General features: G+C 41.1%; 33 protein-coding genes and 10 pseudogenes (1 of these 43 running past the window's edge). 18 read left to right on the forward strand and 25 right to left on the reverse strand.

The window, feature by feature from the left end; genetic code table 11:
* The first annotated feature begins 97 nt into the window (after nucleotides 1-97).
* The 3 genes and pseudogenes from V7K73_RS04540 to V7K73_RS04550 all read left to right on the forward strand — a co-directional run.
* The gene (locus V7K73_RS04540; RefSeq protein WP_334877543.1) at nucleotides 98-310 is read left to right on the forward strand and encodes a hypothetical protein; all 213 of its coding nucleotides are present in this window, start codon (nucleotides 98-100) and stop codon (nucleotides 308-310) included.
* A gap of 575 nt (nucleotides 311-885) precedes the next feature.
* Nucleotides 886-1,509, forward strand: coding sequence for a hypothetical protein (locus V7K73_RS04545; RefSeq protein ID WP_334877545.1), 624 nt, complete (start codon nucleotides 886-888; stop codon nucleotides 1,507-1,509).
* A gap of 324 nt (nucleotides 1,510-1,833) precedes the next feature.
* Nucleotides 1,834-2,082 (forward strand): annotated as a pseudogene (locus V7K73_RS04550) (glutathione S-transferase N-terminal domain-containing protein); the annotation flags it as partial.
* A gap of 15 nt (nucleotides 2,083-2,097) precedes the next feature.
* Here V7K73_RS04550 and V7K73_RS04555 read toward each other — a convergent pair.
* A pseudogene (locus tag V7K73_RS04555) lies at nucleotides 2,098-3,441 on the reverse strand (transposase).
* Nucleotides 3,442-3,845: 404 nt separating this feature from the next.
* Between V7K73_RS04555 and V7K73_RS04560 the strand changes: the two are divergent.
* The gene (locus V7K73_RS04560; RefSeq protein ID WP_334877546.1) at nucleotides 3,846-4,007 is read left to right on the forward strand and encodes a hypothetical protein; all 162 of its coding nucleotides are present in this window, start codon (nucleotides 3,846-3,848) and stop codon (nucleotides 4,005-4,007) included.
* Nucleotides 4,008-4,022: 15 nt separating this feature from the next.
* On the opposite strand, the gene V7K73_RS04565 is transcribed toward V7K73_RS04560, so the two are convergent.
* On the reverse strand, nucleotides 4,023-4,379 hold the full coding sequence (locus V7K73_RS04565) for a hypothetical protein (protein WP_334877548.1): 357 nt from the start codon (nucleotides 4,377-4,379) through the stop codon (nucleotides 4,023-4,025).
* Between the two features lie 86 nt (nucleotides 4,380-4,465).
* On the opposite strand from V7K73_RS04565, the pseudogene V7K73_RS04570 reads away from it, so the two are divergent.
* Nucleotides 4,466-4,960: pseudogene (locus V7K73_RS04570) on the forward strand (Tn3 family transposase); the annotation flags it as partial.
* Nucleotides 4,961-5,632: 672 nt separating this feature from the next.
* Here the strand turns inward: V7K73_RS04570 and V7K73_RS04575 are convergent.
* Nucleotides 5,633-5,911 (reverse strand): transposase, encoded by a 279-nt coding sequence (locus V7K73_RS04575; protein ID WP_334877549.1) that lies wholly within the window; start codon nucleotides 5,909-5,911, stop codon nucleotides 5,633-5,635.
* Nucleotides 5,912-5,976: 65 nt separating this feature from the next.
* Between V7K73_RS04575 and V7K73_RS29785 the strand changes: the two are divergent.
* Nucleotides 5,977-6,389, forward strand: a pseudogene (locus V7K73_RS29785) (IS1634 family transposase); the annotation flags it as partial.
* Between the two features lie 22 nt (nucleotides 6,390-6,411).
* On the opposite strand, the pseudogene V7K73_RS04585 reads toward V7K73_RS29785, so the two are convergent.
* Nucleotides 6,412-7,503: pseudogene (locus V7K73_RS04585) on the reverse strand (ISKra4 family transposase).
* A gap of 94 nt (nucleotides 7,504-7,597) precedes the next feature.
* Between V7K73_RS04585 and V7K73_RS04590 the strand changes: the two are divergent.
* A pseudogene (locus V7K73_RS04590) lies at nucleotides 7,598-7,939 on the forward strand (IS1634 family transposase); the annotation flags it as partial.
* Between the two features lie 501 nt (nucleotides 7,940-8,440).
* Here the strand turns inward: V7K73_RS04590 and V7K73_RS04595 are convergent.
* From V7K73_RS04595 to V7K73_RS04630, 8 genes are all read right to left on the reverse strand, one after another.
* Nucleotides 8,441-11,350: a CHAT domain-containing protein gene (locus V7K73_RS04595; RefSeq protein ID WP_334877552.1), complete on the reverse strand. Its 2,910-nt coding sequence runs from the start codon at nucleotides 11,348-11,350 to the stop codon at nucleotides 8,441-8,443.
* A gap of 49 nt (nucleotides 11,351-11,399) precedes the next feature.
* Nucleotides 11,400-15,062, reverse strand: coding sequence for a two-partner secretion domain-containing protein (locus V7K73_RS04600; protein WP_334877554.1), 3,663 nt, complete (start codon nucleotides 15,060-15,062; stop codon nucleotides 11,400-11,402).
* Nucleotides 15,063-15,136: 74 nt separating this feature from the next.
* Nucleotides 15,137-15,955 (reverse strand): DUF928 domain-containing protein, encoded by an 819-nt coding sequence (locus tag V7K73_RS04605; protein ID WP_334877556.1) that lies wholly within the window; start codon nucleotides 15,953-15,955, stop codon nucleotides 15,137-15,139.
* 35 nt (nucleotides 15,956-15,990) lie between these two features.
* Entirely contained in the window at nucleotides 15,991-18,300 is a 2,310-nt protein-coding gene (locus V7K73_RS04610) for a CHASE2 domain-containing protein (RefSeq protein ID WP_334877558.1), read from the reverse strand.
* Between the two features lie 264 nt (nucleotides 18,301-18,564).
* Complete coding sequence (locus tag V7K73_RS04615) at nucleotides 18,565-19,845, reverse strand: DUF1822 family protein (protein WP_334877560.1); 1,281 nt, start codon at nucleotides 19,843-19,845, stop codon at nucleotides 18,565-18,567.
* Between the two features lie 28 nt (nucleotides 19,846-19,873).
* Nucleotides 19,874-21,517 carry a sigma-70 family RNA polymerase sigma factor gene (locus V7K73_RS04620; RefSeq protein ID WP_334877562.1) on the reverse strand — a complete coding sequence of 548 codons (1,644 nt, stop codon included), beginning with the start codon at nucleotides 21,515-21,517 and terminating at the stop codon, nucleotides 19,874-19,876.
* Nucleotides 21,518-21,914: 397 nt separating this feature from the next.
* Complete coding sequence (locus V7K73_RS04625) at nucleotides 21,915-23,948, reverse strand: ATP-binding protein (RefSeq protein ID WP_334877564.1); 2,034 nt, start codon at nucleotides 23,946-23,948, stop codon at nucleotides 21,915-21,917.
* Nucleotides 23,949-24,229: 281 nt separating this feature from the next.
* Nucleotides 24,230-24,889: a hypothetical protein gene (locus tag V7K73_RS04630; RefSeq protein WP_334877566.1), complete on the reverse strand. Its 660-nt coding sequence runs from the start codon at nucleotides 24,887-24,889 to the stop codon at nucleotides 24,230-24,232.
* A 23-nt stretch (nucleotides 24,890-24,912) separates the two neighbouring features.
* Here V7K73_RS04630 and V7K73_RS04635 point away from each other — a divergent pair, with 23 nt between their 5' ends.
* Nucleotides 24,913-25,053, forward strand: a complete 141-nt coding sequence (locus V7K73_RS04635; protein ID WP_334877568.1) for a hypothetical protein — start codon at nucleotides 24,913-24,915, stop codon at nucleotides 25,051-25,053.
* Nucleotides 25,054-25,109: 56 nt separating this feature from the next.
* On the opposite strand, the gene V7K73_RS04640 is transcribed toward V7K73_RS04635, so the two are convergent.
* Entirely contained in the window at nucleotides 25,110-26,123 is a 1,014-nt protein-coding gene (locus tag V7K73_RS04640; protein WP_334877570.1) for a DUF4255 domain-containing protein, read from the reverse strand.
* A gap of 317 nt (nucleotides 26,124-26,440) precedes the next feature.
* Between V7K73_RS04640 and V7K73_RS04645 the strand changes: the two are divergent.
* Nucleotides 26,441-27,531 (forward strand): annotated as a pseudogene (locus V7K73_RS04645) (ISAs1 family transposase).
* Between the two features lie 99 nt (nucleotides 27,532-27,630).
* Here the strand turns inward: V7K73_RS04645 and V7K73_RS04650 are convergent.
* The 9 genes and pseudogenes from V7K73_RS04650 to V7K73_RS04690 form a co-directional block, all read right to left on the reverse strand.
* Complete coding sequence (locus V7K73_RS04650; RefSeq protein ID WP_334877571.1) at nucleotides 27,631-28,029, reverse strand: CVNH domain-containing protein; 399 nt, start codon at nucleotides 28,027-28,029, stop codon at nucleotides 27,631-27,633.
* 107 nt (nucleotides 28,030-28,136) lie between these two features.
* Nucleotides 28,137-28,613, reverse strand: coding sequence for a phage tail protein (locus tag V7K73_RS04655; protein ID WP_334877573.1), 477 nt, complete (start codon nucleotides 28,611-28,613; stop codon nucleotides 28,137-28,139).
* A 332-nt stretch (nucleotides 28,614-28,945) separates the two neighbouring features.
* A complete protein-coding gene (locus tag V7K73_RS04660; RefSeq protein WP_334877575.1) occupies nucleotides 28,946-29,398 on the reverse strand; it encodes a phage tail protein in 453 nt (150 codons plus the stop codon).
* Between the two features lie 44 nt (nucleotides 29,399-29,442).
* Nucleotides 29,443-31,161 (reverse strand): phage tail sheath family protein, encoded by a 1,719-nt coding sequence (locus V7K73_RS04665; RefSeq protein WP_334877577.1) that lies wholly within the window; start codon nucleotides 31,159-31,161, stop codon nucleotides 29,443-29,445.
* A 45-nt stretch (nucleotides 31,162-31,206) separates the two neighbouring features.
* Nucleotides 31,207-32,052 (reverse strand): beta-sandwich domain-containing protein, encoded by an 846-nt coding sequence (locus tag V7K73_RS04670; protein ID WP_334877579.1) that lies wholly within the window; start codon nucleotides 32,050-32,052, stop codon nucleotides 31,207-31,209.
* A 188-nt stretch (nucleotides 32,053-32,240) separates the two neighbouring features.
* Nucleotides 32,241-33,571, reverse strand: a pseudogene (locus tag V7K73_RS04675) (IS4 family transposase).
* A 1,026-nt stretch (nucleotides 33,572-34,597) separates the two neighbouring features.
* Nucleotides 34,598-36,820, reverse strand: coding sequence for a COG1470 family protein (locus V7K73_RS04680; protein ID WP_334877580.1), 2,223 nt, complete (start codon nucleotides 36,818-36,820; stop codon nucleotides 34,598-34,600).
* Nucleotides 36,821-37,063: 243 nt separating this feature from the next.
* On the reverse strand, nucleotides 37,064-38,851 hold the full coding sequence (locus V7K73_RS04685; protein ID WP_334877582.1) for a ShlB/FhaC/HecB family hemolysin secretion/activation protein: 1,788 nt from the start codon (nucleotides 38,849-38,851) through the stop codon (nucleotides 37,064-37,066).
* A gap of 93 nt (nucleotides 38,852-38,944) precedes the next feature.
* The gene (locus tag V7K73_RS04690) at nucleotides 38,945-41,152 is read right to left on the reverse strand and encodes a hypothetical protein (protein ID WP_334877584.1); all 2,208 of its coding nucleotides are present in this window, start codon (nucleotides 41,150-41,152) and stop codon (nucleotides 38,945-38,947) included.
* A gap of 916 nt (nucleotides 41,153-42,068) precedes the next feature.
* On the opposite strand from V7K73_RS04690, the gene V7K73_RS04695 reads away from it, so the two are divergent.
* The 9 genes and pseudogenes from V7K73_RS04695 (at nucleotide 42,069) to V7K73_RS04740 (ending at nucleotide 53,542) form a co-directional block, all read left to right on the forward strand.
* Nucleotides 42,069-43,253 (forward strand): sensor histidine kinase, encoded by a 1,185-nt coding sequence (locus tag V7K73_RS04695; RefSeq protein ID WP_334877586.1) that lies wholly within the window; start codon nucleotides 42,069-42,071, stop codon nucleotides 43,251-43,253.
* Complete coding sequence (locus V7K73_RS04700) at nucleotides 43,247-43,936, forward strand: response regulator transcription factor (RefSeq protein WP_334877588.1); 690 nt, start codon at nucleotides 43,247-43,249, stop codon at nucleotides 43,934-43,936. The genes V7K73_RS04695 and V7K73_RS04700 overlap by 7 nt, the downstream gene beginning before the upstream one ends.
* 46 nt (nucleotides 43,937-43,982) lie before the next feature.
* Nucleotides 43,983-46,118, forward strand: a complete 2,136-nt coding sequence (locus V7K73_RS04705; protein ID WP_334877590.1) for a substrate-binding domain-containing protein — start codon at nucleotides 43,983-43,985, stop codon at nucleotides 46,116-46,118.
* A 14-nt stretch (nucleotides 46,119-46,132) separates the two neighbouring features.
* Entirely contained in the window at nucleotides 46,133-46,678 is a 546-nt protein-coding gene (locus V7K73_RS04710) for an FHA domain-containing protein (protein ID WP_334877592.1), read from the forward strand.
* Between the two features lie 378 nt (nucleotides 46,679-47,056).
* A pseudogene (locus V7K73_RS04720) lies at nucleotides 47,057-48,159 on the forward strand (ISAs1 family transposase).
* A gap of 374 nt (nucleotides 48,160-48,533) precedes the next feature.
* Nucleotides 48,534-48,950: a GPW/gp25 family protein gene (locus V7K73_RS04725; protein ID WP_334877594.1), complete on the forward strand. Its 417-nt coding sequence runs from the start codon at nucleotides 48,534-48,536 to the stop codon at nucleotides 48,948-48,950.
* A gap of 2 nt (nucleotides 48,951-48,952) precedes the next feature.
* A complete protein-coding gene (locus V7K73_RS04730; RefSeq protein ID WP_334877596.1) occupies nucleotides 48,953-51,163 on the forward strand; it encodes a putative baseplate assembly protein in 2,211 nt (736 codons plus the stop codon).
* Nucleotides 51,164-51,253: 90 nt separating this feature from the next.
* A complete protein-coding gene (locus tag V7K73_RS04735; protein ID WP_334877598.1) occupies nucleotides 51,254-52,300 on the forward strand; it encodes a phage tail protein in 1,047 nt (348 codons plus the stop codon).
* Between the two features lie 42 nt (nucleotides 52,301-52,342).
* Nucleotides 52,343-53,542: a DUF4159 domain-containing protein gene (locus V7K73_RS04740; protein ID WP_334877600.1), complete on the forward strand. Its 1,200-nt coding sequence runs from the start codon at nucleotides 52,343-52,345 to the stop codon at nucleotides 53,540-53,542.
* 255 nt (nucleotides 53,543-53,797) lie between these two features.
* On the opposite strand, the pseudogene V7K73_RS04745 reads toward V7K73_RS04740, so the two are convergent.
* The 3 genes and pseudogenes from V7K73_RS04745 to V7K73_RS04755 all read right to left on the reverse strand — a co-directional run.
* Nucleotides 53,798-55,254: pseudogene (locus tag V7K73_RS04745) on the reverse strand (IS5 family transposase).
* A gap of 333 nt (nucleotides 55,255-55,587) precedes the next feature.
* On the reverse strand, nucleotides 55,588-57,510 hold the full coding sequence (locus tag V7K73_RS04750) for a VgrG-related protein (RefSeq protein ID WP_334877602.1): 1,923 nt from the start codon (nucleotides 57,508-57,510) through the stop codon (nucleotides 55,588-55,590).
* A 106-nt stretch (nucleotides 57,511-57,616) separates the two neighbouring features.
* On the reverse strand, nucleotides 57,617-57,671 hold the final stretch of the coding sequence (locus V7K73_RS04755; protein ID WP_334877604.1) for a CIS tube protein. It continues 446 nt past the right edge of the window; 55 of the gene's 501 nt are visible here — the last part of the coding sequence; its start codon lies beyond the right edge, outside the window; it ends in the stop codon at nucleotides 57,617-57,619.

Below are 57,671 nucleotides of genomic sequence, written 5' to 3' on the forward strand. Positions count from 1 at the left end.
AACTACGGTTCTCAACTTAAATCGCGTTTAAATTCTTATTTTTCTGAAAAAGATTCCTAAAAACTGCCGTAAAAATAGAATGAAATAGCCCTGTTTATTGCCTGAGTCTAAGAATGAGTCTAATACTAATGTTAGCTCTTTAAATAATACTAATTTAGCAAAACGTCTTGGTGTTGATGCATCAAATTTAAAAAAACAAATGATGAAGGGCGAAGATAAGTTTTTAATTTATTCTGCTTCTAAAGACCCAGATAGTTTTGGGTGGAAATATTCTCAGAGCGAAAAGCTTTACTATCCAGTTTTTAATTAATGTACATCCGTGTATTACGCGGATAAAGTATTGATTTAGCGTTTATTGGAACGTGTACTGATATGGGTCGGGACACGTTATGATATCTAAAATCTTGCTTTTAGGTGTTGCTAACATCGCTATTTTTGTTTATCTTTAAAGGTGCTATTCTGGGCTAAGTTATTTTTAATGATTAAAGAAACAATAATTATAAGTTTTCAGATTGTATGTTAATCAATAAATTATTTGTCCACTTTGTTGAGTTGACAACTGGACAAATAATTTATTTTAACCCATTTCTAAATGTATGGATGTCCGACTAATATCTGACGGGGGAACATGTTTGTCAGGTTTTCGTAGCTCAAAAATTGTCTTGATTTATTTCAAAACCAGGATCTAAGAACTGGAAGCGATCTTCCAGTTCGTCTGGTCTACACGATTAGATTTGTTTAAATGAATACTTTGTGTAGTTAAGTAATATCCTCAATTTTATATTCGGTTAACCGTACCTAGTATATAAACTCTAATTTTTGGGTTCTAGCTTTTCTAGCATTTGGTTTTATACTTGTTTAAATGCTTACTCAGGCTTTCTTGTTATGACTGATATTTCTGAGTCTGATGTTATTAAAGCTGTTGCTTGTGATATTCCTCTTGGAGATTCTTATTTAGATGTTTATATGCTGCCAAGTGGGGATAAACGTCTTGGTATTGAAGGAATAGGTATTGCTCTTGGTTATACAGATCGTTGGTTTTACAACCGCACAACAAGGCGCTCAAAATGGCTAAGAAGCTTATATAATACGGGTTTTACAGGCGCACAAATTGAGTTAAGAGTTATTAGACAGTTTGAAGGTAAAACTTATCGTGGATCTTCTGTAGCAAAAACTATTAGTCTTCGGGACTTCATAAAACTTGTTACTTACGAGGCTATTATTCAGCGCAATCTTAAAGCAATTATTTTACTTGCTGCCTTTGCTGAAACTGGTTTGGAGCGTATATTAGACGATGCTTTTGCTGGACGTTCAATAGAGTTTCTTCTTGAAAAAATTGTTGCATTTAGCAAATGGACTTATGAGGAGCTAGAAGAAGTATTGCAATACAACAGGGAAGAAGTACGTGCATTGTACCCCTGGAGTGGTAAAGATTTATCCAATTGTAGGCACTTAGGGTCTTTTCCGCCTTCACTTGAAAATGGTTTTGACCTGTTGTATCTGCAATGACAAAATATACTTCGACATTTAAATCAAATCCCAAATCATCGGATTCTATCTCTGCTATTTGACAGTTAACCACTATTAAGGTATCGGGGTTAACGTTTACTACTTGCTCTTGGCGTTTTAATAATTCTTGTAATACGAAATCAGGTAATAGCTGGGAACTTTCCTCAAGTAATTGTTTTTGAGTTTCTGGTGAGTAACGAGTTTTTAATTCTTGCGTGATTAAAGTTAAATGGGCGAACCTATCGGTAAAATTATGCCTTGGTGTAACTGAAAATATTGTAGAGTATAGAATTGTCTTAAGTATTGCCCTACGCAACTCCCCCTATGACTACCGCACCCAACATCTGGCAAGAACTAGAAACCCTCACGGACTATCAAATAGATACCGTTAATGGTCTTACCAACGCTAGAGCCAGGTTGCGCTTGTTTGGTCAGCCGGAATCTGATGTGCGGGTAACGCTGTACCGCGATAACCATGCCTGGTGTCCTTACTGTCAAAAAGTTTGGTTATGGCTAGAGGAAAAACAGATCCCCTACCGCATCGAAAAAGTGACAATGTTCTGCTATGGGGACAATACCTTAGCCAATTTACGAGGGTTCAATGCCTGTAGAAACGGGATGAATACGCCCTAAAGAAGTAAGCTTGGCAAAAATCTGATTTAATAAAATAGGCTCAGGCATTTCGGGAAGCATTTTTAAAATTTCACGGACATATCGAAAACCACTCTGGGTGAGCCTTAAGGTCAAGAATGCCAGAGTCGGGATTAAGGAGACGAAAATCCGCTAGAAGATGATGGGATAAGTTGACCATAAAGAATGCTAGATTAACAGCATTAGTTACAGCAGTTTGACTTAAGTTCATAAAATCTTCCAATCGCCAAAATTGCTTGGCATCTCGGAAATTGAATTCGATCTGAAAGCGCAGCTTGTAGCAGTCAATTATTTTCTCAGATGACAATTTCAGGTCGCTAGAAAATAGAATCACATGGCTGCAAGCATGAGTTTTAAGATTGGTTTTGACTAGAATAACTACATTCAGAGCTTGGGCAAATTCTTTGTGAAGTAAAGTCACTTGATAAACGTCAGTTTGAACATCCTCATCAATGGTACTTTTACATAAATACTTGTTAGCTATGTTATTGTAGTCAATTTTGCCTCCGTATTTACGACGAGAGCAACTATTAGGGTCAAGGTGTTGATAAGGTATATATAATGCCGAATCATAGCGAAGCTTAGAAACTATATGCAAGTTAACTTGACGAGCCATCTGCAAGGCATTATTGTTCCCAAAGTGTCCATCTAACACTAAGTAAGTAAGGGGAATAAATTTAGCTAATAACTTAAACAGCGACTTAATCATTTTCTGAATTCTGAGTAATTCAGATGTGAGAATTACCTGGGTTTTATTCTTGTTTTTACTCCCCTTCGGTCGTCCACGCCCACGTTTCTCTTGCAATTTTATTTCTTTGGTTGGTGACGGGCTGCTTTTTTCTATATCGCTCTTTATCACCTGTTCTATCTGAATCGGAAACGAGTGCCTTTGCTCAACACTGACTAATGATAATGTAAAAAAAGATAGCCCTGATATGGGTTTGCTAGCCAGGCTAGAAAAAAATCTATCCAGCCCATAAGTTTGTTTCCCTGATTTACTTATTACAACTTCATCTCCTGCTAGCAAATATACCTCATTCGCACGAAATAAATGCCTGCGAAAGAATACCCAAAACAATGTCGCCCAAGGTATTACCGTATGAAAGAATCTCAACATCGTTCGATAACTACCACCACTGCCTGTCCAACGTGATATTCAAGGGCATCGTGACTCGCCCGCTCATTCCTAACATTGCCAGGATTATCTGGTTCAATTGCCGCATCGTCGTAGCGTTTATCTGCGGTAGCAAGCATCTTCCGCAGTGATAAGATATCGGACATGGGCTGATTGTGGTTTTTGAGTTGTCGTTGTGAGAGACAATAACTCTACTACATGGGCCCTCTCTCTCATCCTCTTATTTTGGCTAAGGTATTGATTGACAAGTGAGTGCAAGTGAGTACCACTGCGGCAACTCGTTCTAAATCACGGGTATTGAAGCTTGGTACATTGAAATGGTCATTGATATTTCTCCACAAAAAATTCAAACGACTTTGAGCTAACCCATCTAATATTAGAAGGGATTGGCTATAATTTGATGTCGGATGAAAACTGTCAGCTAAAATAATGAAGGTAGTTATACAGGAACGCCAATGAATATCAGTATTGACATACCTGATGAGGTGCGCGTTTATGTGGAGGCACAAGTAATGGCAGGTCCTTACAGCAGCATTGGCGAATATTTTCATTGGTACAGCTTGACCAAAAACGCAAGGCACAAGTGAAGTTAGAAGGACTTTTGAAAGAAGGTATTGATGGAGAAGGGGAGGAAGTAACACCAGAATATTGGCAAAACCTGCGTTCTACCGTTTTAGGTCAGAACAGCATGGGCAACCCAAACGATACATGAGCTATCGATTAATTGTCAAAGACCGGGCAACGCAAGATTACTTATATTATTACTGACTGACACCAACTCACTAAGAAACACTTCATCCCGATTGAGCCACTGCCCGAAAATCGAATCACGCTCATCATCAGGGGCAACGAATTGGTAAACGCACTCCCGATTTTCACGCTTGCCCAATCGACCAACATAATTCAACTTCAAATCAATCTTGGCAAGTAATTTCTGAGCGATCGCTATCGGGGTCAGTTTTTCCGAGATACTAACATTGAGGTAATTCTTGATAACCTGCCGATGCTTTAAGGCCAATGCTTTAAATTCCTGCATTGCCTCGTCAGAAGAGCGTAACCGTTCCCCAGGCGTAAGCAACTGCAACAGATTCAGTTCTTCTAGTATTACTCGCTCTGCTCTTCATAGTTTTGAGGAGAATTTTTTTCAAAAAACTGTTGCACAGTTGTCTAATGATTAAGTATGCTACTGCACTTCGCTTAGGAATAGCAGAAACAGATGCTATCTTAAAGCGTTTTACTAGGGGGAATTTGTTGCACCCTACTTATCAAGCCCTATGTGAATTAGGGAAAGCAGTCAAGACCATCTTTCTATGTCAATATCTGCATTCAGCCGAACTGCGTCGAGAAATTAATGAGGGGCTAAATGTAGTTGAAAATTTGAATAGTGCTAACAGTTTTATTTTTTATGGCAAGGGTGGAGAAGTAGCCACTAATCGCTTAGAAGATCAGGAGTTGGCTATTTTATCCTTACATCTGCTGCAAATTTCATTGGTGTATATTAATACATTGATGATTCAGCAGGTATTGTCACAACCGCAATGGATGAAGTTAATGACTAAACTTGACTTGCGGGCGCTTTCACCTTTGATTTGGCTGCATATCAATCCTTACGGTACTTTCAACTTGGATATGAACGAACGTTTGCCTATTGAGACTGCTGCATAAACATGCAACTGGAGTTATATCTTCTTTATTAAGCATAACTATTACCTTTTTACTCCGGCGATCGCCTGACTGTATTTCATGTAATCGATAAACACGTTTTAACGGCAATCTTATCCTTCCACCGACAGTTTTTAAACTAAACGGTTTAGTTTGCACTTCATGACAGCTTCGCCAGTTCTACCCCAATTACTACGCCACAAACGTTTCAGTCTTTATGATGACTGGGGATAGCGATCGCTCACCATTGCTAAAAAGTTCCGATTTCAATTGGAGTCGGAACTAGGGAGCGATTTTTATGTGCCTTTCAAGCTTTTTTATTCACTAAAACCAAATCAAACTGGATAAAGTTCCAACTCCGCAATAAGATTCGGTACTTTCTTCATTACTTTGCCCCTGGTGACAGCTTCCGTAACACTACCCCTTTTTACGCGGTCTGCCAGGTTTCAAAGTTTTAAGTTTTACTTTATCAAGCAGAGGTAATACTTGTTCTCTCTCATTACCATTGGCTGCGGTTGTGGAGTTAGCAATCATGCATTCCATTACCTTCAGTAAGGGTGTGAATAAGAACACCTTTCCCTTTGCCCCCATACTTAACTTCCTCACCTCCTCCCTTTCCAGGGGGAAAAAGAGCCGTCAACAGCCCCAAAGTCCCAGTTTATCAGCCCCCTCTCATCAGCGATCGCGCTTTACACGCTCTTGTATATATTCAAATGTTCCATCTGAGCGCCATTGCTTTAACCATCGGTGAGATGAACTTTTTGATGCCCATGTACCCCCATGTGGTAAGTCACACCATCGACACCCTGTAATCAGGATGTACAACAGACTATTTAATACATAACGATATGGAGCATGAGGCATACATGACCCACGTTTGGATGGTTCTTCGGGAAATATATCCTCAAATAGTTTCCATTCTAGGTCAGTCAATCCTTCAAAATGCCCAGCCATACACAGATACACCCAACTCAAGTGAGAAGTAGATTATCATATTTCGGCATTAGTGGGATAGGTTCGTAGAAAGTCAAAAAAGACAAGAAAGTGATTTGAAGAAGTTAGAAAAAAAGATAAAAACGGAAAAAAGCAAAGTTGCAAAGCTGCTCAAGGAAATAAACAAAGAAGATTTTGAAAGTCCAGAACAAGCTCGATATAAACTAAAAAGCTAAACAAAAAATTGAACCTCTTTGAAATTAAAGAAGTTAAGGTTATTCAAAGTAAATCAAAAGGTAATAAGACTATTTACAAAATAGAAGGAGTGGAGCATCAAAAGCCAGAAGAGATAGAAAGAATCAGAAAAGAAGCGGGAAGATTTATTTTAGCGACAAACTTAGTTGACGATGATAAGTTAAAACCAGAAGAAATTCTGACAAATTATAAAAATCAACAGTCTTGTGTTCGCAAAGCGTGCCGAAGGCAAAGAGGGTTCAGATTGGGAGCATCCCACTTTTTATTTAGCGAGCAAAGATTAATCCATTAAGATAAGCGCAACGATGAGCAAGGACTTGAGGAACATTATCAATATTCCATTGTGCGCCAGAGATTTTAGTTCGACGGTCAATCTGTTTAACAGTAGATTCAATTGCACCAGAGCCAATGGAACAAATTTGCTCGGCTTGGTAATACTGGTAATTAATTATGCGGTGTCGATGTTTCTCAAGGTAAGCACAGAAATTATCTGCTTGTTTGAGTGTGCAGTCAGTAAAGCAGGCGATCGCATCATCAACATAACATTCCAGAGAAACTCTTTAACGGTGTTTATCCTTTGCATCGAACCGCCAATTTTATAGAGGTTTTCCATAAGATGAAACCAATCAAGTATTTCGCGTCGGTCTTGTTCGGGTGTCAACTCCCGAATTATGTTCCAAATCCCGTCATGTCCGTCGCCAATACATGTGAGAATAGGAGCCAAGGGTTGATCGTTAACCCAATCAATTACGAGATTATTTTCCTGGAATGAGGCGGCAAGGGAAAAGCAAATTGTGTAAGCGGACGGCTTTATAACCTTTCCAATCACATGGTTGTGCCGCTGGTGTGCGAATGCGGATATTTCCTCCATCAACACTTAATTCCTCAACCGTTGATTCTACTTCTGGTAACTTAAAATTTTGACGATGTACCAATCGCTGTTGAACACTTTTCGAGACTTCTATCCCTGTCGCATATTTCACGTCTTCTGCTGCACGTTGGTACGATACTGTAGCACTTGCTCTCAGGCAACATGCCTCTAGATATGGACTTAACTGACTATTTGGTCTAAGTTCCAGCTTTTGTGCTTGAGAACTCGTAATTGGCAGTTTCCCAATGATACTTTTTACAACTCGAAAGTGTCCTGTGTTTTCTCCTGTGACATTTTCGATAAAAAAACCCCTACTTCTGGCATGACATGTTCCTGCATTTGACTGCGTACTACTTCTTCGATCAACCCTGACGCTTGTTAGTTCCTTAGTGGGAGCGTTTTTGTACAGGATTTTAGCGTAGGCGTAGCCCGCCGCAGGCATCGCACGAGCATGTTCGATTACAAGTTGGCTTTCTTCTTCAGTCATGGCGGTTCCCATCAAAACGCTCGCATGGATTACACCTCTACCATCTCACTTTTAATTTTTATTTATCGGAAGAATAAAAACTGGGATGCTCCCGTTCAGATTTCTAAAAGACCCTTTGTTTTTTGCCGATAGTTTATTTGTAGAAAACCCTGAAAGAATCGAGACGATGTTATTTTTAATGTCTTTGTGCTTGTTAGTTTATAATCTCGGACAAAGGGAACTGAGGAATAGCTTAAAAAGAATCAAAATCGGAATCAAAAATCAACTAGGTAAGTTAACGATTTCTCCGACATTAAGATGGGTGTTTCAATGTTTTCAAGGAATTAATCTTTTGACTTTAAATGGTGTTAACCAAATTGTTAATTTAACATTAGAACGTAGTTTTCTTTTGAATTGCCTGCCATCATCTTGTCTAAAATATTATCTGCTTTCTTAAAGTGAACAACTTTTGGAAAATGAAGAAAAATTTATCAACATCGAAGAAACAGTAATTGCTCTTCAAATTTTTAGCGCTTACATAACTATCAAATACATTGTGTTTGATGATTTATTTTCATGCTGTAGATTCGTTCAGCACTACGAGTCTTAATCATCCTGATTTTTTTGCTTTTCTCTTGACGTAATCTCTTTGTACTTCAAGTTGAAGTGCGGAATGTGGGTTATAATCTTTCTCAATCAGACTCGGCTGATCATACAGCAGTTATTCAAACCCAAGTCAAGATAAATTTTCGTGAAATCAGTATGATATTTGTAATTAAAATTACTTTATACTTAAATATAATTTTTAGCGATCGCTGATTTTTGATCCGACCTCACAAAATCGTGTTGCTCCCCGGCTCTTGATTTGATGAATCCGAAACATCTAAAAAACTGGTTTACAGACTGTTGTTATTGTACTTCATGAACCTGCAATATCCTGTATTTCAGTGACATTCACTTAAAGCCAATTCCCCAGTAAAACATAGGGTGCCCAATAAAATGGATGTTCTTTATCCTTCAAAACAAACTCTTGAGCACGACGTAGGGCTTCTGCTTTACTTAAATTGGCATCTTGTGTTAATTGTCGATAGAATTCACTCATCAGAACGGAGGTAGATTTATCGTCTACTTGCCACAGTGAAGCCAGAGTACTGCGTGCACCGGAACGTACAGCGACACCAGCGAGTCCCAAAGCAGCACGCTTATCTCCAGTCGCTGTTTCACAAGCACTGAGGACAAGTAATTCAATTGGAGGAGGTACGCGATTGGAACGCCCTACCACTTGTTCTCTAGTTTGCAGTATTTCACGCAACAGTTTAATATTAATCTTGCGATTCCAAGCAAGAATATATGTATCTTCAACTTTAGAACTGAATTTGCCGTGAGTTGCTAGGTGAACCACAGGAAAAGAAACTGAACTGACTTGCTGCTCAATGTTGGTGTCAGTAAAAGCTTGGTTAATGAGTTGTTTAGAAGGAATAATAGACTGTATTTGGTGCAATTCGGTGGCGACATTTGGTAGGGAACTAAAGCCGAGGCGAGATTCTGTTAATCCGGCGACTAATGCTTCAAATCGTCTCCGTTTTTGTTTGGGTGCTAGCAGTTGCAAACCGGGCGAGAGGGCGACACTGTATTTTTCTATCAAATATTGTTTGCCGTTGTAAAGCGCAGCCATTGGGATATTCTGCAATGAACCATCCATCACAAAGACTAGATTTTTGACATTGCTTTGCTCCAAGTCTGCAATGGCAGGTTTGATAATCCAGTTATATACTTCTTGGGAAAGCTCTTCGCGATCGCGAAATGTATAACGTTGTTCTAGTTTTTGTCGCAGTTCTTCTAAAGTCTTTTCTAGTTCAACTTTGGGTTTATAAGTCGTGAAATGCCGTAATTCGTCAGAATGCGGTAATTTGACAATTATTTCGAGGCTGTCTGGTAAGATAATTGAGTAAAAAACTGCTGTCACTGGATTAGCATTGTTCACCACTTCGTCAATCGGCGTTGGCTGGATGGTAATACAAGTATCTTGGAAAAAGTTGTCTAATTCAGCCAATTGTAAAGCTTCAATCACATCCCGAGCTTGCTTTAAATTTTTCTGGCTGACTTGTTTGGTTACTGCTTTGTCAGTCAAGGTTTGGTCTGATTGTAAAAGTAATCCTACCAATTGACGATATACTGGTTCTACTTCATCTCGAAAGTCAAATTGAATGTCGGAATTAAGAGCTACCAAATCACTGCGTAAAGTATGAAGAGTTTCCACTGCTGTGGTGTATGCTGCTACTGCTCTTTCTGAATCTCCCTGTACCAAAAGCAGGCGTCCGAGTTGCCATTCCCACTGATAAGCAATATCCGGTGCATTTATCATCTGAGCAAGATTTAAAGCTGACTCAGTATATCGCTGTGCGTTTGACAATTCTTTTTTGATTTCGTAAAATTGAGCCAGATAACCTAGACTATAAGACTCGGCTCGTTGGTCTTTGATGTCTTTGGCTTGTTGGACAGCGGTATTTAATAGCTCGACAATTTCTTCGGTATTTTGGATTTTAGCTCGTTCCCTGGCTCCTGCCTGAAAATCCTGATTTTGGATTGGGGAATTGAAAATTTCTCTTGTTGTCTGCTTGTGCGCCTTCTCAAGACAAACCAAACTCTGGGCAAAATTTATTCTGGCGTATACTGCGGCTTGACTGGGGGTTAAATTGGAGAGTGCAGATTTAATTGCTCCAATATCTTCGCTTGTCGGTTGTTCCCCAAGAACCTGCAATACGCTCAAGCGATTGAGTTGGGCTTGTACAGCAGTAATGGGGGAACTTGACTTATTAGCGGTTTCATGATATAAATCAGATGCTTTTTTGAAGTAAAATTTGGTATCCTCTGTTTGGACGATCGCAGTTTGTCCACACCGCGACGGGAGAAAATTATCCTCGGTAGTGCTTTTTTTGATGAGTTTTCTTTTGCCCCTTGCAAATGCGAGATTGCCTAAACTGAGTAAAGTTGCACTTTCTTCTTGTGGCGATCGCAACTGTTGCGCTACTGCCAAACTTAGCTTTAGTATTCTCTCAGGATCTGTTTTTTCTATATCTTCACTAATATCTCCACTAATATCTTCACTAATATCTCCACTAGCTAGCAGCGAATTTCCAAAATTTCGTAATCCAGCAGCTTTTAAAAGCGAGTTTGGCATGGAAAGAAGATTTTTTTCTACCTGCTTAAATATATTCATCGTGCGGTGGTAAAGCCCCAAAGATTGGAAAGCTGTAGCTTGGTTTATTAAAATACCAGTATTACCAGCCGTATCACCAATTTCAGTATAGCTTTTAGCTGCCTTTTCCCATGATTCCAAAGCATTTTCAGCTTGCCCTAGTGCTAATTGTAAATTGCCTTGAGTGTTGAAAATCAGAGCAAAAATGTGTTTTGCGCTACTATTACTTAATTTTGATTTCTTTAATAAATCGAGACTGGTTGTAATTGCTACACTTGCTTGCTTCCAATCTCCCAGTTTTTGCTCACTCAAGGAAAGAAAATTTAACGCCAAAGCTTGGTTGAGAAGATCATTTTGGGACTGAGAAACCTGTGCAGCCTCCTGAAAACTTTGCACGGCAAAGGCAAATTGTCCTGATTGGTATAAAGTCTTGCCATTTTCTATCAGTTGTTCTATGCTTTCGGGGACTTTGGTATGGGATATAGAAACATTGCTAATTGGCTGACTTGATCGGATGGGGACTTTTTCAATAACTGGGACAATCGAAGCAGCCGATATCAGATGAACCCCAAAGCTGAAAGTCAATCCCAGCAAAGCTAACAAGATAATTTGCCACTTGTAAAATACACCCTTTTTTCTAGCCGTGTTCCAAAAATTAGGTCTTGCCATTCCAAAATCTACTCCAAAATAATCACCATTGCCCTATGCCCCCTGCCCATTACTTGGCAATTGGTGACTGACATCCAGATGATGAACTTCCTACTTTGTGTGGTGTTGCCGTAGGAGCGTAAGCTGTAAGAATCACTTCCCCATTCTGATTAATTATCCACCCTTGCGCTTCCACAATTTGAGTAGGGCTTAAAGATTTATTCTCTTCCCCTTGTTCCCTTATCCCCAGAGGGGACTCCGAGTTCCCTTTATCTTTATCTTTTTCTCCCTCTTTTCCCTTTGGTACAGCAGTGAGTCGCCAATCTTCCCATACCGCATCACTATTAAGTGTGTTGTTGGGAGAGGCAGGTAAACCATTACTTCCGGTATATGTGAAACTACTGTTAGCAGTTTTCGCGCAGATATTATCATCTACTAAACGTGCTATATCCACCACATCTGTTGTTAAAGAAACTAATCCTTTACTAGGGTCTGGAGCAGGGGTATTGATTTGTATATTTCCGCTCAACTCAGGACTTGCTCCTTTTGCAGTAATGCTACTTATTAGCGGAAATGATGTTGTTTGGGATTGAAAACCAAAAATGTCAGCTACATTAATCGTGACATTTCCACCACGAAAGTTTTCCGAATCAGCACGAATATTACTATTTTCATTTTTAACTGCAACAACAAAGGCATTTTTGCCATTGATTGTAATATTACCACCAGTAATATTGTTTCCAGAAGCATTAGTAGTGATTTCACTATTACGACGCATTATTAATAAATCTCTTGGATATAAATTTATATTGCCTTCTCCTGCAATCGTGTCGGCTGAAATTTTGCCTCGGTTGTCAAGACGAATCAAATTAGCATTTACCGTTAAATTGCCTGCTGCTCCATTTCCCTGACTGCTGCTAGATAGTTGGGCGGCATTGGTAATAAAAAGTGAGCTAGTTGTAATATCAACATCACCTCCATTGCCCACAGCATTTTTTGTGACGTTACTCTCAATCGTACTTGGAAATCCATTGCTGCTTGCTCCGTCAATAGATACCATATTTGGGGCAATAATATTTATTTTCCCTCCATTCCCTTTTCCGTCTGTGCCAGCACGCAAGTTCGCACCATTTCGCAAAAAAAGCGAGCCTGTATTAATGTTAATATCATTTGCTGCACCTGTTCCTTGAGGTAACACAAGACTATAAGCACCACTTCTGCTGTTATTACTGCTTACACCATCAAATAAAACGAAATCAGTCGCTTTGATGTTAACACTACCAGCATTTCCATTACCATTTGTACGAGTAGCCAAAAGCGCACCATCACTGACTTTCAGTGACCTAGCAGTGATATTTACATTGCCTCCATTACTATTTGGTTGAATGGTCGCAACTTCGCTGTAAATGCCTCCTGGAAAACCTATTTTGTTGACTCCACTTAAATTAACGGAATTAGCGACATTGATATTGACACTACCAGAATTTCCTTCTCCTAGAGTGCTTGTTGCTATAAAAGAACCATCACTCAAGGTCAAAGAATCCGCTTTAATATCTATATCACCTCCCCTACCATTGGCATTTTCTTGTCCTCTACTATAAGCTCCTCCCTCAGTTAGAAAAGACACATTATCTCGTGCTTCAATACTAATATTACCGCCGTCTCCTAATCCATAAGTATCAGCCTGGAGCGAGGAACCACTGGCAACTGAGAGTGAACCAGTGGTAATGCTGATATCACCTGCTTTACCCTTTATTTGGCTTCCTAACAGGCTTTTTATAGAACTTCCATCTGATAAAGAGACGGTATCGCGGGCATTAATGATGATATTACCTGCATTTCCTTCTTTGCCGTAGCTTTCTGCTGTTAATTTGGCTTGGTTGGTGAGCTGAAGTGAACCTGTAGAAATTTTTATTATACCTCCGTTGCCTGATCCTACGCCATATCCGTCCAAACCTACGCTGCTAGCAGCATAACTTTTATTACCATCAAATTGAACCGAATCATCAGCATTAATTGTTACATTACCTGCGTTGCCCTCACCGAAAGTACCTGCTGTTAAAAATGATCCATTAGTAACCGAAACTGACCTTGCTTGGATTGAAAGGTCATTTCCATTTCCTTTACCGCCTGGTTGAACTGCGGTATCCGCTTTACTATTATTTGCAAAGGATACAGCATCGCTAGCCTGTATTTGCACACTACCCGCATTTCCTTTTGCAAGGGTACTAGCACTAAGAAACGAATTATCGTTCAGTGTCAGTGAACCCGTATTGATTTTTATGATGCCGCCATTACCTTCTCCTTTTTCAACTTGACTGAAGGCAAAGGAATTATTATCAAAATCAACGGTATTACGAACATCAATTGTTAAATTGCCAGCATTTCCCGTACCTAAAGTACTAACCTTTAATTGAGAGTTGTTAGCAACTAACACAGAATCAGCTTGAATCTGCAAATCTCCACTTTTTCCTACATCTGTAGGGTTTGTAGGTTCTAAAGTAGTCGAGCCAAAGCTTCCATCTAGAAAAGAGACTTGTCCACGAGCATTTATATTGATATTGCCGGCATTACCTGGACGCTGCAAGGAATGATCCCCCAAGGAACGAGTGTAAATTCCAGATCCGCCCTTTACGGACAATAAGCCAGTAGTAATATTAATGTCACCAGCATTGCCGGCGCCATTGGTTCGAACCTGATTTCTAATTTCGCTTTGGTCTTCTATCCTAATTGCTTCCGTGGCGTCAAGACTAATATTTCCTGCTTTTGCAGCTGCTGAACCCAAACTTTCCTCGATACCAGCATTGAGTGCACTTCCTTTTAATAAATCTATGTTGCGTGCGTTGACTGCAATACTACCACCACTCTCATAAGAAACATTAGCGATCGCTCCATTATTCAAAAATACATCACTTCGTGATAATTCAGGTACTTGAGTACTAAAAGCGTTGCCATCTGTGACAAGGTTTATACTTCCTGGAGCAGCTAATCCTGTTAATTCGATTCGTCCACCATAAGCATTTAATTGCCCATTATCCATCGTCACATTACCACCGATTAGTAATATGCTTTTACCATCAGGTACTCGCAAACCATATGTTTCAAAACCTGCTAAATGAGGTCCAGCATCTGCAACTGAGTTATTTTGAATTGCTCCTGTAGGGATTTGGTTGTATAAAAAAGCTGAAGGGTTAATCGTCAGTAACGATGAAGGTGCTTCTGGATTTGTAGCGCTGAAGTTGCCTAGACTACCGAATTGTAAAGCGTTGGCTGTAGTCGCAACAAAAGAACCACGAATATCTAAGCTGCCACTTCGTCCAAATACAATTCCATTCGGATTAATTAAAAACAGATTTGCATTTCCAATAGGGTTTGTCTTGATTAAGCCATTAATATCAGAACGACTGCTACCTGTGACTCGACTAATAATATTTTGAACGTCTGAGGCGTTGTTAAAAAAAGCAGTACTTTTATTGGGAACAGAGAACTCAGAGAAACTGTGGAACAGATTACCGCCTCTTCTCGTTCCACCTTCAATAATTCTGGTGTCGCCCTCTAATTTGACATTAGAATTATTCGGGAGAGTGCCATCCGGTGTAATTTGGGCGATCGCGCAATTAGCAGAGAATATTATTGCACCAGCGAACTGACAAGTTAGGGCTTGCGCGATCAGCGAAGCGCAGCGCGGGTACGCGAGCGCAATTCCTAGTCCTCTGAAGCACCCAAAATCCATATATTTTCTCAAAATTGTATCCCTCTAAAGAAGTATAAAAAGTTTTTGCAGATATCCAATGCCATTCGCCCATGTTAAAGAGTACAACAAGGTGCGATCGCCTCAGTAGAAATATTTTCTAACCCCACAGACTCCAACAAATCTTTCCAATCAGTGGACAAAGCTGCATCTTGGCGTTTGCGGGCGTGAAGTTCTCCTAAAATAGTTACAGCATCTTGCCAAATACCTGCTTGAGCATAAAGAGCTACTTGTTGACGTGGGGTTGCTGTATGTAAGCGACGTGTTAATTCATCTTTTGGAACAATGCGTTGCACTAACCCCTCAACGGCTATATCTGCTGAGGGGTTTTGCGGGTTACAACCAATCAAAAAGTACCAATGATAATACTGTCCAATTTCCAGGGGTTTCTCTGTTTTAGGAACACTAACCCTAATCACTCCCGGCGTGTTGGATAAAGTAATAGGAATTGGTTCTTTGGTGAGATAGTTCTTTTTTTCATCCAGTAAGACAAATTTCACCGAGTTGATATTCTTGGGTACATAGGGAACGTAAAACCAAAAAGTTGGATGTTCATCTGTGGTTAAGCCTAAAACATATTCTGTGGTAGCTGTGCCTGTTCTTACTTGCTTCTTATTTGGTGTGAAAGATAGCAAAGGTACTAAAGCTGTGAGAGGTTTGTTCGCAACTGGGCAATCCCCGCGAGTTCCTGCACCTATTCTGTCTTTCGGTGCGCCTCGATTTTCTGGTTGCCTTTCTAAGGTTGGCTGAACAAAATGTATTGTTGTAGTGTTTGATTGCTGAGATTGTGCTGATAATTGCGTAATATTGATTAATAAAAAAGTTGCACTCAATACTAATGCTTTTGGTGGTGAAAGAAAGTTGATTTTAGTCATAATTAAATTTCCAATTATTTACAGTTATTTTTTGATCAATAATTTTTCGTATTTTTTACACTGATTCCAGTGATTACTAATCCCAGTGCGGAGGGAAGGAATGGCATCCAACCTCCATATAGCAAGAGAATAAAGCAGCACCCGTAGAGGATGAGTAATTCAGCACTGATCAGAATAGCAAGTTTCAATTGTGACCGACTGTATACAGCTAATATTCCGGCTACCAAAGATGTACCGCAAATCCCCAAGATTTCACCCCATCCAGGTAAAACCCACAGCAGAGGGCGCTTGTCTAAAACAGCACTTAGAATTTGACTAACCATATGTGCCTGAAGCACTACCCCTGGAATTTCCTGGTATGGGGTAGTTGCCATACTGTAGGGTGTAAGAAAATAGTCTTTAGCGCCTTGTGAGTCAACGCCAATCAAAACAATCTTATCTTTTACCCAGTTGGGGTCGAATTCATTATTCAGGACTTGTGCGACACTGACCTGTTTTACAACCTCCCGTGAAGAGCGATAATTAAGTAGTATTTGGTGTCCTTTTGGGTCAACTTGTTGGTAACCACCTGTAGGAACATCTATAGGTTTAAAGACTGTTTTGCCAAGCTGCAAGTAGCCTTCGTCACTAATATCGAATTTGATGCCTTCTTTAACTAGATATTGTCGTGCAAGTTGGAAGTTGAGGGAGTAGGGCGACTTGCAATTTGATTCCGGTTCTGGTGTTATAGATAGTAGATTACGACGGATTATCAAATCACTATCAAATACAACATCACTAAAACCTATGCGGTTTGGTGGAATTTCCGGCGGTGGTGAAATCCCAACTGCTTGTTGTTTGCTACCGCCAAGTTGACAGATAGCAATAAAATTGTTGTTTGTTCGCAAATGATTTGCTAAATCTGGATATTGAGAATCTACCGGAAAATCTCGATAAATATCCAAACCAATGGCTCTTGGCTTGTAAAGTGACAATTTTTGCAATAGTTTTTGTAGTGTACCATCTGATAGTGATGATTTTTGTCTTTGTTCTTGAGCCTGAATATCTGCTTCTGTGACAGTAATCACCAAAAGACGCTTATCTACACCTTCGTCAGGTCGCATCCGCATCATTGAGTCGAAAGCTGACAGTTCCCATTTTTGCATGAAGCCGAGCGATCGCACTCCCGTAATTAAGCTGGCAATCAAGATACTCACTAAAAATGTGATTTTCAGATTCCGCGCTGTCAATTTAGGGGAAGCAACTATGTTAGTTTGACCGGATAATTCTTGCCAAGTTAGAGTCTCTTCCGCTATATTTTGACAAATCACAGGTAGCCAAGAAGCACCAGGAAATTCCTCTTCCAACCCTTGTAATCTTGAACGTGCATAACGCGCCGCTAAATAGAAAGATTGACCTTCAGAAAAAGCTCCCAAGAAATGTTTCAGAAACTCTTGTGCTATAAAGTCCGGTATTTCTTCCCGCATGACAATAACTTGATTAATTTGCAAATTAGTTAACTGTCGTGCTAATCCTAAACCATCACAAGAATTGAAAATAGCTATCTTTAAACCGCGTAAAATTGCGTAACTCAATGCATTTTTTAACTCTGTTATTGTTAAGACACTAGTTGGATTTATATGTATCTGACCCCTATCATCTTCACTATGACTGTGGCCTGCAAAAAACAATATATCCCAGCCTTGCTCGTCCCAAAGCCACTTATCTAATTCCTGACGTGAAGGCTCTACTAAAAATACTGTTGATGCATCTGGTAATTGTTCTAGAATCTTTCTATCTTGCTGAATATCAATTCCTTGACTACTACCCAAAATTGCTAATATTCTAACTTTATTTGTTTTCTGTTTGGGTAATGGTATTACTCGCTCATATTTTGGAGTACTTACAGCAACTTCGCATAATTGGTAATGCTCAATAAAATTCCACAAATGCCAAGGTAGCCGTTGTAGAAGATAATCGCTTGATTCAATAATAACTTGAAATTCTTCATCTAAAGCCAATTTCTCTCGTAATTTTTGATCAATTGGGCGAAATAAATCCGAGTTTAGCCAAGAATTGATTGTTTCATATAACTGTTGTTGAACTTCACTAAAATCTACTTCACTAACGTTATTTAAACCTGTCGATTCTACTTCGATTCCCGAACGACTCACAAATCGTTTATGAAGTGCTTGATATATTAATTGAAAGCGTTTATAGAGTTCAGCAATTTTTGGTGCAGGAGGTAAACTAGCTGTAAATTTTATCGGACGAGAGTTGTTACTTTCCCACAATTGTGCAGTTACAGGGGAAAAGCCATCGTTTAAGTTTCCTTTTTCTAAGCTGATAACAATTAACTTACTCATCTTTAATTATAAGATAGCTATAATTCACAGTTAGAATGCATACCGTTTTAATGCATATTATAAGTCTTAATCTGTTATCTCATAACTTGAAAATACTAATTAGCTAATATCAAGTTGTCTTAAACACTTATAATATCTCTAGCTTATTAGATTGAGGAACAAAACCCAACGCCAGTTTAGAGGTCATGTTAGATTTGACAAGGAACAACCAAACTTATATCAAGAAATTTTATTACAAGTAAGTTGCCTAAACTTGATATAGTTTCAAATAGAAAAATTTTCTATCATCCTGAAATTATCAAGAGTCAATTGAATAGAAAAGCTGGTTCCGCTTAAACCTTTAAAACGGTTAAGTTGAATGTATGAATCTAGACTTCTGGATTCAATTTCTTGTAGAATATTTCCCGATTCTAAAAGGATAACTTTGAGATTTTGTGGCAAATATTTCTTATTACCAGTAGGATGAACTTGTACGATGATAGCAATTTTCTTGTCTTCTTCCTGCGAGAGAGCAAGCATCAGTGCTAAAGATTGTCCTCCTAATTGTACCCCCAAATCAATTAGCTTAACTCCATTTACACCTGTTTTATTAGTTCCAGAAAAACTTCTGAACTCAAACGCTAAATTTCCTATCTGTGAATTTAAAACTTCGTCAATAGGTTGCCATCCTGCTGCAAACAGTTTCTGAAACCATTGATTAAGATTCACCTGAATAAATAAGGAGTCTACAGAGACGCTATTCATTGATTCTATGCTTGGTAACAAGTATTTCTCAGCAATGGATACAGTATTTTTTTCTTTACCTAAACGTTGATTATACAGTTTTTGTCGCCACTGTTCGTTGGAAATTAATGCCGCCCATTGAACAAATGGTATATCTAAATGTACCCTGGGAGAATAAATAGAAGCATCACTCAATGTCTGCAATAGGTTTTGAGCTTCTGCTGCTGACAAAATTACTTCAGGTGGAACTTCTTCTCGCCAACGCAGCCCCAGTGTAGCAAAAAGTAAGGTGAAGTTTTCAGTTAACTCTTCGATAGGTAAAGAATAAGTGTGATCGCTTGAATTATATTTGCCTTGGTTTTTCAATTGACGATGGGTAGCAAATCCGCATACTCGTATCCAAGAATCATCATTATCGCCATCCAAATTTATCTGCACTGGTATATAATAGTCGGCTGCCCAACTACTAATATCTACCCATTCTTGCGGTACGCACAATTCTTCTATATCTATTGTTTCAGTCGGCACTAATACTATCTTAGTTTCACCGACTTTAATTGCTGTGCCATTTACTATCTCTAAGATACTAGGTAAATTTTCTTCACTAGGAAATAGCTCTGCACGTAACGTGGATTCTTGTAAGGACGCCTGAAACCAAGTGAGTAAGGGACTCAAGCACATGCGATTAAGATAAGCATTATAAATTGCGATCGCATTTGAGTGATGTTGGGAAAGCTGCCATACTTTTTCTTGTTCGGCTGTCTCTACCTGTAACCAAATATGCTTAGTGTCAATATTTACAAAATCTGATAAACTCAACATAATATTATATTTCCCCTCCCTAATAAAGTTAATACAACTGACTTTGAATATATATTTCCAGTAGGGAAATCTGTTCTTCTAGTTTTAATTCTTTCTTTCCTAATTTAGCTTCATTTTTCAACACTACTTTTAGGAGAGATTTGGAATAATTACCCAACCATTTTTCTAAATATTCTTTAATCCAAATATTTATTTCCTGCATCACTTTTTGTTGTAAGACATTTCTTGCTCTAGTAAGCGTTGTAGCTATTTCATCCAAGCTAATACCTAACTGGTCAGCAATTTTTATTTCATCCATTTGTTCTCCATAATAAAGTTGTAAAATCTCACGTTCTTCCTTTACTAATTTCTTGATGGCTGACACCAAAGCTGCTTGAATCAAATCTGAGTGTACTGGTGCATGATACTCGTTTTCTAACCATCGTCTTACATACTGTTTAACCCATCGTTGTGGTTGGGAGATTTTGGCTATAGCTTCTAATAATTTGATTGTAGATTTAGTTAGATAACGAGAAATTGTACTTTGATTCATTCCTAATCTGTCTGCCAGCTGTTTTTGATTGAGTCCAAACCCATAATAGAGAAGTAAAATTTTCCGGTCATCCAGTTTCATGGATTGAACTTGCTCAGATAAAATTGAATTAGCTTGATTCGCCAAAAATCCTTGTTCTCTTGTATCCTCAGTGCTTGATATCTTTTCCCATTCAATTTCTGCAACTTGTAATTCTGATTTAACTTCAAATCCATCTAATTGCAAGGCATCAAGTGAAAATTTCGGTAAAATTGATATCGGATAACTTTCTAAAGCTTTAATGCAAACCTCCATCCAATCTTGAATTTGTTTTGCAGTCACTTTATTAGAGTTAACAAATACCTCATGGGGTGCAGTTGGTAATACTTTTTCTACGTTATAACATTGAGCAGATTGTAAAAAATCTTCTTCCTCAGGGGCTATCCATTTTTTACCTGTAATTCTGGTTGGATTTTTAACCTTGTTAATTAAATAAACTTGCTTAAAGTATTTTCTAGCAAAAACAATTAATGAAATTTCTGGTTCAATGATTCCGAATACTTTTAGTGCTTCTATGAGTTCTTTATCAATCTTTTTGTATAACAATCTCCACCGTGAAAATCTATTAACTTCTGCTGAAAATTTAATATGGTTTGTTAAAATCTTACTTATATATGTATCTATATTCGCACTTTCAAAATTGTAATTAACTAAAATTTCTTTCAATCTTAGTGGATTATAAACTAGTAATCTAGCAATACATAGATATTCTTCCCAAGAATTGGCGTTAGGCTCTTTACATAAGTCTTTGGCAGCCCAATAGCATTTTTCTTCAAAGTAACTTGCTAAATGTTCATAGGCAAGTTGTGTTTTATTACTTGGCTCCCAAGTTGCTATTAATTGTGATTCATCAAATGCTACTTTTCGCCAAAAATTTGCGATGTCTATTCCTTTATCCTGGTGGCAAAATAAATTAGAAAACTCCTGATGCTTTTCTTCATATAACTTCAAATTACGTTGCAGAGAAGGTTGATGTTTCCATTGCAACGCTAATTGATTATTTTGGTTACTAAGCATAATATAGGTAGAAAATTTGTTAAGATTATTCTGCCGCTTTGGTAGTACAGGAATACTATCAGTTTTGGTAAAATTAAGTACCATTATTTTATCCCCTACTGGACAACAAAATGAGGTTTACAATATATGCAAGGGGAGCAACGCGATTTGGTGAAGTGCTAAAACCAAGAACGGAAATAGGCTATTTCGGGATGCGATTACCTCCGTTACGCTACGCGTAGCCCGCCGTCGGCATCGCAACAAAAACCCTGGTTTTATTGATAATTTAACCCCAATCTACCAAATCGCGTTGCTCCCAGCAATATGCAAGTATTAAATACACTGCATGTGTTTTGTGTGATTTTAGCTTTACTGAACTTATTGGGAGCAAAGCAAGCTAATTATGCAGGCTGTAGGCATTATAAAAACTTGAGAGTAAAAATCGGTCAAAATGCTTATAGTTTTACCTTATTATCATAGAATATTTATTTATCAAACTTCATTAGATCCAGCCAGCGACTTCTACACTCGTTAATGACTTGCCTAATTTCTCATACTCGGTTTGAGTAGCCCCTAAAATATGCTTCATTTGGACTGCTTCTCCAGCATCAGCTGCTACAAATGCAGCATTGAGGGCAATAATGCGGATATTTCCACCAGCAGTATTGAGCTGAGCGAGCTTTTTAAAATCTAATCCTTGAGTGGGGGTATTCGATGGGAAAATTCGTTGCCAAATTTTTTCTCGATGCGCGGCATCCGGGAGAGAAAATTGAGTCACAAAGCGCAGCCGCCGCATAAAGGCAGAATCCAAATTGCTCTGCAAGTTTGTGGTCAAGATGGCTAGTCCAGAATAAGATTCCATTCGCTGTAGCAAATAACTGACCTCAAGATTGGCGTAGCGATCTTTAGAATCCTTGACCTCACTCCGTTTACCAAAGATTGAATCTGCTTCGTCAAATAACAAAATAACGCCACCACTCTCTGCTGCATCAAAGATACGCTGGAGACTTTTTTCAGTTTCACCAATATATTTGCCGACAACTGAGGACAGTTCAATTTTATAGAGGTCTAAGTTTAACTCATTGGCAAGCACTCCAGCAGCGAGTGTTTTCCCCGTTCCGCTAGGACCAGAAAATAAAGCTGTGATACCCAGTCCACGTCTATTCTTTGCTGCAAATCCCCAATTTTCATATACCTTAGCCTTTTGGCGAACGTGGGCTGAAATTTGCTCTAAGGTATGTTTTTGTAGGGGCGGCAATACCAAGTCTTCCCAGGTCAATTTAGATTCAAGGCGCTCTGCAAGTTTATCTAAACCAGGTCGCGCTTGAGTGCGACAACTCTCCCATAATGTCTGTTTGAAGGAAATAGCAGATTGCGTTGTCAATTGTCCAATTGCTGCGGTACAGGCACTACGAATTGTAGAAGTACTTAAGTAAAACTGAGACGTGAGCGCTTGCAAATCTTGAGACAACTGTTCTGAGTTTGGGATTAGCGTGCCTTGTCCATTGAGTTGGGTTTTGAGTTCGTCTACAGAGGCTTGCCAGGTGATTAACTGTTCTTGGGGTTCTGGTTTGGGAATATCAAAGCGAATCATTTTAGACTTTAACTCCTGGAGTGGAACGCGCGTTGTAATAACGATAAACCCTGAAAATTCCTCCAGGAGTTGATTGAGCGCAGCACGTTGTTCTGGATCAAAAAGATCCGTATCATCGCAATTGAGTAGGAGCGCCCTATGCTCTAAAATACATTCTCTCTGCAATCGGCGAGTGAAAGAAGTTAAGTCATTAGAGTTTAGAGGAATGCGATCGCAGTTCAGAAGACTGATGCCTCGCTCAAGTTGGTGACAAACGACTTGGGCAATATCTATCTTATCTTCTATCTCTGAACCACACAGTTGGATGATGGGGGGAATATCTTGAGATGAACTTAAATGCCATAATGCGGCTATTTTATCGGCTAAACTCTGGTGAGAGGGCATTAGTTGATTGGGACAATCTGAAGGTAGTTTAGTAAGTCCTGTCAGTAATGGGTCTGTTGTTTGGAGACCTTGAAGGTAATGAAGGATTCTCTCATCTATAAACAATTGTTTATTCAAAAGGCTATTACCCGAACCTAAATCGATGAGCTTCCAGTAGCGAAGCGCTCCATCAGGAGCTAATGCACTCCAATGAGGATTTGGTAAGGTTCTGAGGGCTAACCCAAATGTTGGATAGTAGTAGTTCCGATCGTTATAGACTTTAGTGCATAATTCTGGAAAACGCGAATCGAGTTCAATGGCAGCGCAAAAAACCAGTATATAAAACTCAAATTCTGAAAGTCTAAATTTTTGACAAATTTGCTCAAAAGCTGGAAGAAATGACATTTCAGAAGCTATCTTCCAGAGTTGAGATCGATCGCGATCGGTGTTTGAAGATATTGCGTCGGGATCGTTTTCAGATCGATCGGTCGAGTTTTGTAGAAGATTGTGGACTAGATCGAAAGCGGCAATTGAATAGTGGTGGTTGGCTTGGTACCAGACTTCAAAATCGTGCTGCATTATACTCCTTCCAGTTGCGAACTCTGTATTTGGCTTTCGTCTTCATACTTAGGCTGAGTGTGGCAAGGAAATAGGTGATTGATAAAATTTACCATTCTCTCTATTCGTACAACAACGCCAATTAAAAGTAGTACAAACAATGCTTGAAATGTTGCATTTAGAGGGCGTTGTGTTCAGCATAGATGCCCTACACTGCCAAAAAAACTACTGAGCTAATAGTTAAGGGCGCAAACGACTTTAGCTAGGGGAGGGTCATTTACGCCTACAACAAATCATTACTTCTAACTTGGTATCGGGTTTGTCGGGTCAAACGTCTCCTCGATTATCTCGTTTGGTATCCTAACGACTTTATTGGGGGGGAGTGATTGACTTACCTTGTATCCGGCATCGGAATCATCATCTCTGTTTATTGATTTGGGATCTTCGGCTTCGAAACCTATGAAGGCACTGTTGTCTTGAATACTCCTTTCTCCACCACTCTTTCCTGCAGCACTGAGTTTGGTATGATATTGTCCATAAGTCCTGGCTGTTCTCCTGCTAGGAGTACCATGAACCACGCCTTGAGAATTTTCTATATATTTCGGGTCATTCATATTTGTACTAGCTCCTCCCTCCTGTCCTCCATAAGATGTTTGTAGCCCCGTTTGTTCTATGTTGTCTGCATTGCTCTTTGAAGTTCCATGAAGCATAAATCTTGGTGCATATGTGTCACTCTTCTCACGATTCTGTGCATCCGCTGTCAGTGAGTCCTTACTCCCGTTTTGCGCTTCCAATCCGCTGAGGAAGCGATCAAGCGTTAGTTTTGATACTGAGCCAGATTGTGATGGAGATCGTGCTGGTGTCGTCGCTTGCATAGACGATTCTCCCTCCTGACGATCTTGTTCTTTACGACGCTGACGTTCCTTCCGTGGATGGAGTATCTTGTTAGCAATTTTTTTCATCGTTGGTGCTCCCTGCTTTAAATATGGTTCAAACGGTCAAAATCTGGTTCAAAATCACCCTAAATTACAAATTTATTGTTGTGGCGATCGCAAAAGGCGCGTCTGTTTTAAGGCTAAAAAGCGCGATCGCGGGCGTTGAAACTTTGATTAGATCCAACCAGTGACTTCTACACTCGTCAATGACTTGCCTAATTTCTCATCCTTGGTGCGATCGCACATATTAGCCTTGAAGAGCTAGAACAGGGTTATCATCTATGGTTGGATGCAAAACGAAAGTCTGCTCATTCGACACTACCTCTAAATCTTTATAGTTTTGGTACTTATATAGTTGTCGATGAACAACTTGAACCTTGTGAACCCCAGCATATAGATTTTGAGGCAGTTTAAACAAAATTCTGTTTTCTTCAACAACTTGTGGTTCTAATAGGTTTTCTCCTTTGTTCAAACGGAGCAGAGTTATATCCTCATTAAGATTCTTCCCATAGATGATTAGACTGCTCCCCGCTACAATCTCGCCATTCGTAGGCGATGCAACAATTTTCTCAATTTGCGGCTGATTCAATCCCCCTTTACTAGAACCTAGAGAAAGTGAAGATTTCTTAGATCCAATAAACATCATCGATACTTCGTAGACAATTGAGAGTCGATAAGAACCTTTTAAGAGCGACCACAATCTGGACATCTGTTCTGTATCTAACAAGTTGGGCGCGATCCTTACTTGGTCTAACTGCTCGGTCAAAGCTTCAACAGAAGTCGATTCAATCGCTTGTGCCAAAAGACCGGAACGATTGATGGTTGCGACATGATTTAGCGTTGCTCGAATCATGGCATTGGATAAAACTGGAGTTTGATGCATGAGCTGCATGACATAACCCAACAGTATTTCCGTCTGAAAGTCTTTGTTTCCGTAGGCGGTTAATACATAATGGAGATTGATGGCTAAGGGGAGAATTGCACCTTCTTCTGTACTGCCTTGATGATGGGCTGGCTGGTTGCCTAGCTTGTCGCCTTTGGCATCGCGCCCACCCATGTCTGCATTACGATTTTGCGAAACTTGGTAGAGAAACAGGTTTAACTGAGGTTGACCATCGACTCCAATAGAAATCTGATCTGGGGGAAGTGTGGTTACTAGCACATTTCCCATACTCGACAGGGCTGCATTCTGAACCAAGCCGTCTTCCAATAGGTTTTTGAATACAGCTGTGATCGCTGCGATCGCCAATCCATTACTCATAAGCTTCTACTGAATGAATGGGTGTAATAAATTTTTATGACTTACGCACTGAAGCCTGAAACCTTGATCCCCCTAGCCCCAGCAGGGCTGTTTCATTCCCTAAATAGCTAGAAAAATCAAGGTTTCTAGCGATTAAAAATTGATTATTTTGTTACTAACGTGCCGATAAAATGAACAATTTTACTGTTGTTTAAGTGCTTAAAAGTTCATCTCATCGTCACCCTCACTTACAATTTTTCTCGCTAACCATCTTGACAAATCCTGTTTGAAATGGAATGAAACAGGTAAAATAGCAAGTGCTGAGGGGATAAAAAATTATGGGTGCGAATCTGATTGAGCAATTGCGGCAAGTGGAAGATTTTAGAACTCTAGATGGTCGAAGACATCCACTTTGGTTGGTATTACTGTTTGTAATAATGGGCACTATGAGTGGATATGTTGGGTATCGCGCATGGGGAGATTTCGTAAAACGGCATCGTCGTGTGCTTATAGAAACGTTTGGGATACGAAAACATGGTGTTCCTTCTTACTCAACTATAAGACGTGTAGTTATGGGAGTAGACTTCGATAAACTTGCCTCAATATTTAATCAGTGGGCTAACCAGTACGTTGATTTAGAGGTTTCACAATGGTATAGCATTGATGGCAAAAGCATTAAAGGTACAGTCCAAGACTATGATTCATCTAGTCAAAATTTTGTCAGTATTGTATCCGTATTTGCTAGGAAAAGAGGGCTTGTGTTAGGTATGGGAAAATTTGATAACAAGAAGGAAAGCGAAATTGTAATCGTACAAAATTTAATTACAACATTGGATATAAAGGGTGCGGTATTTAGCTTTGATTCGTTGCATTGTCAAAAAAAACTTGCAAGCTAATCATAAGTAGTGGCAACGACTATGCAATCGCTGTTAAAGATAACCAGCCAACATTATATCGTCATATTAAACGCATTGCTGCACTTAGAAAACCAGTCAGTCGTCATATCGAAACTGAAAAAACTAGAAATAGGTTTACAACACGTACTGTCGAAGTTTTTGATGATTTAACTGGGATTAATTCGCAGTGGACAGGCATTAAGTCTTTAATTCGGGTTGAAAGAGTCGGAACCCGTGCGGGCAAAGCATATCGTCAGGTTGTCTGTTATATCAGCAGTATAGTTGGTACAGCGAAAGAATTTGCTTGTGGTATTCGCGGACATTGGGGTATCGAAAACAGCCTCCATTGGGTTAAGGATGTAGTTTTGAATGAAGATAATTCGACTATAAGTATGGGTAACGCTCCTGCAAATCTCTCAATTATGCGAGCGATCGCTCTTAATATACTCCGTCGAAATGGTTATGCTTCCATCACAATTGCCCAAAGATTTCTCTCTCATGACATTGACAAACTCCTTACTCTTGTGGAATGAATCAGCCCTGCCCTTTTTAATGGGGTTGGGGGATCTGAGTGTGTAAGTCCTGATACTGATAAAAAAGTAGAGCTACTTTTTTATCATCTCGATAACTATTCAGGGACTGCTGATATACTTCAGCACACCATTAATATTTTCAATTCCTTGCAAAACTACTGAAGTCCACATAGTTGTGCCATTTATTCTATTACAAGCAGCTTCTAAATAGTTTCCTCTGATGCGGATATGACGGCAAGTGAAATGATAATTGCTAACTTTACCTGGATCAGTCACTTTCAAAGTGCCGTTAATATTTTCAATCCCGTGTAAGACTATTGAAGTTTTCTTGAAGGAGCCACTAACTTGGCTACAATTAGCTGAGAGAACGTTGCCAAAAACTGAGATGTTGTTACAGCTTTCTTGATAACTACTAGGTGTTGCACTCGCAGGGCTATTAATCCATACTAAAGTAGATGTTGCTAAAAGAGCAAGTATACTAAATAAATTTCGCTTCATGATTTTGCTTCTCTACACTGATAAAGCTAAACAGGTTTTCAGAGTGTTCTAAATGCTATTGACATTTTTGAATAGTAATTTCATATTCTTCGTAAATTCAGCAATGGTTAAGTTGATATTCGTTCAAACCCTTCATAAGCGATCTCTATCTCCTCAATTACTACATCACTTGTATCCGTTTTCATCTCTCCAATCCGGTATTTGGTTGGCCAAGCTTCTGTAAACTGAAAGGCTGCTCGGGCTTTAGTCCTTTCATGAAAAGTGATTAATATAGTTCTGCGCTGTTTAAACCAGTTGCCCTTTTGCACCGACGAAAACCATAGCCACAAACTCTTGGAAATGGTCATACCGCTGCGTAAAGTTAGATTTCCACCTACTGCGTTACCAGGAAGCTTGGTCAGCCGGGAGCGTCCCTTATTGGCTTTCCCCCAGCGCTCACTAGTGACTTCTGTAAACTGGATAACCTCTTGGGTAAAGTCAAAACCATCACACCCCAGAAAAATTCCGTCCAAAAAATCATTGGAGCCATCAAGTTTCAAAGTTATAGCAAAGCTAGCTGCCATCAATACAGTTGCATTACTCATAGATTAATTAAAGTGTTTCAAAGATTACGGTTAGCTATTTCATCCCAATTTTATTGGGTCGAACTATAGATGGGATTTGGCAACCCCCTATCTGGAGAGTAGTACTCTTCGAGTAAGTCTCGAACTTACTACTCTCCATCTTCTCCCTTGCCAAGGTGAGTAGCCGTTGAGGGAAGATAGATCTCTAATGGTAAATTAGAGATCAGAAGGTTGAGGTAGGACTTCACTCAAGAAGACTGATAACACACCAGAAATCGCGTACATTTGACAGTATTACTCACTATATAATGGCGTTTATCTCTGGAGTCTTCATTCTTCCACGTTTGCGAACATTACTTCTCCCGATTGATTTCTGTAACGCACAATTGAATTGTTTCAGTAGCAAGGTCGGAAGAGTCAGAATCTGCATCACTCACCTGGTATTTCATGGGAAAAACGCCTTTTAGTTGCCATTCAGCAACAGGTCCACTACCCCCTATAAAACTGAACGTCAAATCCTCAGGTTTATAATCGCCTGGCTTGTCATTGGGATTTAATTTTTTCCACCATGTCGCTAATTTTTTGTCACCCTTAGGTATTGGACAAACAAACGTTGGTGTCCCGGGTTTTGTTGGACCTGGTTTAGGTTCTAGCTTCCTCTTTGCTCCCACCTGATTACCGGCACTAGTACCAGATACTTCAACATTCATTTCTAAACCAGAGAAGCTTTTCACTGCTATCGTTCCACCCAAACTGCCCCCACTAAGGCTAAAAGAAGAAGCAGTAACATATTTCTCGTCGGCCATGATATTCTCCTATTTTTTTGCTTGATATGAATGATTGAGAACAGTTAGTTGTCGTTTTCATTTTCCAGAGCATTCCACTGACTAATGCGGAATACCACAAATTCAGCCGGACGCACTGGGCATACACCAACATCGATATACAAACGGCCCAACGTCATTGTTTCAGGCGTATTGTTTTCTTCGTCGCACTTCACGTAGAAAGCTTGCTCAGGATTAGCACCAAATAAAGCTCCCTCGCGCCAGATGCGCTCTAAAAAGTTGCTAACGCAATATCGCACTTGCGTCCATAACTGTTGGTCATTCGGCTCAAAGACAGCCCACTGAGTTCCCACTTCAATGGAACGCTCAATATAGCTGATGAGTCGTCTGACACTGATGTATCTCCATTCCGTTTTGTCAGGTTCCACAAGGGTTCGGGCACCCCAAATGCGGATTCCTCGGTTGGGAAATTTACGAATGCAGTTGATCCCTAGAGGATTGAGAAGTTCTTGCTCTCTAAAGTTGACATCGTAAGCTAACCCAATTATCCCTCTAGGAACTTCATTCGCAGGAGCCTTATAAACGCCTCGCGATTCATCTGTGCGTCCCCACACGCCCATCATGTGACCGGAAGGTGGAACGAGAATAGGTCGTCCGGCATTGTTTGGATTAGGAACTTTAACCCAAGGATAATACAGTGCCCCGAACATAGAACGGCGACCAAACTCATCTAACCATTCCACCACATCTTGAGGCTTAATGCGATCGGGGGGTGGGTCGAGCACCACCATTCGATTTGTTGGTCCAGGGTTGCTACCGCTGCTACCCCCTTCAGACATACTGATCATGGTTTCCATTATCCCATGAACTTGCTCGATGTTCAAAAGATCAGCTTCATAGGCTCGCATCAAATCTGGAAAACACAACATTGTGATCTCGTCGATTTCAAAAAGGCCAAGCACCCCAGTTCGATTATCTCGATTTCCTTCAACGTCACGAGAAAACTTCTCGGGCGTAGAATTAGGGATAGGAGGCAATAAATCGTATTCGCCATTCAAAGGGCGACGTACTACAGGTCGCCCAGGCTGAGCAACATCTCCAATAAGAACGTACTCAGAATTTTTTAGAGCCTCAACCACATAGGTAGCAGCCTGGGTTTGAGGTTCTGGATCCATACTGAGATGATGGTACTCCTCAAGCACTTGCTCGTCTCGGGATATTTTCAAAGAGAAGAACTCTCTAGGATTATGTAGAGTTTCTAAACTTGCGTCTTCTTCCGACATTTCTTCAACAGGCAGATATGTGCCATCATCATTCCTTGCTGGTGGCAATGCACGAGGTACTCCATCGCTCACTTCAATATGAATGGAACCTCCATCAGCTTGTTCGGGTCGGATGGCTAAATTCAAACTAGGACGATTGCCGCGTCTTGGGATTTCTAATAGTGGGGTTTTACGTGGGGCATTTTTACCAAGACCTGGTAGTTGCGTTCCAACACTGGTGATCCAGCATCGTCCTCCTCCGTTCAGAAAATATCCACGCACAGAGAACGGCAAATAAGCATCAAAATCTGTGAAACCATTTGAACCTGAGCGAGCAAAATACTCAAGATATTGAGTCCAACTGGTGACGAGCATGGGCTTAAAAAGCTCCGCACCGCCGCGTATATCTTCGGTGAAGCCCATGAATCCTGCAACTGAAGTACTGACACCCTCAATCGGACGACTGCCGCGATCGACTTCTTCAACATAAACGCCTGGTGCAAAATAGTCTAATCTAGCCATGTTAAGTACTCCTTAATTTGTTAGATAATCGATTGATATAGAAATCTAGTAGGCGGGCATAAGTAATATCTCTTTAGGGATACATGGTTTTTCGTCCACAACAACAGTGCAAGTCTTAAACTGATAGCCAAATCGTCTAAGCTGTAAAATATAGTTTCCAGATGCCAAATTCTCAAAGATAAAATACCCTTCCTCGTTGCTAGTTACTGATTTTTCGGTTCCTTGAAGTATGACTCGAACTTGTTTTAATGGCTTTGAGTTCAAAGTATTTTTGACAATGCCAGCAATGGCAACTCGCTGAGTTTTAGCTCCGCTCCTGCTGATAGCTGGAATTGAATTATTGACCCCAAAATTTCGTTCCGTAACCAAAGGTACAGTTGTTTTTCTCCATACATTAAAGGGAACGGTTACTGTCAAATAAATAGCAGGCCGTATGGGAAGAGAAAGAGAACCCCATAAACTTCCTACATCAATGGGCGGGTCGTTAGTGACTGAGAATGATAAGTTGCCGTGACCACGAAGATCAGGAGTTAGAAACTCCTCCCGCAAGACTCTACTCCGCATTAACAGCAGTAGAGTTTCAGACAGAAGATGAAGCTCTCCTAATACAGTGCGATCGCGGGCTGTAATCACAATGGAGATATCGAAGAAACTGGGTGCTCTAGATACTTCTGCAACCTGTCGTGAATCATCAAAATAGCGTTCCACCTGCCTGCCATTATTTGGCATTTTTTTATTGATCCGAACATCATACAGATAGAGATTAAGTGATAGCTCTCTATTACTATTTTCTAAGCTTCCAGGGTGACTAAAGTTTATTTGCTCAGTGCTAGTGAGAATAGATCCGTTAGTCAACATTTCAGCTAGGGTTTGAAGAATCGAATTCAGCATAAACAGAAACCTAATTCGTTTCTATATACTCAGATTAAGCGATATCCTAGCCAATGCAATCAGACTTATGTACTAATTTAAATTCAGAGGTTATAGTTAATCAGGGTTAGCGCATCTCAAACCCTATTGACAGGTGGATCATAGTATGGTATTCGAGTTTGAGACAGCCGCCGCCCATCCGTGACAGGTTAAGAGAATTGCACGGTTGTCAAGGGGGGTAGAGGAAAAGGTGATAAATCCAGCTTGGGGATAGGTTTTCGGAGTGCTTTGACCACGCCTAAATCCTGATTTTCTTTTGCGGTGAAGTACTTAACTGGGTCTGTAGCTTTACCTTGAGCGTAAGCAACGCTAAAATGGTACAAACCACGATATATCATTTCCAAAGAAATACGATCAAAAGGCAAAGATAATTCGTCGGCGATCGCATCTCCCAGATCCACTAAAACGGCATAAAAAAGCCAAGTTGCCCAGACCTGTAACTTGATACCATTAATAGAGCCTGTCCACAAATAAGACAATCCCAACAGGCGTTTTACCGTGTGAAAAGCCTCTTCAATTCTGCATCTTCGTCGATACAAATCAGCCACAAGGTAGGGAGGTAAAACATTTGGATCAAGAACAGAGGTAATGTAAGAATAGGTGGCTTTGCCAACTCGAATTTGTACCCATCCTCAAGTAAGAAGAGGAGCGCCACCTCGACCATTACCAAGTTGAATCAATTGGTCTTTAACAGAATGGTCGGAAGTAAATATCTTTAATACTTTAATAGACGCTTTAGCTTTTAATCGAGTAATAAAGTGAATATTTTGATTAATAAGTCGTTCAAAAAATAGGAAATGATAAAATCCTCTGTCCAATAGAATTAGTGTTTTAGCAGTTAGTAAATTGAGAAGTACTGCCTCAAAATTAGTATCGCTTGCCGATGGATTAGTATGAAACCAAATTTCGATGGGAAGTCGAGTCACCAAATCGATGACTGTACAAATCTTTCCTGCCAAATGCCCTGTTTTTAACTCTTCTAGACTTTTGAGCTTACGGAATAAAGCTTCCAGTGTTGTCCTATCCGCCACCCAGATTTGTTCAAAATTTCTCCGTGCAAAGTTAATACTATCTGGTAGTGAGCGTTGAGTACGTTGCTGCCAATTCTGTTGTAATTGAGGCAGTAAATTTTTAAAGACTCGCTCAAATAATTCTGCTGGGAAAACTAAAAACCTTTCGGCGAGTGATTGTTGAGCAATTTTAGTAGCACGACACCATAACAAATTTTCTCGTGCCAACAAACGATTTAATTCCTGTACGCTTGGTATAGCAGCCGCCATAGCAGTGTTAATACTGCCGCTACCATCAACGACAAATTAATTATACGGTCTCGTAATCCTAATTGTTTATAGTATTTTTGTTGAGCAGCGATCGCAGGAGTTAATAAAGCTTCTAACTGTTGGCTAATTACTTCGTTATTGATAGTAGGAGTATTATGTCGCTTGACGTGGTCGGGATTACGCTTTGTTTTTTTAGACATCGTGGTGAGCCAAACTTGTCATCACTTAGTTTGACATCTTTGTGCGACCCAACAATAACCGATTTATCCTGAAATCGTTCTATTCAAGATTAGCGATCGCCCTATCAAATTGGATTTTTTTCACTATTGATAATGATAATTAAATTAACAGGAGGAAGAGTTTAGCGAAGCTAGACTCTTCCTCCCACCCATCTGAGCTATTATCATTATCAAAAGCTTTTTTCTCATCCTTTAGAGGTATTGATAAAATGTACACAATCTTAACCTATCACAGATGTATCCTGGGTTTTACGTCAACTATTTCTAGTGGACTGGCTCTCTAGCTTGGATAGGGGAGCAATGCGATTTTGTTAGATCGGACTCTAATTCTCATTTCCAGAGCTATATTCTCAATAAAAACAGTTATTTGGCTGCGATCGCACCCCTAAATAGATGATTTAGCACCCAAATTTTAAGTACTTCACAAAATCGCATTGCTCCCCTTGGATAGTACCAGTTTGTTTCAAACCCAATTACCGATGCAAGTCCGCTTGTCAATAGGGTTTGAGATGCGCTAACCCTGTATAGTTAATCTTTTTCAAATATCACAATAAAAGCTCATTTATACATAGACCTTTATCTCATGATAGGATTAATTTTTTAAATCATTTAATTATAAATATGTCAACTTTATTTGACAATGAAAATTAGGCATGAACTTTTTCTAGTAGTCATCTAAGCTATGACAAATAAAGATTTCAAGCTTTAACCCATTGAGTAGTGGGCGGAGGATCGATCAGGCGATGTCTACGATGCGCTGCGTCTAAGCTTCTTGCAGCAGTGCTATGGGGGCGCAAATTTAAAGGTACAGTATCATGGATACAGCGATGGTGCGTGGCTTTTCCAAAAATTTTTAAGGTAGAAAAAGCTTATTCGTTCGTGAAATACTTTCTTTAATACGAATAAATACTCCGCAAAGGACAAATTTCAGCCATCAAAAAAGGTGACATTTTAGGTCAAGTAGAATTCGTGTTGAACTCGCTAATTTTACTTTGTCATCTGTAGCTTTACTTTTAAAGAATCGGTATTAGTCGGCTTCTGAAGCGGTTTTGGCGTATCAACTTGGAGCAAAAACGCACGTTTGACTGATTGACCTTGTTTGGTTTCAGCCGTGAGGACAATTTGAGAGAGACTTGTGGTCGCTTTCAATTTCCTAGAACCGCTAGCTGGGACATCACCTAAAGGTTCGAGTTTAACCTTAGCACCATCCCCCTGTACCTTCCAGTTGAGAGTCACAACTTGTCCAACTTTTAAGAACATTGAGGGATTCGCCTCTGAACTTTGATTATTGAGCGTAAAGTCCATAATTTGAAGGGGTGTTGCCTTTAGCTGGACTTGAATTGCTTTAGAGGGTGACGATTGTTTTTGACTTCCACTAGAAACAGGTTGAAGGCTAATCGTATAGTCGCCTGGTTTAGCTGGAAGCCCTATATCGACGTTGGAACAACTCAATGTTTCGTTAACTGGAGGTTGACATTGCTTCGTTAGTTCTGGAGGAATTTGTTTTTGAAAATCATAAGTCTTGAGGAGCGTTGGTTTATCCTCTTTGAGTTGACCCATAACCTGAAGCTGACCGAGTTGGCTAAAATTCTTGATATTCCAATTAAGAATTAAGGGTTTACCTCTTTCGAGTTGAGACTGGCGTGTTACAATACTCACCACCTGAGGCAGTGGCTTAGGTTGAATTACGACATTCAGTTTCTGCGGAATAGGGTTTTCTGCTGATTTTGTCTTAATCTGAAGTTGGAAGGTGTATTCTCCCGCCATTCGGGCACCTGTATCGACGTTGGTGCAGGTTAAATTGCGATCGCGAATTTGGCAATAACGGTTCAGTTCTGTCGGTAAGCCTTGACGAAAGTCGTAAACTTGGGGACTGCTCGCAGTTCGATCTTTGCTTGAGGAAATCACCAGCTGATCGAGCCGCTCTGAATTCAAGATCATCCAGCTTAGGCGTACCCTGCCTCCCTCCGTATAGCTAGCGCTATCCGGTTTGAATTCTGCCATGATTGGCTCTGGAGCGGGTTTAAAGAACACAAACCAAATCAAAAAGCCGAGTCCCGACAATGCACCAACCCCTGCCAGCAGCAACAGCAGAAATTGCCACCAAGGGCGTGCTTTCCAAACTAACAACCCCATCGGTAACTTTTCTGGCGTCGGTAATGCTTGAATATCTTGAAGATTGACTTGAAATGGTAGCTCTAAGCCATACCCAAAGAGGGGACGTCGCCATTTATGTTTGGGATAAATGGTTAGACTAATCGTTGCTGTTTCGCCAATCAACAAATTGACAGAAGACGGATTGCAAACATAGCAGCATAACTCCGTTTCATCTCGGCTGCTAGCACTTACGGCCAATTCTCGAATTGAATTTCCGTGATTTGTCAGTATGAGTCGATACTGTCCTGGACTGTGACTGACTTTTCCAAGAATAGTCTCCAGTTCAACACTCAGGTGAAGTTTTGGCTTTACCTCTAAATACACCAGATCCAAAAAGACCTGCTCTGGGGCATTATCAGAAATGAGCTGTAGAGTCGGTGAATATTGACCAGCAGGCATGTCTATTGGATAATGGAACTTAATGATGATTTGGCCTTGACCTCCAGGATTCAGCTCCAAACCATCCGTACTGGAAACGACGCCTAACTCACTCAGTTGGTTGGAAGGATATTGAATCGTGAACCACGTTTTATCCAAGTCAAGACAATGGAGCCGAAAGCGATCCACTCGACTGGAGTGGTTGTTCACGATTACTGATAGCGTCTGGTGCTGCTTGGGCTGAACTAGTAAGGGCTGAACGGGACTAGTTGCTGGGCTAAGTGAAAAGCTAAGATTTTCTGACCGTATAACAGTGTGCTCTTTAACTAGAACTTCAAGACGGGCTGGGTAATGAATTGGAGTCTCTTCTGGATAATGCTCTGGGGCATCTACTACTACCGTGTAGGGATAACTTCCTGGTAAAGCATCTGAGGGAATCTCAAAGAGTAGGCTGACTTCACAAGCCTGTTGGGAGTCGAGGGCGACCCGCTTTCTTGCAGATGGACACCATGCCAGCAGGGTCTGAGTCATGGGATCGACAAACACATCAATTGCGGCTCCCTGCTCGCCTTGATTAATCAGACTGATGTGAAGGGTAACGCTCTCCCCTGGGAAACCCTCTAGGCGGGTGGGAGGATTCAGCATAACTTTGAGTGGTGTTATAAGATTCAACATCTCTACAGCATCTTCAGTAAAGGACTATGGCGTTGCTGAAATGTAATGGTAAATGTTGCACAATAAAAGAATAAAATGTCCAGAATGCAGCTTTACCGAAATTATAAAAAATGGTTGTCGTTGTGGTAAACTTGGCTTTTAGATTCAACAAGCGTGGTTTTCTTCCAACTAATTCCTGTCGCATCAAACAAGTCATAATAGTTTCCGTTTTGACTGGTAAGTTACATCATATTTAAATGCTATTTATAACGGATTATAGATTAAACTGAAATATAGACCGTTTTCTTGTAATGTTTTCTCATTTGATGAGTTAACTGATACTAAAGGAATGCCCCAGTCAAGACGAACGGTAAAGCGATCGCCCTGTGACCAACGCAACCCCAGACCAACAGCAGCTAAAGTATTATGGTCGGGATTCTGTCTACCAGAACTATTCCAACCAACACCAAAATCTACAAAGGGAATAAGCTGTAACCTGCTATCTATCTCTGGGAAGCGCAGAACTGGTACTTGAACTTCACCAGAAACAAAAGTGCCATTATCCGTCAGCAGGTAATCTTGACGGTAGCCTCGAATGGTATCCTGTCCACCTAAGCCAAATTGCTCTAAAGGCAAAAGTGTTCTCGATGCGAGTTGGGTATTTAAACGAAGTAAAAGTAAGGTATCAGGAGCTAAAAGGCGTGCCAACTGCGCTTGCCCTTGCCAAGCAAAAAAACGGCTATCGGGAGGACTTTGATGAATCGTGGGATTCAACACATCTATGCCCAAACTGAATTGAGAGCGTAGGGCGATGACTTCATGGCTGTTACGATTCGTCCATTCTTGAAAAAATCGCAACGCAGATACCTTGGTACGTCCCTGTTTATCAGCACCTAAATCAGGGAAAGGTATTCGGTCTTTGTCGATATAAGAAGCTTGACTTTCGCGGCGGGAAGCTGTTAACCCGAGGGCAAATTCTTGTGTGGGAGTTTGGACTATGGGCTGGCGGAATGTTAGTTCGTAATAGTGAGAAGCCGATTCGATATCTAAAACGTTGAAAGGATGTTCAATGACATTGCTTGATGTGGTACCGTAGTTGAAAGTGAGTGTTCCGTTTTTGGGATTGAGTGGTAATGTATAGCTGCCGTCAAAGGAGTTACTACCATCTGTGTTAGTGTAGCCTATACTTAGACCATCTCCGAATCCAAGTAAGTTGGCTTCATTTAATTGTAATCGGCGGCGGAAACTGCCAACGCTAGGCGATCGCCCATTATCAAGAACTATTTGGCTACTAAAGGTTTTAGCTTCGCTGATGTTGACTTCCAAAAGACTCGCACCAGTCCGCGATCCTGCTGAGAGTTCAGCAGTCACTTTTTGAATCAAAGGATTAAGTTGCAAAAGTTGCAGCGCCTCTAGTAGACGCTGGCGATTCAGAGGCCCTGATGTCGCTATTGCTAGTCGGCTGCGGACATAATTCGGATTCAACCGCCGAGTTCCAGTTACCTGGATATCTTCTAATTTACCTTCGACCACCTGAATTTTTAGAACACCGGATTGGATTGTTTGAGGTGGAATATAGGCGCCAGAAGTAATATAACCATTTTTGACGTATAAATCAGTGATTTTAGAACGCGCTTGATAGACTTCACTCAGTGATATCGGTCGTTTGGTAAATTCAGCAGTGGCTTTGGCTAACTCTTCGGGACTGAAAACTGTGCTACCAACAACTTCAAACCATTGAACAACAATAGTTTGAGGAAAGTTGCCAGGGAGTGGTTCTTCCGGTGGGGGAGTTGGGGTAGAGGGTGGAAATAGTTCTGCGGGTGGGGGGAGTGGCTGTGGTACTTCAGGTGAAGGAACTGGCGAAGGGATGGGTGGTTGGACATCCTGTGGTGGTGGGAATTTTTGCGACGGGTTTAAGTTACTCGGTGGTAATTGTCTAGTATTAACAGTCTGAGCTTTCAGTGGACTTAAAGATATGCTGTCGAGTAATATAAGCATACTCAAAGATAAGTAGCATACTATAAGATTTTGGGGATATTTATCAATCATCGCACTGGATTATTTTTTGTCAGTAACTATGGGATTATACGGCGAGTGCTTCAGAGGATGTTTGAAAAGTTCTATTATCGGTAGCAAAACGTTTTATTCATCTGGGTTAAAGCGATAGAGGCGAACTTGTGCATCATCAGAGCCACTCGCAATCCAAACTCCCTGGTCTTTAGCAATTAAGTCTAAGGAAGTAATCCTGCTGGACAGGGTTGCGATCTGCTTCGGTTTTTGAGTCAGATCGGGAGTGACCTTTGCGGTCAGACGCCAGGCCAGGATCTGACCATCATCGCCTGCACTCACAAGCCATCGTTGATCTGGAGTAAATAAAATGCTGCGAACCGATGTTTTTGAAACCTGCCACCTCGCCCGTTGTTCGCAGCTTTGCTGAGGAAGTTGCTCTTTAGGGGACCCCTTTGGCGCTGCTTTCTGACATTGGCTTAAGTCCCAAAGAGTAACGTAACCATCAGAATCAGAGGCTGCTAGGATAGGAGTATTGGGCGCAAAGCTGACATTCCAAAAAAAGTCGTTTTCTCCGCGATTTTGAGCATTGTCTGAGAGCCTTAGCTGCCGAGGTTGCGAGTTTGCGACATCCCACAAGACAAGCCGCTTAAACTGTCCGGCACTCACAAGGATCTTTTCATCTGGACTGAGTGCTAAAGACCAGGCTTGATATGCGAAGCGATCAGGCACCTTCAAAACCTTGGTAGGCTTTGAGTCAAAATGGACATCCCTCGGCCTTTGCCAACTCCGAATGGTTCCGCTCCCATAGCTGGTGTATAGCGTCAGAGAGTTGCGAGTAAAAATCAAGTCCAGAATGCGATCGCTTGTCTGGTCTTTGGGGTCTTTGAGCGTATAGAGTCCCTTGCCAGTGTTGATATCCCAGACCTGAACGGTTCCATTCTCTAGACCTGCAAAGACCTGATTATTTTTCACCGGAATTAATGCTAGTGATCGGATTGCTTGCTGAGTAATCGCAAAAAGTCCTTGGGAAGAGTTAGGTTGAACATCGGTGCAAGTTTTGGCTAACGTCCCCTTGCTCAAAGCACCCTGAGCGGTTAGCGTTCCCCAATCTGTCACGCCCCAAGTGCGAATTGAACAGTCGTCTGAGGCACTCATTACAAGCGGCGATCTGCCACTCGTGCCACTGAGTCGCACGGCATTAACGCCAGCAAGATGAGTGATGGGCCTTGGTACAAACACAGCAGCTGCAATTATTAAGAACAATGCCACTAATAACCATAGAGGTACGATTGGGAAAACCTTTAAGAATAAAATCTGGGTTGCTGGATCGCTACTCCCTAATCTTGGGTCTGATAGCCAAGGCTTGAGTTCAAACTTGAGTTTTTGCGACCAGCCGATCCAGGGACGACGGGGAGAGAAGGTTAGGTTTATAGAAGTTATTTCTCCCAATGGCAGAACGGGTTTTTCTGGACTAACCTCAATTTGGCATCGTTTCGCGTCTTGGCCTCGTACTTCAAGATCGAGTGTTTGCAACAGATTACTATTGTTCTTAAACATCAATTGGAAGGTACTGCTACGCGATCGCCAATTGGGGAGCCAGGGTCTTTTAGTCGGGATACACTGCTGCTGAGGCTGGACTTCAAACTGCATGAACCCAACGGGTAAAACTTCTAAAATCCCTTGTACTTCAACGGTAGAACCCACATGACTTTTGGCAATTATAATAAAGAGATAATCGCGGCTTGGAACTCGATCTGCTCTAGGGGGGTGACATTGGAAAGTTGCTGTTGTCTCTCCATTTGCTGGAATTTCTATATACCGTTCACAGCTACCAACTAGCCAGGACGACTCAAGTTCTGCACACTGCAAGCGCACTTCTGAAGGCTGCGACCCTACATTCTTGACAGTCACGGGAATATCAACGACGTTACGAGGATAAACTTGAAACCGCTTGGTAGGTAGTCCGATCCGCAGTAGATTTAATTCACCGTTAGGTTCTAACGTTAATCGCAGAACTAATCGTCGTTCTTCAGAGAGCTGGGGCGAAAAAATCCGCACCGTTAGATTGACGATCCCGACGAAATCAGGGAGGGGAGAGTCTAAAATCTCAACTTGAAAATCAGTGCGATCGCCCGGTGATTTCGCGGCAGATACATCTGGAGAAAGGTGATACCAGTTACTCTGCTCGCCTGCTCCCGCCGCTTTAATTTCAAGTTGAAACGACGCAAACTGATTGCTGCGGTTGATCACCGAAACACCAAAAGAAACCGATGGCCCACCGGGGCGAAAGGCTATATTTTGTGCGGTCAGGCTAGCATCGATAATTGAGCTGGCAAGCATAGTAAAAAGAAATATTTGGGCTGTTTTAATATTGAATAACAACTTTGATTGGAATAAATCCGACTTCTGTCTAATTCACTCTAGGTCGTTTTGTCATTTTTTAGTCTAAACATCAATAATCATCTTAAAAGCTGCATATTCTGATTTGAGTTATCCCAATGAGTGATACAGAAGCGTAAGTTCGGCTTTGGCTTGAATTCGTTAGTTATGCTTGCTCACAAACATCGCTAATAACAATTTATTGTCAAAATTTTATGAACAATATTCATCTGGATAAGTTTCTTTCATTTCCTGATTTTAAACAGGCTAGACCTCTTGCAAAAGTCCCTAACCCCCCACCCGCAAGCGATGAGGGGTTGCGGGTAGGGGAGACAAACCGTAGCTTTGGCGAGGTGGGGTTCTTATTTTGGATTTATGCAAGAGGTCTGCTGTTTAGTAAAAATCTTGGATCATACTTTTGTTATAAGTTTGTCCCCCCACAAGATATCTACCGTAGCTTCTTTTAGTAGGTGCAAAATTTTCAACAGAATTACGGAATTGAGATGACATCGCTTGAAGTCCTAATTGTCAATCACAACATAAACTGACTGCATTCACTGGATTTCTTACTTTACCAATTCCAAGTAAGAAATCTTGAAAACGCCCAAATGATTAAGGGAACAATGCGATTTTGTTAAATCGGTTTTTAATTCTCAGTTAAAAGTTAGATTTTTAATAAAGACAGCTATATAGCTGCAATCTATTAAATAGGTGATTTATAGCCTAATTTTTAGCATTTCACAAAATCGCACTGCTCCCTCATAGGAAACTGATTATCAACAAGAAGGCTTTACTACCTTACCATCTGATTCACTTTTGCGACACAACCTTTTTTGCAACAGAACCAGAAGTAGAGCATATAATTTGGAGAAAAGTTATGGATAGTCTCACAGATAACCCAGGCATAGGTCTCAAACTCTTAAAAAATCTGAGTCCTCAGTCAGAAAAGGGGACTCCCCAGTATTATACCCGGAAACTAAAGCATTTCTTGCAGCTACAGATGGAGCAACTGGCAGCTCAACCGCAGATTCAATGGACGAAAGTGGTTTATCAAGCTCCGCAGATGTCCGATCGCCAACAAGTTATTGAAACCTCTCAAATGCCTTTTTCTTTTGCGAAAGAGACCCTAGCTTACTTACAGACCGAAGGTTGGTTAGGTAATCTTTCATCCGCTCTAGCATTAAAGCCGATTGATGTAGAGACAATAGAAAAAGGCTTTTATTATTGTCATTTTGGTGAATCAAGTCAGCCTAATCAATACTTACTATTATTTGCCAAAGGGCCTTTGTCTCATACTCAACGGCAATTCATCAAGCGAACGGCTGCTAGTATCGGTGAATATTTAGACGAACATCAACAAAACTGGCAACACCGCCAGAAGATTCAAATTTTAGAGCATCTTGTTCAACGAGTGGGGCATCAGTTACGTCATCCTTTGGGTTTAATTAGTCTCTATGCCCATAACCTTAGTCATCTTCTGGCTCCGAGTAAGGAGCAAGAACAAGCTTCAGTCATTTGCAAGACTGCTCACGGCTTAAATCAAACTCTCACTGAGATCGTGCAGTGTGCAAGTAGTAAAAATTTGCAGATTGTACCGGAAAATATTCGTAGCCTCGTCCATAAAACACTGGAAGAATTTCAAGGCTGGATTTCGGAGAAAGATATTCAGGTTTGTTGCAGCGATCGCACACTTATTTTAAAACTCGATCCACTCCAAATTAAACAAGCTATCAGCAATTTATTGAGTAACGCTATTCATTTTAGTCCCCAAGGCGCAAAAATTTTCATTGATTGGCAAGAGCAGCAGGGCGATGTTTTATTGACCTTGAGAGATGAAGGCCCCGGTCTATCCTCCGAGGATTTACAGAAGCTGTTTAAGCCTTTCTATACCCGCCGTTCGGAGGGAACAGGTTTAGGATTAGCTATTGCCCAAAAAGTTGTGCTTGACCACGGAGGGAAACTATGGGCAAAAAATGCCCCCAAAAAAGGCGCAGAATTTTCGATAAGCCTACCTCGATTGATTCCATCCATTAACTTATCAGAGGACAACGCTGTATGTTAACCCCAGTAGAACAAACTAAAACCCTATCAACGCTTTTAGTTGATGACGACGATCAATTTCGGGCTGGAATCAGAACCCTCCTGAGCTTCTCCCAGATTCAGGATCGAGCCATTAAAGTGATTGGGGAAGCGAATCGTCCGGCTCTGGCTTTATCCCTTACCGAGCAGCATACTCCCGACCTAATTCTGATTGACATGGAATTAATTGAGGGAAATGGCCTCTCCCTATTACAGCAGCTCCAAGACAGCAATGTATCGAGTAAAGCCCTTGTTCTATCAGGTCATCAAGAAGACTACTGGATCTATCAAGCTATGCAGTCGGGGGCGGATGGCTATGTATTTAAGGGTCAGGTTTCACAGCAGTTGCTAGATGCGATCGCTACTATTATGCAGAACCAAATTTATTTACCACCTGAAGTAGCCACTGGGTTTTTTAGAAAATTCCAAAAAGCCCAAGCCTCATTACCCTCACAGATCGGTCAGCCCTGCACCCTATCCGAGAGAGAAAGCGATGTTTTATATTGGCTCGTTCAAGGAGCCTCAAACGAAGAAGTTGGAAAGCAACTCTACATTTCAGTGTCTACTGTTAAGACTCATATCACTAATATTTTTCTGAAGCTACAGGTAACAAGTCGGACACAAGCTATTGTAGCAGCCATCAAGATGAATCTGGTTCAGTCGTAATTGGGTTCAATCATTTTGGTTTAGCCCTAACTACCGAGAAGATTCTATGCCTATTGTTGATTCTAATGCACTAGCTAAATTCTACCGATGTACCCAAAATGCACCTCTGGGCTGTCGAAAGCCAATAGAAACTACTGAGAAAATACCGGGTGCTAAGTTTTGTCTGGAATGCGGATTCCCCACTACATTACCAATTCAAACTGAACTCCGGGGTAGCTTAGGTACTTATCGCATTTCTGAAATACTTAGGTCTCAGGGAATGGGACGGCTTTACAGAGGAACTCAGATCAGTAATGGTCAATCCGTTGTGGTGAAAGAGTATTTACTACCTAAGCAATATTTTAATGCTGTAGAAGCACAACAGCGCAGAACAGCCTTGGGTCAAGTAGCAAAGGGCAATTTGACCACCGCGAAGGGTCGGGAATTTCGATTGGTCAGTCCATCAGAAACCATTGCAGATCCATCGAGTGATCGCGTCTATCTGATTTTTTCAGGCGAAATCGCAACACTTCCTAGCCTGAAGCAGGCTTTGAGAGAGACAGGAGCCTTTTCTGCATCACAAGTGCGACAAGTCCTAAATCAAACGTTGCAGTCGTTACATTTCCTCCATAGTCAGCCATCGAGTTTTGCATCTGTTGCAATCGGTTCAGGAACTGCCCACGGTAACTTGGGGCTTGAGAGTCTGCTCATAAGTGATAGCGGCTACGTCTATGCCTGCGATCTGGCATCCTGGGAGCAGCTTTTTGTCCCTGCCCCGCGCCAGGTGCTATTACCGGAACAAGACTTAATCGATCTTGGATCGGTCGCGTTTGCTCTCTGGACGGCTCAAGAGATTCACTCTGGTTCTGACGCACCGCTAAATCCGCGCGAGGCTCAACATTGGCCCCAGGACGATCCGCCTCTGAGAGATTTTCTGCATCGTTTACTAGGGTTAGACACCCCGTTCAACTCTGCGGCAGAGGCGCGTCAGGTTTTGATTAAACTGCCTCAACCTGAAACGGCTGCTGGTTTTTATGGAAATTTTAACCCAGAATCTCCAGGGAAACCGAAATCTCGAAAGTATTGGCTTTTGAGTTTACTTGCTTTGCCTCTATTAGGAGGGCTATTGTGGTTGCTATTGCCCCGATCTATGTCAAATTCTGATGCAGAGACGGCTAGCTTTAAGCATCTTTTGCCATCCTTTGCAGATGTTAATGGGATTCAGCCAGGACAGTATCCTTATACGGGAGAAGCGCTGGGAACTTGGACAATAGTTTTAGACAAGAAGCCCGCGAGTGATCGCAAAATGAGGGCGTTGCTGACCCAGCCCAAGTTGGATATGGCAGCTATTTTTAACTACCAAACTCATGCCCCTCAACAGTCTCCCCTTACTAAAGTTCTCGAAGCGAACGCCAATGCAAATTTTGCGATCGCTAGTTTATCAACCCAATTACCCGAAGGGTTAATTCAGGAAACGATCGCCTACGATGGTCTTTTAGTCTATGTACCTGCTTATAAAAGTCAAAATCTACCAAGTGCATTGCAAGGCAAGATCAGTCTTGCCCAATTGCAGCAAATTTTTACAGGGCAACTTACCAACTGGAAGGAACTAGGTTCAGATTTTCCTGACCTACCGATCAAACCTTATCGACCGATGGAACCTGAAGCGTTACGCCTGTTCCAACAAAAAGTTTTAGGCAACGATCCGAGTCTGATTGCCCAATTTAGCAAGATTGAGCAACGTTCAACCTTTAATACCTTGCGCTCCATCGCAGTTGGAGAAAAGCAGGCACAAAAAACTGAAGCTGGCTCAATTAGTTTTGGACTATTAGCCCAAACCTGGGATCAATGCAAGATTTACCCCCTAGCTATTGCCCAAGAAAATGTAGACCCAGTACAGCCCCTGCTAAAAGAGACTACTAACGGCACAATGCAACCTATTTCTCCATCAGACAATCTCTGTCTAGAGAAAAAGCCCTTACTTAATATATCGGCTTTTCATACAGCAACCTATCCACTCAGCGCACCATTGATTATTGCCTATCCTAGAGATAATAATTTGCCTGGGAATGTATCAGGGCCACTCTTTGCTAATTTTCTCAAAACTCAAGATGGGCAGTATCTCCTTCAGCAAGCGGGTCTTGTGCCGCTACAAACTGTACCTAAAAACTACACATTATCGTCATCTATTCTGAATCGTTAGGGAGCGCAATTACTATGGCAATCCAAACTCATCGTTGTCCAGAGCCAAGCTGCTCTTTCTTTAATCAGGTACTGCCGCACAACGCTAAAATCTGCCCAATGTGCGGTACTTCCTTAGCACAGGCAGTACAACCCCCTGCTATGGTAGCCTCAGCAGCCCGCTATACTCAAACCTCGGCTCCTTCGCCCCAGCTTTCATCAAAAATCAATAGTCAGGAACGTCCTCAGTTGAAATTGCTTCATCCCAGCGAACAAAGTTTTCTATTGCTTAGGGAGTCTGGCACGATCGGTCGTCAAAATCTCTCTAACGGAATGCGCCCTGAAATCGATTTAACAGGGCTGCCCCATGCAGGTATCATCTCTCGTACCCATGCTCATCTCTACTGGGATATTGCTCGACAAGCTTACATGATTGTTGATGATAGCCGAAACGGTAGCTATCTCAATGATAAATTATTACCTCGTGGAGCACCTCATCCATTGAGTCATGGAGACAAATTACAACTAGGTCAGGATGGGTTGATTTGCTTGCAAATTGAGTTGAGCCATACTTCAAATTAAATGGCGATGCACGAAACTCATCTTTGTTTAGTTAGCGCGTGAATCTAGAGTTAGAATATTAGTCTTATAACTTTCTTCTTAGATAAAACAAAAGCCAGGGTGCTTGAAATATTATTAAACACTAAAGAACAGAGCGATCGCTCTGTTCTTTGCAATAGTTTCGTAATTCAAAAAGCCGTTAGCAAAACCAGTGCTAAAACTAACGGCATTGAGAGATTTAACTGTACTTTACGTCACAGAGTTTCACGTTTGGTTGGATAAACCTTGTCATTCTCCAAAAAGTTAGAAAACCATATTGGAGCCAGGGCTATTTCATTCTAAATGTAGAAACAATATGGTACAATCCAGCGCAAATCCTACAAGATTGCATCTACTACTGTGTCTGAAATCGAAATTATAAAAGCTTTTGTAGATATAAAAGACCCCCGCCGCCGCACTGGACAGCGACATAATCTTCCATTATGCCTAGCACTGTTCACATTGGCGATCGCCGCAGGAAATAAAGGATTTTTAGCAATTGGAGATTGGATTTCAAGCTACCGCGAGGAGTTGATCGAGCTTTTTAAACCCACAAAAAATAGGCTACCTTCTTACAGTACAGTCCGTCGTACTTTATTACACATAAGTCATGAGCAATATTCCGTATGCCTTGCGAATTTTTTTGACATAAAACCAGTCCTTGGGGAAACTGTAGCTATGGATGGTAAAGTCCTCAAGCACTCATATCAAGTTGAAAATGATAATCTGCATTCTAATTCTCACCCAGCAATTATGTTGGTCAGCGCTTACCTTGTAGAACGAGGATTAATTTTAGAACCCTGGGAAGTTGATGCCAAAAGCAACGAAATTAAAGCTTTGCCCAAATTAATTGAAAAGCTTGCTCTTAAGGGAGTTGTCTTTGCATTTGATGCAATTAATACTCAAAAAAAACTTGCGAGTTGATTATAGAAAGCGGGAATGATTATATCGGTGCTTTAAAAGGTAATCAGTTGGGTTTATTTAAAGATGTGAAAAAGAATTTTTTAGCAGAATCTACTTATCAGCAGATAAATAAAGGGCATGGTCGAGTTGAAAAACGTCATGTGAGTATTTGTCAAAATCTTGATGATATTCGCCCTTGGCCCGGACTTACCACTTTGATTCAAGTCAAATCAGAACGTCAGGTTTTCACACATAATGTCATTGAAGTAACAAATGAAACTCGTTATTATATTTCATCTTTAAGTGAAACTGCTCAAGAAATAGCTGAACGAATTAGAGGATATTGGGGTGTTGAAAATAAAGTCCACTACGTCCGTGACGTTGCCCAAGGTGAAGATGCATCCAGAATTCGCACTACCCCTCTGACCCAAATATTTGCACTTGCTCGTAATTTTTCACTCAATTTATACCGGGATAATATGTTTAATAATATGGCACAAGCTCAACGTTTATGTTCTTTTGGATTAGACACACTCAAGGGGCTTTTTAGAATGAAATAGCCCTGCATAATATCCTCCAATACAAAAGTAATAAACATTTCTATTTTTTCAAGCACAAGTGCATATTTAAAGTAGACCAAGGTAAAATCTATGCTAGCTAATCACACCACAGATCATGAAATGTAATAGCCATAATGCATATATTAAATACAGTAATTTAGAGTGTATCTCTTTACCAAACAATTTACTTGCGACTTTAAGATAGTTCCTTCTAATTTGTTTTCTTGTTTGGCTTGAGCATTTCGATTTTAGTTTTAGGGTACATTTATAGTGTACTTTCAGTCCTTTTCTAAGCATATAGACCTTCGGCTGATATAATTTCTCCGATCGCTAGATATCCTAAACTTTATAAGCGAAGTTTAGGGACAATGAGGATGGCAAACCTAATAAATGAGTCGTTATATAAATATTTAGGTACAGGCTTGTCTTTCCCCTTGCAAAGCAATGTGCAGGGAGGACTCAAGCTGAGTGCTGAAGCTCAGAAAGTCAAAGAGGCAATCTGGTTAATTTTGCGTACTGATTTAGGCGAACGTGTCTACCGTCCTGATTTTGGCTGTCGCTTATCAGAACTAGCTTTTGCCCCCATAAATAACGATACTTTATTAAGAATTAAAATCTACGTACTGGAAGCATTACGAAAATGGGAGCCTCGAATTGACGTTGATGAAGTTCGCGCAGATCCCGACACGATCGCTGGGCGTGTCAATATTATCATTGACTATCGCCTCAAATCTCATCCCGACCCTTACAGTTTTGTCTACCCGTTCTATTTAGCTTCAGAGGAGGAGTAATCGTGAATTTTGACTTTTTACCTCGGCTTCCCAGTTCTCGTCTGGACGATCGCAACTTTGACGATTTAGTAGAAGAATGCCTACTGCGTATTCCTCGCTATTGTCCAGAGTGGACAGATCACAATCTCAGCGATCCTGGTATTACTTTAGTCGAGCTATTTGCTTGGCTCACCGACCAGATGCTGATGCGATTCAATCAGGTTCCCCGTAAAAACTATATAGCCTTTCTAGAACTATTGGGAATCCGTTTACAGCCACCGACCCCAGCTCAAGTTAGGCTGACTTTCTACCTCAGCACTCATTTACTAGAAAACTACACCATTTTACGCGGAACAGAAGTTGCAACAGAGCGCACTGAAACTCAAGAAGCTATTATTTTTACCACCGATCGAGACCTGTTGATCGCTCAACCGACCTTAAAACATATATTGTCTGCACCAGAGGCCGGTAATACTCCTCAATCGCTCCATGACCACACCGGGGAATGGCACCATGAAGATGATGGTCTTGCAGTGACTCACGAATTCAACCTATTTCCACAAAAGCCGCAGTCTGGCAATAGCTTTTATCTGGTGATTGAGCCTGATACCCCCTTAGAAGGAAATGTTTTGGCGATCGCCTTCACAGGGTCACAAGGTACGCCTACAGGCATCGATCCAAACCATCCTCCCCGCAGTTGGGAAGCCTGGGACGGCGAGTCATGGATAAAGGTACTTTTGCAGGAAGCAGACGACACCACCAATGGCTTTAGCTTTAACGAGAATACAAGAAATGGCGATCGCTCACAGCAGAGCGGTGATGTGATTTTACATCTGCCCGAACGCTGGCCTACATCTAGTTTTGATGCTTACCAAGGTCGTTGGATTCGCTGCACCCTCATCGAATCTGGCGCACGCCAGCCGAGATATTCAAATTCTCCTCGAATTAAAACAATTGCGATGCGTACTATTGGCGGATCGGTGCAGACTAGTCAATGTGTTCTGATCCAGGAGGAAATATTAGGTATCAGCAACGGAAAGCCGGGGCAGAGCTTTGAAGTTGAGACTGCGCCTATTCTGGAGCGCCGGGGAGAGGAGCAACTGCTTGTTCTTCCTGTTGGGAAGCCCCCCGAAATCTGGCAGGAGGTTGAAGACTTTGCTGAATCAAAACCCCAGGATCGGCATTATGTCATTGATACATTGGCAGGCACTATTCAGTTTGGGCCATTGATTCGCGAACCTCAAACGCTTAAGAAGCAAACGCAAACTCGTTCTTATCTACAGCAAGTGCTGCCAGCAGATCGATCGCCTAGTCGAGACTTTCAGGCTGAAATGATTGAGCAACAGTATGGTGCAATTCCTCCCCGTGGTGCTGAAATTATGTTTACCTATCGTACCGGGGGCGGTAAGCAAGGAAACGTGCAGGCAAACACGCTGAATTTTCTGAAGACGGCAATTCCTTATGTAGACCGCGTGACCAATTATCATGCTGCCGTCAACGGTGCTAATGCCGAGTCTCTCGATCAGGCCGTCTTGAGAGCGCCTCAAATGCTGCGATCGCACGATCGAGCCGTTACTGCTTCAGATTTTGAAGCCTTAACTCTCAAAGGCAGCGGCGGTGCGATCGCCCGCGCATTATGCTTACCGATGTCTGCTAGCCAAACTGCCGGGAGCGTCAGCGTGTGCGTCGTCCCTCAAGCCAATACCGATCTGATTGACTTAGGACACGGAATTGCTCCAGACAACTTCAATTTAAATTCAACTCTGCGCGATCGAGTCTTGCACTATCTAGATGAAAGACGTTTGCTAGGCATTCAGTTGCAGCTACAGCAGCCCAATTATCTTGGCGTATCAGTTCAAGCCGAAGTCACTCTAGAGCCTGCCTATAACAACGCAAGCGCTCAAGCCGAGATTATCCACAAAATCAAAGTCGCCCTCTATCGCTACCTCAATCCTTTAACTGGCGGCCCAGAGATGACAGGCTGGCCCTTTGGTCGCCCCCTTTATCCGTCAGACATAATGGCTCTCCTTCAGCAAATAGCAGGGATTCAATATTTGGGCGCTATCTTGCTGTTTCCTATTCAAAAAGATGGGGAATCTTGGCAGCGACAAACAACGCCTGTAAACTACATAGATCCCGGCTTTTTGGGTTTACTTTGCTCCTGGGCAGATCCGCAGTCGCGCACAGGACATAGTGTAAATGTTCTCACAGACCAATCTGCCATGAGGATTTAGGGTATGGTACCAGTACTTACCTCCAGATCAGCCAGTTTTCATATCTCTCCCATGCAGATTTCTGCGACCACCTCCCAAGGAGGCAGTCGGATGCTTGGATCTGAAGCCACAGAAGGTTCGCAACAGCAATCTGAAATTGTGGTTCATCCGGGAGAACTCTGTCGGGTTGCCCTTGAGATTAAAAACTGGGAGTCTCAACCTCAAAACCTCACCTTAAAGCTAGATGGGACGTTCCCTTTGAAATGGTGTCAGGTGCAGACGGATGCTGACAGCGCCCCTGAATTCGGGACAGCCCCAGAGCAGAACTCAGTGGCGCAACTGTCATGCACTACAATGGGGGCTGCTATCAACCTCGTAACGCTAGAACTAGCTGCCAAGAAAAGCAGACATGCTGACTTATGGTTTCTGATTCCTCACGATTTTTTTGAGGGTGAAGATGCCCTTCAGGGGAGCAAGGGAAACCAACTCAACTTTCGAGGTTGTCTGTCGATTTATGATAATCAAAGCCTGAGTCAAGGGTCAAGTCCAGATCCGATTCAAGAATCCAATTTTGAGCTAAATGTTCGACCGCGGAGCAAATATACTGCTTTTTTGCCGATAGTCTATCAAGAAGTTGACTACATTCATCGCTTCATCAAAATCTTTGAGCAAGCGTTCGATCCGGTAGTGAATAGCTTCAGTTCAATGTGGGCGCATCTAGACCCGTTAACTGCACCTCAGGCGCTCCTGCCGTTTCTAGCTCACTGGGTGGACTGGTCAATTGATACACAGCTAGATTTAAACCATCAAAGGCGGCTCATTCGACGCGCCGTAGAAATTTATCGCTGTCGTGGAACCCGTAAGGGACTTCGATTTTATCTACATTTATATACGGGTTTACCGCTTGATGAACAAATTGACCGGGAAGAAGATAAATCAATTAGCATTACCGAACCCTTTGGTCTTGGATGTGTATTTGGATTAGCCTACGTGGGAGCAGATGCGGTTATAGGCGGTGGCAAGCCCTATCACTTTGATGTCCGCTTGCGCGGCCAGCCAAACAGACCAATTGATGAGCAGCTCGTTCGGCGAATAATCGATCAGGAGAAACCTGCATTCTGCTCCTACAGCCTGCGGATAGAAACAGACCATTACTGAGCATTCACCTAAAACTTATTTAATCGAATTGGAGAAAATTTTGTGGGTCATCCTTTTCCAAACCCTACTATCGCCCCTATGCAGCGCCAACAAGTTAGAGATGGCTTGCTCCTAACTGCCGAGCGTTGGCAACGCGCCCATGACTATCAGCGCAAACGCCAAAATCTTCACTATCAGTCAATCAATCAGCCAGGGATTGTTTGCGGGTTAGGAGTACGGGTAATTCTAGCCCCAGAAGAAGTTGCCGCTCAATATCGAGATAATCGCTGGGTGCAAATTCAGCCGGGAATTGCCATCGATTTAGAAGGGAATCCGATTGTTGTGCCTCATCAAATCAATTTTCGGATCGCAACCGAGTTGAAGGAGTCGGAACCTGTCACTGTTTATTTGGTTGCTCAGTATCGAGATCCCGATCAACTGGGGGGAAGCCCCGATCGGGAAGTTGTACAGGAAACCTTCAGAATTGACGAGAGAAGCCGTCCCCCTGAACGTTCAGACGTGGAGCTTTGTCGTATTCTGCTGCGACGATCGCAGCAGGAAATGCTCCGCACACCTGCCGATGTCTTTTTTCCGGGATACGGCGATTTAGATTTACGTTATCGCCGTCAAGCCGAGGCAAGACCCGAAGGCTTGGTTCAAATTGCTGAAATTAACTCTGATGATCCAGACTGTAGCCGAAATTTTTTCAATCTCACCTACTTACTGCGTGCTGTTGAAGATATCTATCCATCCTTAAAAGGTGCAGAAACTGTCGATCGAGTCACTTGGGATGGAGATATCCATCCCTACGAACTGCTATATATGACTGGGTATCAGAGTTTATCGTTAAACAACCATCAATTCTCGAAGCTTGAAAGCTACCTGAAGTCGGGGGGCACTTTGCTGGTCGATGCCTCCGTTGAAAGTACAGAACTGATTCAATCAGTCCAGGCACTAGCTCAACATTTGCAGACACCACTAAAGTCTTTACAAGAAGCCCGCCGCGACCATCCCTTGCGGGTAAAGCCGTTTCTATTTTCTGCGTTGCCAGTGATGGATGGAACTAGAATTCAACTCTTGTCTGGCGGGGGAATTATTCTAGCGATCGGCAATCTGGGCGGATTATGGGGTTTAGATGAAGAATTGCAGCGATCGCGAACTGACATCAGAACTGCTCAAGAGTTAGGGATAAATATCCTACATTTTGCTTGGAAACGCAAACAGATGATCGATTTACAGTCTGAAGGGGGCACTGTTGTATAAATGAACCCAGTAAGATTAAGGGTTTCAAGTGAAGAAGTATATAAAAATAAACCTGATGGAGATATTCTGGGATCTGACTTTTCAGGAAAATGAAAGTGGTTCCCGATAAAATATCGCAAACCACTTGCTATTGTTTATTATATTTAGGGCTTGCTGAAAAAGTCGTATTTAAGCCAGATCAAGAATCAATTAACAATGCTTGTAAGTGAAAAAATAATTTATTATATGAACCAATTTGAGCAAATATAATATTTTCTAATCACCCAAATCTAAAAATAGGAAATACTGTATTTTTTCTAAAATAGATACAAAAAAAGTCATAATAATCCGCCGCAGTAATGCGGAAAGATTCATTACTAAAAAAGTTATAGCAATGGCTGTTTCAGAAGTATTAGAAAGTTTGGTCATCACTCGGTCGAGACTATATCTTCTTTTTGCTTCTCCAAATTTACCTTCAATGCAATTACGGTCTCTCTCGTCTAATTGCGCTTGCTTTTTGGTTTCTTTGCTAATATTTTTTGGTGGTCGTCCTAATGCTGGACCACTCATTCTGATTCCTCTGTCTTTACACCATTTTCGATTTTCTTTGTTTCGATAAATCTGGTCTACATGTACTGATTCTGGGTAGTATCCTGTTGCAGTTTTAAATGCAACTAAAAAGTGCCTTTAAGTCACCTGATTCATTAAAATTATCCCAACTAATCCGGTCTAAAAATACATATCGTAACAACTAGCTGATAACTTAGCTCCAAATTCCACTGATGAACCAGCTTTTCCCCTCACGATTGGACGGACATGAGGTTGTGTTAAACTCACTATTCTATCGTCAACACGAGAAAGACTATTTTCATGCATGAATAATTGTTGTCGATATACTTCATTTACCACTAATAGTATTTTATATTTTTGGCCACTCAGCCACTCCAGCTTGGCTCCAGAGGCTAATAGCCTATCTATATATGATAGATTCCTTAAGAGATATTGTAGTTGTTTCTTTAAAGATTTTCTTCTTTGTTTTTTCGATGGTCGTCGCTTTTTCGCTACGTCTAGATATTCTTTTCTAGCTGTATTTCTATAAGTTCTGGGTTTTTTATTTTCGTTGTCATCTAATTCTTCATACAGAATATCTATTATTTCTTCGGTTTGCTCTCTCGATTCGTTCAATAATCCTAAATCTGTCGGATATTTAATATCTGCTGGTACACAGGTTGCATCTAACTTTAATTTACCTTGATTTCTTTCTTCATTTATTTTTTCTTCTCCTCCACTGCTAATAACTTTTTTTCATTTCCTTCTTCACTTTTTTCCTCTCGACTATTCTTGACCATACTCTGATTCATTCTATTAACTAATCCAATATCTATTCTTTGTCTAAAATGGACGAGCATTGATGCTTCAAATGGTGCTTCATTACTATACCTATTCAACCCTATAAAATACTGTAAATAAGGATTTTCTCTTATTTGTTCTACTGTCTCTCTATCACTTAATCCCAATCTTTCTTTGATTATTAAAGCTCCGATAGCTGTCCGAAAGGACTTTGCCGGTGCCCCCATTTCAATCGTAAATTGTTGAGCATATTCATCTTCAAATTCTGACCAAGGAATTAAATTAGCCATCATGACCCATCTATTATCCTCTGCCAATTTCCCCTCAAATGGCAGTTCAAACTTTTCTATTGGGGTGGGTGGGGTCTCAATTTTTCTATACATTTTTTATACTGATGTTAGGGTTTTGAGCCATTTTACCTGATTTTCTTGCACTTTTTTCCCATTTATAGACTTCAATCACTATTTATATAAGGGTTTCAGCTTTAATCAGCAAGCCCTATTTAGAGGTTTATTCGACTAAATCTTTTATTTCCCATCGGAAGATGTTGCCCTATTTTGAATCAAGCTATATTGTCAAGTTCTCGTCACACGAATTCACCTTGTAACGATAGCTTGAGAATATATCTTTCTAGTTTTTAATAGCTGTGACATAAATTAACTTATGCACTTGTAAAAAAGGATTCAGCAGTCTAAATTGGGAATTTTCTTCTATACCTAAATAGGTATGCCATCTGCCTCGACTAGAGTAGAATTCAGCGCAATTATACCAACTGCAGTCAGAGTAATTGCACCACCTGCATTCATAGTAATTGCACCAGCTGCATTCATAGTAATTGCACCAGCTGCATCAATAGCAACTGCACCAGCTGCATTTAGAGTAATTGCACCACCTGCATCAATAGCAATTGCACCACCTGCATTCATAGTAATTGTAGTAGATTCCAAACCTATAGAAAGAGGAGCAGTATTATTAATCATTGTATTAGCTTTGACATTTATGCTGCCATCAATGTCATTCAAAGTGATGGTTTGCCCCTGAGCAGTCTGTATTTCGATAAATTTTTGTGTATCATTAAAGCTGAGGCAATGGCCAGAACCAGTTGCAGTTTGGACATAATATCCTCGATTTTCAGTACCTTTATCATCATCAACAAATTTTACTATGTGACCAGCACGGGTTTTTATGGTACGTAGTCTGACTTGACCGTTTTGAATTGTGTCATCCACAGTTTCAACTGTTTTATCCTTACCATTCCAAACTCCACCAATAATATAGGGTCGATGAATATCTCCATGCTCAAAGGCAACCAGAACTTCGTCCTCGATCTCAGGCAAGCAATAAAATCCTCTTTCATTGCCTGCTCCTAGCCCTACCACCCTAGCCCAATGGCTTTCATCATCCATATTTAAGGTAGGGAATTTTACTTTAACGCGCCCCCAACCTTTTGGATCTTTATTATTAGTTACCAGACCCACTAAGAGAGTTTGACCAGGCTGAAGATGGGTTTTGGGCGGCAGTGTAGAAAGTAAGCTACCTTCTCTCAGCCCTCGAACTGTAAAATCAGTTGTGTAATTTCTATGGATGTAATGGTGACAGGTTCCTGTTATGTAGTATTTGCCACTATAGCGAGTTCCCATATTTTCAAGTGTAACCACTTTGCCCGGTCGGATTTTAGCGTTTCCCCCAGCTTTGGCATCAGCAGTCACAAACTCTCCGCCTAGCTCATTACAAAGTGCCTGAGCCATCTGTTTTGCTTCTTTTGGAGTATTTACAGGTTGGTCTACGACAATCATTTTAGGAGGTTCTTTCATTTTAAACTTTTGACTGATGCTGCTCCCATCGCCATTTCCCGTCTCCGTGACCAACTGTTCCTTTGAAGCGGTTTCTGAGATTAACTCTTTATTACTATAATCCCAGCTATTAACCTCTACCGAACTGACTTGTTCAGCACTGGTAACTTTTACATCAAAGCTCCTAATATCCTTAAGCCACTCCAGCTCAAGAAGTTCTCCACTTTTGGGCTTGCGAAAGTAAAGCTTCTTGTCCTGCACAAAGAGTTCAAATCCTATTCTTGCAGCGCGCTCCCGCAGAAACTCCATATTAGTTTGATTCTCTTGAAAAACATACTCATGGGTGACACCACTCGCATCTAATTGACCAATTTTAATTCTCGCTTCTTCAGCAACACGTCGCACAATATCGGTATCCGTACAATTTAAGAAAGATCTGCTGTAGCGACCCCGATGCAGTCGATGGGAAAAGTCATAGCCGCGCACGATGATCGGGGCTTCAGATGTATTGGTAAATTTGACTTCAATACTTGTAACTTCGCCCTCAATTAACCGCTCCTCTATTCCATACGACAAAAATTCCGGATCTTCTGTTGTAGCAGCCTCAAATCCAATCGAAATTTGATCGCCAATATTAAAGTACTTTTCGTTTTTCCAAGGCTCGCTGTCCTCGCTTGCGGCAACATAGACATTATGAATTTTGATGACAAACATACTTGGCGTATGTAAGCTTTCATCCACAACGATCTCTATAATGTCCCCCATTAGGTCATCCGGGGCATCGACTCCACCCAGTTTGAGTATAGGCTTGGATAAATAAAGGGTTTGACTATTTTTGGTAGACATTGGAAGATACTCTCAGTGTTGTTAGGCAAAAATTTAGAGGTTGTTCCCTTGACAGGTGGGATAGGGAAATTCTGGGATTGAGATAACCTTTAGCAAGTTTTAGAATTTAGGGAAATCTTTTATCAATGGCTCCTGTTATAGGTGTCTTTCCCCCCGGTATA

This window comes from Nostoc sp. (assembly GCF_036916975.1).
GTDB lineage: Bacteria > Cyanobacteriota > Cyanobacteriia > Cyanobacteriales > Nostocaceae > Nostoc.

Excerpts from the sequence above, each read along its gene's own strand:
- V7K73_RS04660 (WP_334877575.1), bottom strand. The coding sequence starts at position 29,398 with ATGGCCGACGAGAAATATGTTACTGCTTCTTCTTTTAGCCTTAGTGGG.
- V7K73_RS04695 (WP_334877586.1), top strand. The coding sequence starts at position 42,069 with ATGGATAGTCTCACAGATAACCCAGGCATAGGTCTCAAACTCTTAAAA.
- V7K73_RS04610 (WP_334877558.1), bottom strand. The coding sequence starts at position 18,300 with ATGAGTAAGTTAATTGTTATCAGCTTAGAAAAAGGAAACTTAAACGAT.
- V7K73_RS04705 (WP_334877590.1), top strand. The coding sequence starts at position 43,983 with ATGCCTATTGTTGATTCTAATGCACTAGCTAAATTCTACCGATGTACC.
- V7K73_RS04595 (WP_334877552.1), bottom strand. The coding sequence starts at position 11,350 with ATGGCAAGACCTAATTTTTGGAACACGGCTAGAAAAAAGGGTGTATTT.
- V7K73_RS04690 (WP_334877584.1), bottom strand. The coding sequence starts at position 41,152 with ATGCTTGCCAGCTCAATTATCGATGCTAGCCTGACCGCACAAAATATA.
- V7K73_RS04605 (WP_334877556.1), bottom strand. The coding sequence starts at position 15,955 with ATGACTAAAATCAACTTTCTTTCACCACCAAAAGCATTAGTATTGAGT.
- V7K73_RS04680 (WP_334877580.1), bottom strand. The coding sequence starts at position 36,820 with ATGTTGAATCTTATAACACCACTCAAAGTTATGCTGAATCCTCCCACC.
- V7K73_RS04630 (WP_334877566.1), bottom strand. The coding sequence starts at position 24,889 with ATGAAAAAAATTGCTAACAAGATACTCCATCCACGGAAGGAACGTCAG.
- V7K73_RS04655 (WP_334877573.1), bottom strand. The coding sequence starts at position 28,613 with ATGAGTAATGCAACTGTATTGATGGCAGCTAGCTTTGCTATAACTTTG.
- V7K73_RS04600 (WP_334877554.1), bottom strand. The coding sequence starts at position 15,062 with ATGGATTTTGGGTGCTTCAGAGGACTAGGAATTGCGCTCGCGTACCCG.
- V7K73_RS04620 (WP_334877562.1), bottom strand. The coding sequence starts at position 21,517 with ATGGTACTTAATTTTACCAAAACTGATAGTATTCCTGTACTACCAAAG.
- V7K73_RS04640 (WP_334877570.1), bottom strand. The coding sequence starts at position 26,123 with ATGAGTAATGGATTGGCGATCGCAGCGATCACAGCTGTATTCAAAAAC.
- V7K73_RS04635 (WP_334877568.1), top strand. The coding sequence starts at position 24,913 with ATGGTTCAAACGGTCAAAATCTGGTTCAAAATCACCCTAAATTACAAA.
- V7K73_RS04700 (WP_334877588.1), top strand. The coding sequence starts at position 43,247 with ATGTTAACCCCAGTAGAACAAACTAAAACCCTATCAACGCTTTTAGTT.
- V7K73_RS04545 (WP_334877545.1), top strand. The coding sequence starts at position 886 with ATGACTGATATTTCTGAGTCTGATGTTATTAAAGCTGTTGCTTGTGAT.
- V7K73_RS04725 (WP_334877594.1), top strand. The coding sequence starts at position 48,534 with ATGGCAAACCTAATAAATGAGTCGTTATATAAATATTTAGGTACAGGC.
- V7K73_RS04750 (WP_334877602.1), bottom strand. The coding sequence starts at position 57,510 with ATGTCTACCAAAAATAGTCAAACCCTTTATTTATCCAAGCCTATACTC.
- V7K73_RS04710 (WP_334877592.1), top strand. The coding sequence starts at position 46,133 with ATGGCAATCCAAACTCATCGTTGTCCAGAGCCAAGCTGCTCTTTCTTT.
- V7K73_RS04625 (WP_334877564.1), bottom strand. The coding sequence starts at position 23,948 with ATGCAGCACGATTTTGAAGTCTGGTACCAAGCCAACCACCACTATTCA.
- V7K73_RS04735 (WP_334877598.1), top strand. The coding sequence starts at position 51,254 with ATGCTTGGATCTGAAGCCACAGAAGGTTCGCAACAGCAATCTGAAATT.
- V7K73_RS04670 (WP_334877579.1), bottom strand. The coding sequence starts at position 32,052 with ATGCTGAATTCGATTCTTCAAACCCTAGCTGAAATGTTGACTAACGGA.
- V7K73_RS04665 (WP_334877577.1), bottom strand. The coding sequence starts at position 31,161 with ATGGCTAGATTAGACTATTTTGCACCAGGCGTTTATGTTGAAGAAGTC.
- V7K73_RS04685 (WP_334877582.1), bottom strand. The coding sequence starts at position 38,851 with ATGATTGATAAATATCCCCAAAATCTTATAGTATGCTACTTATCTTTG.
- V7K73_RS04575 (WP_334877549.1), bottom strand. The coding sequence starts at position 5,911 with ATGGCTGGGCATTTTGAAGGATTGACTGACCTAGAATGGAAACTATTT.
- V7K73_RS04615 (WP_334877560.1), bottom strand. The coding sequence starts at position 19,845 with ATGTTGAGTTTATCAGATTTTGTAAATATTGACACTAAGCATATTTGG.
- V7K73_RS04650 (WP_334877571.1), bottom strand. The coding sequence starts at position 28,029 with ATGAAGCGAAATTTATTTAGTATACTTGCTCTTTTAGCAACATCTACT.